Source organism: Bradyrhizobium sp. CB3481, from assembly GCF_029714305.1.
Lineage (GTDB): Bacteria > Pseudomonadota > Alphaproteobacteria > Rhizobiales > Xanthobacteraceae > Bradyrhizobium.
Map to the genome: position 1 here is coordinate 3,283,954 of NZ_CP121647.1, position 55,853 is coordinate 3,339,806.

The window sequence follows — 55,853 nt, forward strand, 5'->3', positions numbered from 1 at the left end:
TGTCGCTCGTGCAACTGGCCGGCATCAGGCATTCCTCGACCTTTCAGCTGGTCGCTACCGTCCTGAAGGTGGTGCTGATCGTGGCTTTCCTGGCCTGCGGCTTCGTGATCGGCACGGCGCAGCCGACCTCGTTTGCGCCGCAGGCCGCCGACTTCACCCACATCGTCAGCGCCCCGTTCGCGATCAGCCTCGTTTTCGTAATGTATTCCTTCTCGGGGTGGAATGCGGCGACCTACATCATCGGCGAGGTGAGACTGCCCGAGCGCAACGTGCCGCGGGCGATGCTGATCGGCACGCTGATCGTGCTCGTGCTGTACGTCGCGCTCAACGCAGTGTTCCTGCATACCGCGCCGATCGACAGGCTTGCGGGCCAGCTCGACGTTGCCCGCATTTCCGGCAGCTACATTTTCGGCGAGTTCGGCGGGCGCATCGTCGGCGCGATGATCTGCTTCGGGCTGATCTCCTCGATCAGCGCGATGATGTGGATCGGGCCGCGCGTCATGATGACGATGGGCGAGGATATTCCGGTGCTGCGCCTGTTCGCCCGGAGGTCGACCGGCGGCGCGCCGGCCTATGCGATTCTTTTCCAACTGACGGTCGCGAGCCTGATGCTGTTCACGCGGAGTTTTGAGGCGGTGCTCGAATTCATTCAGTTCTCGCTGCTGTTCTGCTCGTTCTTCACCGTGCTCGGCGTCATCAAGCTGCGCATCACGCATCCTGATCTGCCACGGCCCTACCGCGCCTGGGGCTACCCGGTGACGCCGCTGGTTTTCCTGCTCGTGACCGGCTTCATGATGTACTATCTCTTGAAGGAACAGCCGCTGCGCTCATTCCTCGGTCTTCTGATCATGTCGTCGGGTCTGTTAATTTACGCCGTCTTCCGCAAGCGGACAGATCAGGTCGCGGCAGCCGCCTTGGGCAGCGAATGAACATGCTGCATTCCCTGAGAATGGCAACGCTTGCTGCCGTCATGCTGCTGGCCGCCGTGGCTGGCGCCTATGCCCAGACCGCCACGCTGGACGACACCGCGAAATTCCTGGCGGGCATGATGCCCTCGGCGGATTCGCCGCTCCAGGCGCTCACGAAGGAAGCGGCCTGGCAGCGCCACGCCAAATTCTTCGATAGCGCGTTCGGCCAGCTCGAGCAGCGCCAGCTATCGCGGATCCGCGCCTGGGCCGATTCCAATCTGGCGGCGCCGAAGCCGACGATGTTCTACATGTTCTCGGGGCCGGACTTCCTCTACGCGAACGCCTTTCATCCGAAGGCGTCGACCTACGTGCTGAGCGCGCTCGAGCCGGTCGGCTCGGTCCCCGACCTGACAAGACTGTCGCGCGGCGGCGTCGCATCGGCGCTCTACAATGTCGAACGCTCGCTCTCATCAATCCTGAGCTTCAGCTTCTTCATTACCAAGCAGATGAAGACCGATCTGCAGGCCGGCCAGATCAGCGGCACCTTGCCGATCCTCTACGTGTTCCTGGCGCGTTCGGGCATGACGGTCAAAAGCGTCACGCCGGTCTCGCTCGACGACAAGGGCGCGGCCTACTTCGCCGGCGAAAATCCCGGCCCCAACGCCGTGCGCGGCGTGCGCCTCATGTTCGCAGGCCCCGAGGGGCAGGAAAAGACGCTGTATTACTTCTCGACCGATCTTTCCAATTCCGGCGTGAAGGCGAGCGGCTTCCTGAAATTCTGCGAGACACTCGCGCCCGGCAACAGCCTGATCAAGAGCGCGTCGTACCTGCTGCATTCCGGCAATTTCACCACCGTGCGCAACTTCCTGCTCAACAACAGCGCCACCATCATCCAGGACGATTCCGGAATTCCGCTTGGCTATTACAGCACGAAGAAATGGCGTCTGTTCCCGTTCGGCCGCTATCTCGGGCCGATCGACAAATTTCCGGGGCGCTATCAGGAATCCTACGCCGCACTGTTTCGCCGTGCGCAGCCGATCGATTTCGGCATCGGCTATCGCTGGCGCACGCCTGAAACGAATGTGCTGCTGTCGGTGAGATTGCCCGATGACGGATCGCCTGCCATCGACGCCACGACATCGGCCGAGGCGCCGGTACCATCGCCGCGTCCGCATAAGCCGCGGACGCCGGCCTACATAGGATCGCGGCCGCTGCCGGATTGGTGGCCGCAGCGCGGGGATGGATTTTTCTTCTGGCGCTAGGCGGCTACGAGAGACGATACGAAATGGCTTCGCCATCATAACCATCGTCCTGCGTCGGCCGCCCAAACAAAACATCGAAAACAACCCCATGCAAAGTAGCCGTCAAGGGCCGGCGGAGTGGGACTGAACCCAATCTCGCTGGGCGCTGGGGGGCCGCACTATGGAACCGGACGCATGAAGGGGCTTGACTTCGTTTTCATCTAGTCATCTATATGACTATATGAATAACCTCGACGAGCGCCTTCCGCGCTATCAGCGCTTGCGCGACGACCTCGCCGCGCGGATCAACCGCAATGAATGGCGGCCGGGCGAGCCGATACCGTCTGAGGCCGAGCTTGCCGCGCACTATGGCGTTGCAATCGGCACCGTCCGCAAGGCGATCGATCAACTCGTCAGCGACACTGTGCTGGAGCGACAGCAGGGCCGTGGCACCTTTGTCCGCCGGGCGCGCTTTAATTCGTCGCTATTTCGATTCTTTCGCTTTCAGTCCGAAAGCGGTGAGCGACGTGTGCCGCAAAGCCGGATTCTGCATCGGAAGTGCGTGCCGGCGACGAGCGCGGTCGCCTCCGCTCTGCGCCTTCCCGTCGGAGAGCAAGTGATCAACCTGTCGCGCCTGCGGTTGATCGACGACGTTCCGCTGCTTGCCGAGGAGATTTGGCTGCAGAAATCGCGCTTCGCGCCGGTCCTCGATATCGACCCGTCCGAGTTCGGTGACCTGCTTTATCCGCTCTACGAGGACCGCTGCGGCCAGGTCGTGGTGTCGGCGGAGGAAATCCTCACCGTCGAGACCGCCAACGAGATGCAGGCTCGTCTGCTGAGGCTCGAGGCCGATGCACCGCTCATCGTTATCGAACGCCTCGCGCTCGATTTGGAGCGGCGACCTATCGAATGGCGGCGGTCGCGCGGACCGGCGGACCGCTTCCGCTATCACGTCGAGATCCGCTGACGGGCGGCTTCAGTAACAACAAAAACGAATTCAGGGGGAGAAACGATGACAAACTGGTACAGCGAAAGCTCGCCGCTGGAGCGGCGCACGTTTTGGGCAAGCTTTGGCGGATGGGCGCTGGATGCGCTCGACGTACAGATGTTCAGCCTGGCGATTCCTGCGCTGATCGCGGCATTCGGCATCAGTAAGGCCGATGCCGGGCTGCTCGGCTCCGTCACGCTATTCTTCGGTGCGTTCGGTGGCTGGCTCGGTGGCGCGCTTGGCGATCGTTTCGGGCGCGTCAAGGCGCTCCAGATCACCATTGCGACCTTTGCACTGGCGACCTTCGCCTGCGCGTTTGCGACGAGCTACACGCAACTCCTGGTGCTGAAGGCGATCCAGGGGCTTGGGTTCGGCGCGGAATGGGCCTGCGGCGCAGTCTTGATGGCCGAGATCATCCGCCCCGAAAACCGCGGCAAAGCGCTAGGCACCGTGCAAAGTGCCTGGGCTGTGGGATGGGGCGCGGCGGTCCTTCTATCCGCGCTGGTGTTCACCTATGCGCCGGCCGAGTTCGCCTGGCGTATTCTGTTCGCATTGGGGCTGTTGCCGGCGCTGCTCATCATCTTCGTCCGACGCGGCCTCAAGGAGCCGCAACGCTTTGGTTCGAGCGAAGCCAAAGCGCCATTCCTTAAAACGGTCTCCGGCATCTTTCACCGCGACGTGCTGCGTGCAACGCTGATCGGCGGATTGTTCGGCACCGGTGCCCATGGCGGATATGCCGCGCTGACGACGTTCCTGCCAACCTATTTGCGCGAGGTGCGGCAATTGTCGGTGCTCGGCTCCAGCGGTTATCTCGCCGTCATCATCGTCGCTTTCTTCTGCGGCTGCGTAACGAGCGGGATCATCAGCGACCGCATCGGCCGGCGCGCCAATGTCGCGCTCTTTGCCACGGCCTGCATCGTCACGGTGTTGGTCTACATCTTCGCACCGCTGACCAACTCCCAGATGCTGGTACTTGGTTTCCCCTTGGGCTTCTTCTCCGCAGGCATCCCCGCCAGCATGGCCGCGCTGTTCAGCGAGCTCTATCCGGCGGGTGTGCGGGGCACGGGTGTAGGTTTCTGCTACAATTTCGGCCGCATCATCTCGGCGGCGTTTCCATTCCTGGTTGGCTTCCTCGGCGAACGCATCGGGCTCGGACCGGCGATCGGCATCGATGCTGCGCTCGCCTATTCGCTGGTGCTGATCGCCGTGCTGATGTTGCCGGAAACCCGCGGCAAGGTCTTCGAGCAGGCCACCGCTGTGACGCGCGCCTAAACTTCAATGCGGAAAGACCGACATGATATCTCGCCGGCGCGGATTGACGCGCCGGCAGTTCAGCACGGGCTCGCCTGTGCCTTCGCCGCTGTCCCCAATTCTCGGCGGAGCCGACGCTGAGATGACATTGGCTACGATCGACACGCATGCGCATGTCTTTCATCGCCGCCTGAGGCTTGCGCCGGCACGCCGGTACGCGCCGGACTACGACGCTCCACTGCATCTGTATTTGCAAGAACTCGACCGCAACGGCATCAGCAATGGGGTGCTGGTGCAGCCGAGTTTCCTTGGGACGGATAACTCCTATCTCGTCGAAAGCCTCAGGGAGGCCGGTGGTCGACTGCGCGGTATTGCGGTCGTCGATCCCGCGACTTCCAACGAGGAGCTTCGCGCGCTCGACCGCGTAGGCGTCGTGGGCGTGCGCCTCAATCTGGTTGGAAAGCGGTTGCCCGATCTCGTCGCGCCGGAATGGAGGGCATTTCTGAAGTCGGTCAAGACGATGGGCTGGCAGGTCGAGGTTCAGAGCAATGCGTCCGATCTGGCCATGTTGGCGCCGCAGCTACTAGATGAAGGAGTTGCTGTTGTGCTCGATCATTATGGGTTGCCAGACCCCAAGCTCGGCGTTGCCGATCCGGGCTTTCAATCGATATTGAAGCTCGGTGCATCGAGACGCGTCTGGGTCAAGATCTCCGCTCCGTACCGGCACGGAGAGGCGGGCGAGAATCTCGCCAGAAAAGCCTATCCGCTGCTGCGCGAAGCTTACGGGGTCGATCGCTTGCTCTGGGGCAGCGACTGGCCACACACGCAGTTCGAGGCCACACAGAACTATGCAAAGAACCTTCGCTTCCTGGACAATCTCGTGAGCGATGCCGGCGAACGCGCCGAACTGCTGGTTGCTTCGAGGGGCTTGTTCCGCTTTCAGCACGGAATTGGGGGCGCCTCGTCCAAGCGGCGGAATCCATGCTGATCGCAATCACGAAGCGTTGACGCCGCGCCAGCGTCCGTAGCGCCACGGCAGATACCATCGCGCACCCGGCGGTGTCGTCAGCGGCACGTTGTCGATGCCGGATGTGCCCCAGGGGTGGCAGCGCAACAGGCGCGCCAGCGTCATCCAACCGCCGGCCCACAGGCCGAAGCGCTCGATCGCTTCATCACCATACACAGAGCATGTCGGCAGATGCCGGCAGTTGTAGCCGACCAGCAGCGACAGCGTGTGGCGATAGATCCAGATCAACGCGCGGCCTGCATTTCGCGGCAGCCGACGGACTGTGTTGGCACAATCCATGCACTGTTTTTGCGGTGAGGTTGAATGATCTGCCGGTGCCATGCAGCGCTATGTACGTAGTTTTGCGGGAGTTCCAAAGCGAGGAACTCAATTCGTGCAGATATTTAGCCACACTTAGCAATTATCGCACTGCAAACGAACGCTGCAAGCCAAGGTATAATGGACGGCACACGTCAGCACAGTTACCGTTTTCGTACGGATCGATGACAGAATCGTATCGCGCTAAAATGGGGCTGTTGCTGCGAGTCGTAGACCGGGCTTGGGGGAAGGAACCAAATTGAGCTTTGTGACCTCGCTGAAATTCCGCGGATGGGCTCTTCTCGGTGCCGCCGCCTTTTGTCTCGCATTGCCGAGCGCGATCACGACGCTGGGCAATTCGGCACACGCCGGTGGAACCCTCGAAGAGCGCAAGCAGCCGATGCATTTCAAGTGGAATGCGTGCCAGCCGGATTGCAAGGGCTGGGTCTCCGCCGTCGGCATCGTCACATCGGATAGCCCGCGCGAGTTCGACGAATTCGCCAAGGGACGCCAGCTTGCCGGCGCGACCATCGTGCTGGATTCCAGTGGTGGCTCGGTCAATGATTCGATCACGCTCGGCCGGCGGTTCCGCAGCCTCGGCGCGCTGACTACCGTCGGTGCCACCGTGCGCACGCAGACGCCAAATGGCGAGCGTGCCAGCGTGACGCCGGAAGCCTATTGCGAGTCGATGTGCGTGTTCCTGCTGCTTGGCGGCAAAACCCGTTACGTGCCGCCGGTCGCGCATGTCCGCGTGCACCAGATCTGGATGGGCGACCGCGCCGACGATGCCAAGGCATCGAGCTACTCCGCGCAGGATCTGATGATCGTCCAGCGCGACATCGGCCGCCTGACCAAATACACGTTCGACATGGGCGGAACCGGCGATTTGCTGTCGCTCGCGCTCAGCGTGCCGCCGTGGGAAGATCTCCACGAATTGTCGCGCATCGAGTTGCGCTCGGCCAATCTCACCACGACCGAGGTGGCCGCGGACGTCTTCCCGCAAGACAATGCGGGCGTGCCGATGGCGGAAGCCAAGCCGTCCAAGCCGCAGGACCGGTTCGTCAGCTCCGCTGTCGAAGGCGAGACGCCGGCCCAGGGCAAATCGACCAAAACCGCCGAAGCCGCGGTTCCGACCGGCGGCAATGCGACTGCCCCGGCGCAGCCGCCGGCCCCGCCACAGAAGTAGGCTATATCCGCAACGACGGTGTCATCGCCCGGCTTGACCGGGCGACCCGGTATTCCAGAGACGTCAGCGATCGATCGAGAATTCCCGGCGTACTGGATACCCCGCCTTCGCGGGGTATGACGACCTGTATGTGGGACGACGGCGTGCGGGGGCGCCTACGCCTGCGCTGTCTGCTTGGTCCTGGCTTCGATCTGGCCGATGGCGTCGACCACGGCGTCGAAGGTCAGCATGGTCGAGGCATGGCGGGCCTTGTAGTCGCGCACCGGCTCAAGCAGGGCGATGTCGGCCCATTTGCCCTGCGGCGGACTGCCGTTTTCCTTCAGCATCTTGCGGACAGTTTCTCGCAGGTCACGTAACTCCTCAGCCGTCGAGCCGACCACGTGGCGTGCCATGATCGAGGAGGAGGCCTGGCCGAGCGCGCAGGCCTTCACGTCATGCGCGAAGTCGGAGACCACGGGGCCATCCATCTTGAGATCGATCTTGACGGTCGAGCCGCACAGCTTGGAATGGGCGGTGGCGCTGGCGTGGGGGTCAGAAAGGCGGCCGAGGCGGGGAATATTGCCCGCCAGTTCGATGATCCGCTTGTTGTAGATGTCATTCAGCATGTGAGTAGGTGTCCGGGGCGGCGCTCCGAGCGCCCTTGTCCGAGCCCTTGGCGGCCGGGTTTCATCGTCCTATATATGGACAGGAACGGCGGAAAAACAGCCTGGCCGTTTTCTTTGGGCGAGCTGGCAAGGAAACCGGCCCCGCCTGCTTACGTGTTGTGGATGGGACTCAGGCGCCCGGCGGTCCAGCCGCCCCGTCTGCCCGGTGACACTCCGGTCCTTGGGGCCGGTCGAACGGAGAAGACATGGACGCATTGATCAAAACCCTCCGCCCCGGCAAGCCGTCTGACGCTAAGCCTTCCGACGTCAAATCGCCCGATGTAGCCCCGGATACCCGTCCCACCGAGCTCGATCCCGCCGAGTTCCTGGCCGCCGCCGTCCGCGCCGACCTGCCGCGCCCCTCGCGCGCGGAGGCCGAGCACGCCGTGCAGACGCTGCTGAGCTATATCGGCGAGAACCCCTCGCGCGAGGGCCTTCTGGATACGCCGCGCCGTGTGGTCGAAGCGTTCGACGAGCTCTATCAGGGCTACCATCAGTGCCCGGCCGAGGTGCTGGATCGCACGTTTGGCGAGACGGCCGGCTACGACGATTTCGTCCTGGTTCGCGACATCGAATTCACCTCGCAATGCGAGCACCACATGATGCCGTTCTACGGCAAGGCGCATATCGCCTATACGCCGGTGGAGCGGGTGGTGGGATTGTCCAAGCTGGCCCGGCTCACCGATATCTTCGCCCGCCGCCTGCAGACCCAGGAGCACCTGACCGCGCAGATCGCGGCCGCGATCGACGAGGTCCTGAAGCCGCGCGGCGTTGCCGTGCTGATCGAGGCGGAGCATACCTGCATGTCGGTGCGCGGCGTCGCCAAGCATGGCGCGATGACGTTCACCAGCCGCTTCACCGGCATGTTCCGCGACAATCCGGCGGAGCAGCAGCGTTTCCTGTCCCTGGTGCGAGGCCCCAACCGGTAACCTCGCTTAACTTTCCGCGAGGATAACCCGTGTCCCCATCCGCAGATGCCAATGAGCGCGAAGAGGGGCTGACTTTTCAGCCCAAATTCGACGCGTCCGGCCTCGTGACCTGCGTCGCGACCGATGCCGCGACCGGCGACGTGCTGATGGTCGCGCACATGAACGAGGAAGCGCTGCGCAAGACCATCGCGAGCGGCGACGCCTGGTACTTCAGCCGTTCGCGCAATGCGTTGTGGCGAAAAGGTGAGACGTCCGGTCAGACCCAGCGCGTGGTCGAGATGCGGATGGATTGCGATCAGGACGCGATCTGGATCCGCGTCGAGCAGCAGGGCGCCGCGTGTCACACCGGCCGGCATTCATGTTTCTATCGCAAGGTCGAGGCGATCGACGGTGACACACGCTTGTCGTTTGTTGACGCCGAGCGGCAGTTCGATCCGGAGAAAGTCTATCCCAGATGATTCCGTCATTCCGGGTTCGCATCTTCGATGCGCCCCGGAATGACGGAGCGGGTTGCTTTAACCCGCCATTAACCATACTAGCCGCAGTCTCAACCCGCATCGGCGCTGATTGCCAGCGCCGTGAGAGCCCGCGCGAGTTATCGCGAGGAACGGGGCGACTTGAGACATGGCGATCGACACGATAAGCGCCACGGCTGCGGCAGGTGTCGATCCCGCGCGCGCCAAGATCGCCGGCTCGATCAAGCAGGCGGCGTCCACCACCGGCGCCAGCTTTGAATATCTGCTCGCCACCGCGAAGATGGAATCCAATTTCAATCCGAAAGCCGCGGCGACCACCTCGTCGGCGCGCGGGCTGTTTCAGTTCATCGACCAGACCTGGCTTGGCACGGTGAAGGAGGCGGGCGCCCATCTCGGCTACGACAAATATTCTGATGCCATCACCAGGGATTCCGACGGCCGCTATTCGGTAAGCGATCCCGATATGAAGGCCGCGATCATGCGGCTGCGCGACGATCCCGACGCCGCCTCGCAGATGGCGGCGGTTCTCACCCAATCCAACAGCTTCAAGCTGACTGGCAAGATCGGCCGCCGTCCGAACGATGCCGAACTCTATATGGCGCATTTCATGGGAGTCGGCGGCGCCGGCAAGCTGATCCAGAGCGCCGAGGACAATCCAAACGCCTCCGCAGCGCGGATGTTTCCGAACGCGGCCGCTGCCAACCAGTCGATCTTCTATGATCGCTCGGGACGCTCGCGCAGCGTCTCCGAGGTCTATTCGGTGCTGAGCACGCGCTATGCTGCCGCCGCCAACTCTTCGGCAACACGAACCGCGATGGCGGCTGCCGGCGGCGATCTGCCCAGGCGCGTCACCGTCGCAAGCGCTACGCCTGCGGCGACGGCGATCGACAACGCCGCCTATCTCGCAAGCTTTCCGGATTCGCGGGCAGTAACCCCCGTCGCGGCAACGTTGCAGACCGCGTCGGCGCCGTCCGAACCGATGTTCCGCTCGCTGTTCCAGGCCGGCGAACGCACGCAGCCGATCTCGCCGACGGTTCAGGAATTGTGGGGCAAGGTCGCCTCGGCAACGCCGGAAGTCCGCGCACCCGACCGGCTCGACCTCTTCAGCGACCGCAGCGGCACCTTCAGCAGCTGACCGAAAAAGGCGGCGAGCAAATGGGCTTGCCCCACGCGCCGGCTGGCATGCGGTCTTCCAAATATTAATGAGGCGTTGTCGCGCCCTTAACAAAACGTCAATAAAACCAGCTGTTTATGGTGAACCCTTTGTTAAGCGTCATGGTTTATTTTTTCTAATAGTGGCATCGCGTTCCGGTGTCGTTTGAGGTTGCGTAAGCCAGGACCATGATCGTTCGGCAGTTCATCACTTGGATTCGTACCGCTCCGGCAGGCGAGCGGGCAGAGGCGACGCGGGCATTGGCGCGGGCCTGGTTGATTTCAGATCTCAGCGAGGACGATCGCATCGCCGCCGAAGGCGCGCTGCTGATGTTGCTCGATGATCCCTCGCCTTTGGTGCGCCAGGCGATGTCGGAAGTGTTTTCGCGCAGCTTGGAGGCGCCGGCCGCGATCGTGCAGGCGCTCGCGCTGGACCAGACTTCGATCGCGCTGCCGGTGCTCGAACATTCGCCGCTGCTGATCGACGCCGACCTCGTCGACATCGTCGCCACCGGCAACAGCGACATGCAATGCGCAATCGCCCGCCGCATCAATTTGCCGCCCTCGGTGTCCGCCGCGATTGCCGAAGTCGGTTCGGCCGCCGCCGCGCTCGAGCTCATTGAAAACGCTTATGCCGAACTGGCGCCGTTCTCCTGGGACCGCATCGTCGAACGTCACGGCCATCTCGCCGCGATCAGGGAATCGATGCTGGTACTGGAAGGCCTGCCGGCCGCGACCCGCGCCGCGCTGGTCGCGAAACTCTCCGATACGCTGGCGCAATTCGTCGTCGCGCGTAACTGGCTCAGCGCCGACCGGGCAGGGCGGCTGGCCAGCGAGGCGCGCGAGCGTTCGGCCCTCAATATCGCGGCGCGTTCGCGCGGCGAGGACATGGCCGGCCTCGTACAGCATCTGCGCGCCACCAACCAATTGACCGCCGGCCTGATCCTGCGTGCGCTGCTGTCGAGCAACCTCGAACTGTTCGAGGCGGCGCTGGCCGAACTCGCCGACCTGCCGATGGCCCGCGTCACCGCGCTGTTGCACGACCGCGGCGGTGCCAGCCTGCAGGCGCTCCTGATCCGCGCCGGCCTGCCGGAATCGACCTTCGCGGCGTTTCGCGTGGCGCTCGAGGCCAGCCGCGAAACCGGCTATGTCGATACGCTCGGCGGCGCCGCGCGCCTGCGCCGCCGCATGGTCGAGCGCGTGCTGACGCATTGCGAGACCGACGGCAAGTCCGCCGAGCCGCTGCTGATCCTGCTGCGGCGCTTTGCAACCGAATCCGCGCGCGAGGAAGCTCGTGCGTTCTGCGAGGAACTGGTCGCCGATGAAGCCTTCGTGCCGGCCCCGCGCGATCTGATCGCGGCGTAAGATCCGAGATGCCGTAGGGTGGGCAAAGCGCAGCTTGCCCACCATCTCAACCGCGCAAGAATTGGTGGGCACGCTTCGCTTTGCCCACCCTACGGCACTGCCGCTACATATTTATGGTCGTCCCTGCGAACGCAGGGACCCATACGCCGTGGCTTATCCGCAGGGCAATGTGGCAGTTACCTTCAAAAATAATCAGCGCTGGTGGTTATGGGTCCCTGCGTTCGCAGGGACGACGCGTTGAAAGACCGTTGCCTACTCCGCCGGAACGATGCTCGGCGCCAGGATCGCTTCGAGATGCTCGGGGCGGTCGCGGTTGACCTTGAGCAAAAATTCATCCGCCACGCCGCGGAGCTGCCGGCTCAGCTTGCCCGCCATGACAGCCGTATCGAGCTTGGTGCGTTCGCGCACGATCGCCTGGACGGCATTGATGTGATGGGTGATCAGCTCCTCGGGGACCTGGTCGAGGTCGGGGGCATGCTCGATGATGCGGCAGAGGCTTTCGGCGGCGGCGGCGGCCGAAGGGAAGCCGAACGTGGCGGCGTCGCCCTTGATGTCATGGGCGGCGCGAAACAGCTCTTCGCGGTTCTCGATGGTGAAGCCATTGCGGAGAACGGTCGCATGGGCGGCCGAGAGGCGGTCGGCCTCGATCGTCATCCAGTTCTTGAATTCGCCTGACAGCTCGGCGAGCGCCTTTTCCGCGCGGCCGACCGGATCGTCGAGATCGGACTCGGGAACGCGCAGCAGCACCTTGCGCAGCGGATTGGGCTGCGTGATCACGTGGTGATCGGCGAACGACTTGATCTGTATCGTTCCCGGCTTTTGCGTTCCTGGCTTTTCCTTCGCCATGATGGTGTGTCTCCAGGCCAGTGCTCAGATGTTGGACCGCGCCTTGTCGAGCAGCGACGGCTGCTGCAGCACTTCCATCTCGCCGCCGACGCGCCGTTCGGGGCCGATATAGGCATTGTTGATGTTGCGCCGTCGGTCCGGGCCGAAATAGGTCTTGGTCTTGATGAAGGGGCGGGGATTGGCGACGACGTTGAGGATGCGCTGGTAGAGCCCCTTGGCCGAAATCGGCTTGGCCAGGAACTCGGTGACGCCGGCATCGCGCGCGACCGTCACCCGCCGCTTCTCCGAATGCCCGGTCAGCATGATGATCGGGGCGTAAGGATTACCCTTGCCCTCCGGCTGGCGGATCATCTGCGCGAGCTCGAGCCCGTCGAAGATCGGCATCGCCCAATCGGTGATGACGATGTCGGGCACATAGTGGCTGTACATTTCCAGCGCGGTCGCGCCGTCCTCGGCCTCATAGACCTCGCGCGCGCCGAACGAATGCAGCAGCGTGCGCAGGATGCGACGCATATGCGGATTGTCGTCGCAAATCAGAAATCGCAGCTTGTTGAAGTCAATGCGATACATGGTCCGGTCCGGCCAGCAAACGGTATACTGGCGTTAACCATATCGCGGCGGCCGTTAAGGAATGGTTGCGAGGAGCGCCATTGATGGCCAAGCGGCACGATCTCCCCACACGGTCGTCCCTGCGAACGCAGGGACCCATACGCCGCGGCTTCTCGGTGTTGGCTGATATTCAACCAACATCGTTCGTCCCCGCTGAAGCCTGTGGGTATGGGTCCCGGCTCAAGGCCGGGACGACGGTGGTCAGTACCCGAACTGCTCGCGCAAAATGCGTTCCTCGAGGCTGTGGCCGGGGTCGAACAGCATCCGCATCGAGATCGTCTTGTCGGACAAAACCTCGACACGGCGGACGTCGCGCACGTCGTCATGGTCGGCGGCCGCCGCGACCGGCCGCTTCTCGCCCTCCAGCACCTCGATCACCACGAAGGCGGAGTTGGGGAGCAGGGCGCCGCGCCCGCGGCGCGGGCGGAACGCGCTGATCGGGGTCAGCGCCAGCAGCGCGGCGTTGATCGGCAGGATCGGGCCCTGTGCCGAGAGATTGTAGGCCGTCGAGCCGGCCGGCGTCGCCACCAGGATGCCGTCGGCAATCAATTCCGGCATCCGCTCGTGCTCGTCGATCAGGATGCGCAAATGCGCGGCCTGGTTAGTCTGGCGGAACAGCGCGACCTCGTTGATGGCGTGATGCAGATGCACCGCGCCATGGACGTCGGTGGCGCGCATCAGGAGCGGATTGATCAGGGATTCCCGCGCCGCCGCCAGGCGGGTGTGCAAATCGTGGGTGGTGAATTCGTTCATCAGGAAGCCGACGGTGCCGCGATGCATGCCGTAGATCGGCTTTCCCGTGCGCATGTGGGCGTGCAGCGTCTGCAGCATCAAGCCGTCGCCACCAAGCGCCACCACGACGTCGGCGTCGTCGGCCGCATGGTTGCCGTAGAGCTTGGTGAGCTGCGCCAGTGCGGCCTGCGCCTCATCGCCTGGGCTCGCGACAAAGGCGATCCGTTCGTATCGCTTGGGGGTGGCCATCGGACGAGCTCTTATGGCGCCGGATTGCGCCGCGCTCGTCTATACACCTTGGGCAGGCTTGTCGAGATGGTTGGGCGTCTGTTTCACGCCGGTAACGTAAACCGGCGGTCATCGGGGCATCATTTTTCCTGCAAGGTCCGGATCGGGTCCCAATCCGCTTCGGGCGGATTTTGGGCCAATTCCCGCGCCCGCGCCGCAAACAGGGATGCCGGGCGGTCGATCTCGGCCGAACGGGCGAAACATTGCGCCGCGGCTTCGAATTCGCGGGCCCGCCAATGCGCCAGCCCTTCAGCATAATTGTCGATCATGGCCTGCTGGGTGGTGGTCAGCTCCGCCGCTCGCGCCAGCAACTGGTAGATTTTCAGCGCACCCGTCCGCCCCTTGACCCTGATGGCGTCGAGCTCGCGCCAGGCGAAGTCATCGCCAGCCAATGCAACCGTGGTCTCGGAGGCGATGATTGTCGTGCCGTAGAACTTGTTGGCGCCCTCCAGCCGCGAGGCCAGGTTCACCGCATCGCTCATGACCGAGTAATTGAAGCGCCGCCGCGATCCGAAATTGCCGACCAGCGCCTCGCCGGAATTGATGCCAATCCGCTGCGCGAGCTTGTAGCCCTGGAACAGCGGCGAGGTCGTATTGAGCTCGGCCAGCTGCGTGCAGCAATCGAGTGCCGCGCGCGCCGCATTGGCGGCATGGTCGGGATCGTCTGCCGGCGCGCCGAACACGGCGACGACGGAGTCGCCGATATATTTGTCGACATAGCCGCCATGGCGCTCGATGACGTCGGTCATCGCCGAAAGATATTCGTTCATCAGCTCCATCAGCCCGTCCGGCGACATCTTTTCCGCGATCAGCGAAAACCCTTCGATGTCGGAGAAGAACACGGTGACGTTGCGGGTTTCGCCGCCGAGCTCGGGCAATTTGTTCGACGACAGCATCCGGTTGATGACATGCGGAGCGAGATAGAGCGCAAAACTCTTCTGCAAGAGGCGGCGGTCCTTGTCGGCGACGACAAAACGGAAGCCGATGGTGGCGGCGAGCGCAAACAGGCTGGCCAGGAAAGGCTCGGCAACCGGCAACGCCAGCGACTGGTTGAAGGCGATGGTGGCGCCGGCAAGGCTGGCAACGATCACGGCTGCCCAGGCCAGCGCTGCACTGAGCGGCCTGAGGCGCCATGCGGCGATCGCCGCGAGCGAGGCAAACAAAACGGAGATCAGGATACGGACCAGCGGGCCGGGCTCGACCACGGCATTGCGCTGGATCAGGTTGTTGACGGCGGTCGCATGGATATAGACGCCCGCGATGGTGCTGATCCGGTAGCCGGCAGTGACCGGCGTGGTCTCGGCCGCGCAGCGCGGCGTGCGCGCGCCTTCGATGCCGGTCGCAAAGCGCTTGGAGGTCTGCCTGCGGTCCTCGATGTCGAGGACGCTGCCGAAGATGACGACCTTTCCGGCGAACCAACGCTTGAAGTAATCCTTGTCGTTCTTGACGGCGCAGGCGCGCAAATCCGCAAAGGAGAAGGTCGGAATGTCGTCGGCGCCGCCCTCGAAATTCAGCGTCATCGTATCAGGCACGCGGCCGGGCACCTGATAGCCCGCCAGCGTCATCCGGCCGCTCGCATCGAATTCCGGCGCGGCGCCCAGCGCCCGTGATGCCAGCTCGACCGCCATCGAGGGCATCCTGGTGCCGTTGACGGCAAAGCTCAGCGGCAGGCGGCGCACGATGTCGTCTTGATCGCTGAAAACGTTGAGCGGCCTGATGTTCAGGTGCTGGCGCACCGCGACGCGCTGGCCGGGCGACGGCCTGACCGGCTGGTTGCCGCCGAGGATTTCGCCCAGCACCACCTTGCCGTTCACGGAAGCCGTGGCTAGCGCCCGCAAAAAGTCGCGATCGAAGCCGCGGACCTTTTCGCCCAGCAGGCCTTCGCCGAATGGCAGCTCCGATTGCTCGAGCGAGCGCTCGATCACCACGTCGAAGCCGGCGACCTTGGCGCCGCCTTCGAGGGTTGCCGTCAGCACGCGGCCGATCTCGCCGGTCCAGGTCAACATCGGCGAACCCTTGAACGGCGCCGTGCGCAGGCTCTCTTCGTCGATCGCGACGACCACGGCCGGGGAGGTGGCGGGGTCCTGCCGGCGGCCGAACATCTCCCAGCGCAGGGCGGTGAGGATATCGAGCGAGAGCCCGCGGATCGGCCTGACCACGGGAGAGACCGAAGCCGCCGCGCACACCAGCGCGATCGCGGCAACGACCATCCTGTTGCGCGTGCTGCGCCGTATCCTCAAGAGCGCAGGTCCGTCACGCCTATTCCATCCGCAGCAGGCGGCCGACGATCGGTGTCGCGCCGGGCTTGGCCTGCGCGTCTACGCGGAACACGATTTGCGACGACTTGAAGCTGGCAGCGTAGAGACCGCCCGGAACCAGGGCTACGTTCTCATTGGCGAAGTCGAAGAATTTGCCCTTGAGCTGGGTGCCGCCGAGATTGATCTGTTGCCGCTCTCCCGGAACATCGAGCCGCCGTACGGTCAGCGTCCCGCGGCCTTTGGCTTCGACCAGGGGTGACGAACCGTAGAGCGTGAGCTGCGGCTCCGGCAGCGCCTTGGTGTCGACGCTGCGCAGCACGGTCGCTGCGACCGCTCGGGTTTCACGCGAGGTCGCGTTCATCTGACTCGGATCGCATTCGGTCTTCTCGACCAGAAGGCCGGCGTCCACGACGGTGCTCTCCTCGGTGCCGACCGTCACGGTACCGGCGCCGTTGATCGTCTCGCGCCGGCAGGACTTCAGATAGCTGAGAACGAGGGAGCCGCCGTCGCCGATCTTGATGACGGATTTCGGCGTCACATAGTCCATGAACTCCGCGCCGGTCACCTTGCCTTTGATGTCCTCGACGACCGCAACCGGCGACTGGGCCGCGGCGGGACAAGCCAGCGCGACAAGGCCGAGGCAGACAGCAATCGTACGTTTCATCGTATAAATCCCCATTGAAAAGCGCAGGTTCATTAGTCGCGCCAGCGCCAGAACGGTTTCATGGATGGATCGAAAATATTGGCCGTTATACTTGGCGCCTTCCCGGCGGAGCCGACCGATAGCACCTAACCGCTGAGGGGGACAACCACCGGACGTGGCGGCCATTTTCTCAGGGGAAGCTGTCGGGATTGTGATTTTCGGGCAGGTTCCTGCGTGTTGTGCACGACTGCCCGGTTGTCGCAGTGTTGCACCAGAATCCGAACGGACGATTTGGCGCGGTGCGCAGGGAGCAGACGACATGACTTTTCGACCAGGGGCGCCGCTGCGCCTCGCCACCATGCTTTTGATCCTGAGCTGCCCCCTTGCGGCCCGCGCCGAAGACCCGGCGCCGCAGCCTTCGGCGACGGCCTCGCCATCTCCTCCCGGTCAGAAGGGCGGACCGGCGCGCGGGACCTCGGCAGCTCCGACGCCCACAGCCGATCAGCATCGCCTGCCGCCCGATTCCACCACCAAGCACGCGTTGGCGCTGCCCGGCCGCACGCTCAACTTCACCGCCACCGCAGGTTCGATCCGGCTGTTCGACGACAAGGGTGAGCCGCAGGCCGACATCGTCTATACGTCCTACCAGCTCGACGGCGGCAACCGCGAGGGCCGCCCGGTGACGTTCTTCTTCAATGGCGGCCCCGGCGCGTCCTCGGCCTGGCTGCAGTTCGGCGATGCCGGGCCATGGCGCGTGTCGATCGGGGGCGAGGGCGCGGTGTCGTCGGCGACACCTGATCTGTTGCCTAATGCCGAGACCTGGCTCGACTTCACCGATCTCGTCTTCATCGATCCCGTCGGCACCGGCTATAGCCGCTTCGTTGCGTCAGGGGATGACGCACGCAAGCGCTTCTATTCCGTCGATGGTGACGTCAGCGCGGTCGCGCTGGTGATCCGGCGATGGCTGGAGAAATACGATCGCCTGCTGTCGCCGAAATTCGTCGTTGGCGAAAGCTATGGTGGCATCCGCGGCCCGAAAGTGGTGCGCAACCTGCAGACCCAGCAGGGCGTCGGCGTGCGCGGGCTGATCCTGGTTTCACCGCTGTTCGATTATCGCGATTTTTCCGGCTCGAGCATCCTGCAATACATGTACACGCTGCCGAGCATGGCGGCGGTGGCGCGCGAGGCGAAGGGAGAAGCCAAGGTGACGCGCGCCGATCTCGCCGACGTCGAGCAATACGCGCAAGGCGAGTTTCTGAGCGACCTCATCAAGGGACAGGCGGACAGCGTGGCGTCGACGCGGCTCGCCGACAAGGTGGCGTCATTGACCGGCATCGATCAGCCGGTGAGCCGCCGGCTTGCGGGGCGGTTCGAAGTCGGCGAATTCCGCCGCGAATTCGATCGCCGCAACGGCCGCGTCACAGGGCGCTACGATGCCTCGGTGTCCGGCTTCGATCCTTATCCGGATTCGAGCTACTGGCATTTCGGCGATCCGTCCGGCGACAGCCTGATGGCGCCGCTGACGAGCGCGGCCGTCGACCTCACCACGCGCAAGCTGAACTGGCGTCCGGACGGCTCGTATCATCTGCTCAACGAGGCCGTGTACAAGGCCTGGGATTTCGGCCGCGGACCGGCCGAGTCGATCTCGCAGCTTCGCCAGATCCTCGCGCTCGATCCGAACATGAAACTGCTGGTCGGCCACGGGCTCTTCGATCTCGCCACGCCGTATTTTGCCTCGAAGGTGATGCTCGACCAGTTGCCGGCCTATGCAAGGTCGGACCGCGTCAAGCTCGTCGTCTATCCCGGCGGCCACATGTTCTATTCGCGCGACGCCACGCGTCAGGCTTTTCGCGCGGAAGTCGAGGAGGCGATGAAGTGAGGCAAAAGAAAAGCGGCGCAGTCTGAAGACTGCGCCGGTTGTTATCTCCGTCATTGCGAGCGAAGCGAAGCAATCCACATCGCGGCATAACGGATAGATGGATTGCTTCGTCGCTGCGCTCCTCGCAATGACGCGGAGAGACTAACGCCTCAGTAGACCAGTCCCGTGCCCGGCGGCTTTTCAAGCGCAGCCGCCAGCGAGCGATATTCTTCGCTCGAGGTGCCCGCGAGCTGCGCTATCTTGTTCAGGTGATATTGCGCCTGATCGCGGTTGCCCTGCTCGACCTGCCACAGGCCATAATACTGCCAGGTCTTGACGTGGGTCGGATCGGCCTTGAGCGCGCGCTCGTACCACACTTGCGAAACCTTGTAGTCGCCGAGCTGGCGATAGGAGTAGCCAATCAGGTTGGCGACGGCGGCGGTGTCGTCACGGCCGAGCGCCTTGAGCTGCGCGATCGCCGAAGCATAGTCGTGGCGCTCGTAAATCGCGGCATAGGCGGCGCGATAGCCGTCGGCGAATGCGGTCTGTTCGCTGCCCGGACGCGCTTCGGATTTCTTTTTCTTCTTGTCCGGCGGCGGCGGATCGTTGTCGGGTGCTGCGTAGACGGCGGTCACGACAGGAGCTGCCGCAAGCGTGAGTGACAACATTGCGAGAGTCAAAAGTCTGATCGCGAATTTGTTCATGCAAGTCTCCTGATGCCGGTTCGGCGATCCTACACCGAAGGCCGTTGGTTGGAACCCCTGGCGCCCAAGAACATTCCCGAGAACATTCCAAAGAACCTTCCCCGCGCCCTTCACCTCGATTTCGCCAATTTTCATCGGCGTCCCGTGATCAAGCGGACATGATGAAGATGTCATTCAGATGAACGAACGCTTCAGGAGGGGTTCAGTGCGGGGCCGCTAGCGTCGCCTGCATGATCGGCGAGCCCGGCTATCAACCGGAAAATGCCCGCAGGTCTCTCATGGGGCGGGACACAGAGACAGAAAGAGGAAGACAACCATGCTCAAGACCATTTCCGCAGCGCTCGTTGCCGTTTCCGTTCTCGCCGCACCCGCACTTGCAGGTACCGCGGGTAAGACTGCACAGGCCCCGGCGAACAAGACCACGCAAATTCCTGCGGACAAGGCCGCACAGGCTCCAGCCGTCAAGACGGAGCAGGGCAAGGCGCTGAATGCCAACGCCAAGATGGACCGCCATCACAAGCAAATGAGTGCGCACAAGGTGAAAGGAAAATCACACGCTGCCGCCAAGCACGTGAAGCCCGCCGCAAAGCGTAGCTGAATCTGATTCGCCGGCGCGCGTTTTCGCCCCCATTGCCCCAGCGCCGGCGAATATCAGGCCAGCCCACGCGCCATTTGCTTCGCTAATGGCGGTGGGCTGGCGCTGCTCAATTTTTCGCGAGTGGTGCGAAGAGATAACCGAGTTGCGAATTCCAATCTTGCGCCAAGCAGTCTAAGAGACGGCGAATTGGAGGCAGGGGAAGACTTCGCTTGGGGCGTTCAGTCAAAATTGCGATGATCGTATTGCTGCCGGCCACGCTTTCGGCATGCGCCGCCGTTGATGAAAGCAAGCCGATCACGTTCACCGAGGATCGCGGCGTTTCCAGCCAGCCGTTTCCGAAGAATTACCGCACCGAAGTGCAGTCATTCCTGCGGACCTATCTCAACGATCCCGTCGGCGTGCGCGACGCCGTTATGGCCGAACCGGTCGAGCGCGTGATCGGAGGACGGCAGCGCTATGTCGCCTGTGTCAGGTTCTCGGCCCGCGAATCCGATGGCGGCTACCGCGAGCCGCACGAGCGCGCCATTCTGTTTGTCGATGGCCGGCTCGATCGCATCGTTGAAAACGCCGCTGAGCCTTGTGCAGGCCTAGCCTACGCGCCATTTCCGGAACTGGAGAAGATGACGCGCTAGCGTTCAGGCGCGTCACATTCAGAAGGCGACGAGATCTGATCGGCCGGTGCATCCGGCAGATCCTTTCCAATGTGATTGCCCGCTCGCTCTACACGAGAGTGTGATGGGGCATATCGCATGCGATTAAATCGGATGGATTGACGGCGGGCGATCCGGCAATTATACCGCATGCGATCTAATCGTATAAGATAAATGTGGAGAGAGCCATGTCCCAGCCCGCTAACCCTGATCGCCGCCGTTTGCTTGGCGCTGCCGCCCTGGCGCTTGTGGCAGGGCCGTTCCTTTCGGGCGGCCGCCTGTTTGCGCAGTCCGGCGCGGTCAAGCCGGGCTCCCACACCTCGTTTGGCACCCTGAAACAGGTCGAGGCCGGCGTCCTCAATGTCGGCTATGCCGAGGCCGGACCTGCCGAGGGTCCCGCCGTCATTCTTCTGCACGGCTGGCCGTACGATATCCATGCGTTCGTCGATGTGGTGCCGCTGCTGGCGTCGGCAGGTTTCCGGGTAATCGCGCCGCATCTGCGCGGCTATGGCACGACGCGCTTCCTTGCGGCGGATACGCCGCGCAACGGCCAGCAGGGTGCGCTCGCCACCGACGTGATTGCCCTGATGGACGCGCTGAAGATCGACAAGGCGCTCGTGGCGGGCTTCGACTGGGGCGCGCGGACCGCCGACATCGTTGCGGCGATCTGGCCTGAGCGCGTCAAGGCGCTGGTTTCGGTCAGCGGTTACCTGATCGGCAGCCAGGAGGCCAACAGCACGCCGCTGCCGCCGTCGGCCGAGTTGCAATGGTGGTACCAGTATTATTTTGCCACCGAGCGGGGCCGGCTCGGCTACGAGAAGTACCGACGCGAGTTCTCCAAACTGATCTGGCAGCTTGCCTCGCCGAAGTGGACGTTCGACGACGCCACGTTCGAGCGCAGCGCGGCGTCCTTCGACAACCCCGACCACGTCGCCATCGTGATCCACAATTATCGCTGGCGGCTCGGTCTTGCCCCCGGCGAGGCCAGGTTCGACGAGCTGGAAAAACGCCTCGCTGAATTTCCCGTCATCACGGTCCCGACCATCACCCTGGAGGGCGACGCCAACGGCGCGCCGCATCCGGACCCCAAGGCCTACGCCAAGAAGTTTTCCGGCAAATACGCCCACCGCCTGGTCACCGGGGGCATCGGACATAACCTGCCGCAGGAAGCACCGCGGGCATTTGCCGATGCCATTATCGAAGTGGCGCGCGGCTGACGGCAAAGCGCCGCCTGAGGCAGGCCGCTGTGCGGCCTGCCGGCTGGCCTTCTTCGGGCGTTCCAAAGGCGGAACCGTGAAGGAAATCGGATCACTTTTCGGCGAGACGTGAACCTTGCCTTAGTCATTCCGAACACATGTACGGGCGGAAAACCGCGCCCTTAACGGGGAAAAAGCCCCGTATGCGAGGAACCAAAACGATTTGTTGCCCTGAGGTCACGCCGACGCGCCATCCGGTCGCGGGCAATTGCCGCAAAGCAACCTAAATGAGGTCACGTTGTTTGGATTGGTATCCGCAACGTCTGTAACGGGGATTAGTAGATGAAGAAGATTCTGCTCGGCACTGCCGCGCTGGTCGCCTTGGCTGCGCCGGCTTTCGCGGCCGATATGCCGCCGCGGCCTTACACCAAGGCGCCTGCCTACACGGCGCCTCAGGTCGTCTACAACTGGACCGGTTTTTATGTCGGCGGCCATGTCGGCGGCGCGTTTGCAGGTAACAACTCCTTGCAAGGCAGCGACGCCCGCTTCCTGGGCGGCGTCCAGGGCGGATTCGACTATCAGTTCGCACCGAACTGGGTGATGGGCGCCGAGGCCCAGTATAGCTGGCTGTCCGGCGGCAATAACAATGGCACGCTGTTTCCGGGCGGCACGCTCGTGACCTCGAATACCGACCAGCTCGGTTCGGTAACGGGCCGGCTCGGCTACACCTGGGGCCCGGCGCTGCTCTATGCCAAGGGCGGTTACGCCTGGCGCGACGGCAACAATCTCGGCGTGACGGTGGCCGGGGTGCCGCAGGGCTTCACGACCAACGGCAACCACAAGGACGGCTACACGGTCGGCGGCGGTCTTGAATACATGTTCGCCCCGAACTGGTCGGCCAAGGCCGAGTACCAGTATTACAATTTCGGCGATACGACCTTCACCACCGGTCCCGCCGATATCGCCGGCCGCAGCTTCCGCAACGACGAGCACACGGCCAAGGTCGGCGTGAACTACCGGTTCGGCTGGGGTGGTCCGGCCGTCGGCAAATATTGATACGCTGCGTATCGACATGAAAAAGGCCGGCGCTGCGCCGGCCTTTTTTGTTTCGGAGGTTTGTTGGATCGACGCGGCCGTGCCGGCAACTTTTTCGGCGCCTGCGAAAAAATTTTGCGCTGCATGCAACTTTTCGTCACGATCCGATATTATGTTTCCGGCCGGCTGGTGGGACCACAAACATGCGTGCTTTTGCGTTAGGGCTGATCATTTCCGCAGCGGCGTTTCCGTGCCTTGCTCAAACCGTCCTGAAATCTGAACCGCTTATCCTTGCTCCCTACGAAGTCGCATTCGTGCAGGACCCCGCGTGCGGGGTCGGCAAGGTGCGCAAGGTGACCGGTGCGATCCGGGGACTGCAGCGGCGCAAGGCCTGTGTCACTCTGGCTTCGGAGCAGGCGTCGCTGGTCTCGGCGACGCCCTAGAAACGATTTACCGCCTCGGATGTCGTCCCGGCAACGGGACCCATACGCCGAGAGGCGTGCTTTGTGCGCCGGCCTGCCGACGTCACTCCTTATTATGATGCCAATTGCAATTCCGTCAGTGCTTCGCGCTCGGCGTCGGCCTTGTTGCGGGCGGGGTCTTCATGCGGCTCGAGCTGGCATGGCTTGATCTCGTAATCGTGGTCCAGCACCGGATGGGGGCCAGTACTGTCTTCGCCGGAAACGACATCGACCACGAGGCCGCTCTTCTGGGCGATCTTCCAGACGTCGGCGGCGGTGGGATAGGCCTTGCTCAGCTTGGCATCGTTCGAGAACAGCGCGTAGGGCATTGCTAGCTCCGGTAAAAACGGTCAACGCGGAAGCGGGGTCCGGGTTTCCGCCATTCCAACGGCTGTTTCGGGAGCAAATTGGCTCGTTTCGGCCCATTTTCGTGGAGTCTCTGAGTCTTTAACGAGCCGTAAACGGCCGAAAAAAGAATCCCCGAGACTCGTCAGCCAGAATCGCCGGATGTTCCCGGCCATGAGAACGAGCCTTCATACCTCCGGCCAGTACGTTCACCTCAAGGTGACTGCATGCCTGCTGGTCGCCTGCGTGGCGAACGTGGCGCTGGTATGCGCCTGGCTCTAGCCCCGGTCGATTCTTTGGCCAATTGACGGCTGCCCCATTACGCTGGACTTGTAACGCCGAGAGCCGGCTAGCGGCCAGGGCAGGGGTAGGAAATGATCGAAACGCTGAAGCAGCGGGTCAACAACGATCCAGGCCTGGTCCGGCGCGGCCGCTACCTGACCACCAATTTCCTTCTCGAAGTCGGCGCAACACCCTGGATGATCTCAATCTTCGAGGGCCGTATCGTTTCGGTGACGCAAGGGCCCTTCGTGATGCCGTCGTCCTCCTTTGCGCTGCGGGCGTCGGAAGAGGAATGGGGGAAGTTCTGGAGCAGGCGCCCGCCGCCGGGCTCCAACGACCTGATGGCGCTGATCAAGCGGCGCACGCTGAAGGCCGAGGGCAATCTGCAGGTCTTCATGTCCCATCTGTGCTACTTCAAGGAAGCCCTTGCCAAGCTGCGCGAAGGAGCTGCCGCATGAGCGCGAGATTCGAGCCGGTTACCGGCCGCTACATGCACCTTGATCTGTTCGGCCGGCCGCACCGGATCTACGTCGAGGAAGCCGGCGAGGGGACGCCGCTATTGTGCCTCCACACCGCGGGCAGCGACGGGCGGCAATATCGCGGCCTGATGAACGACCCGCGTGTCACAAAGGATCATCGTGTGATCGCCTTCGACATGCCCTGGCACGGCAAATCCTCGCCGCCGGCCGGCTGGCATGATGAGGAGTATCAACTCACCTCGGCGCACTACACGACCATGGTGCTGGAGATTTCGGCAGCCCTTGGCCTCGACAAACCGATCCTGATCGGCTGTTCGATCGGCGGCCGCATCGCGCTGCATCTGGCGCTCGAACACCCGGAGCGATTTCGCGCCATCATCGGCCTGCAGGCCGGCGCGCATGTCGATCCCTATTATGACCTCAACTTCCTGCATCGGGCGGACGTGCATGGCGGCGAAGTCTGTGGCGCCATCGTCTCCGGCCTTGTCGGCCCGGATGCGCCGGACAAGGAACGTTGGGAGACGCTGTGGCATTACATGCAGGGCGGTCCCGGCGTGTTCAAAGGCGATCTTTATTTCTACAAGCTGGACGGGGATATCCGCGACCGGGTCGCGCAGATCGATACGAGGCATTGCCCGCTCTATCTCCTGTCCGGCGAGTACGACTATTCCTGCACGCCGGAGGAAACGATGGATGTGGCAAGCAGCATTCCCGGCTGCCACGTCACCATCATGAAGGGGCTCGGCCACTTTCCGATGAGCGAAGACCCGCAGACGTTTCTGGCGTATCTGCTGCCGGTGCTGGAGAAGATTGGGAGGAATTAGCTTTGCGCGAAGCGAATGCTATTTACCCGGCCGCGTCGGTGGATGGCCTTCCCGGAGCGCCTCGTGGACTTTGGCCATGGTCGCGGTGCAATAGGCCTCGCGCTCGCGGTTGAAACGCTCCTGATGGGCACGGAAATTGGCAACCCGCGCCTTGATCTCGGATTGGAAATCGTCGCGCAGGTCGACACGTGGGAGCGGGGTTGGCCGCGATAGCTCCCGCGGCATTTCCGTTGATGCCGGGACAGGAGCAGGAGCGGTGGAAGTCGGCATCTTTTGCGCGAGCAGGGCGGCGATCTCGGCAAGCGGCGCGGGCTCGGCGGTCGATTCGGATGTCTCGATTGTCACGACTGCAGCCGAGGCCGTCATCGTTTTCACGGCTTCCGGCGGCTTACCGGTTACCGATTGAACGAACGCCATCGTCTGCGCGATCAGGAGATCGCGTTCTCTCATCCATTTCATGGAAAAGCCCTCGGCCTAAATCCACTCCATCAAACGGCTTTTGTGGAATCAAGCCGTCGCGGAAGGAGCGGTGGATAAGTGCCGCGGTTTTGCGCGCAAGGTGACAAAACGGTGACAGTCATGACCAGCAGCGTGCACTGGACGGCGGCTGTCAACGCTCGCGCGGATTCGGGTTCAGGACAAAGGGCGCGCCGATCACACGCACGGGCGGCTGGTCCGCGACATATATGATCCGCTTGTCCGCACCCTCGGTGCGCACGCTCGACCGGTCGGCGAGCCGGACCTGTTTGGTATCGTCAAATCCCAACAGGCTGGCGCCGCCTGCAACGGTCACGCTGATGAAGGTGACCACGGCGAGCAGAACCATATTGCAGTTTTCTTCGCGAATTCGCATGCGAGGAAAACGGGCCAGGGAAGGGATGGTTCCAGCCGGCAAAGCCGCGTCCGTCGGGTCACGCGTGGACGGCCATCAGGACAAAACAGGCAAGACTTTTCAAGCGAGCGTCACCGGTGAGGCGACATCACGTCATGCATGTGATGATGAAGGACATATGACGGTCTGCCATTCAGACCACGCCCGGTTGTATCGAAGGGGAGAGTGAGGGCAGCCGCGCGCGACAACAGAGTTGTACCAGGGCATACTGCTCACATCGCATGGCAGGAATGTCGTGCAGGACACGACAAGTTGTGCGCGCCAAGATTGAATCTGTCGTAGACAGCTGCCGCAATCAATTAAGCTGCGCCGGTAAATGAAAATTCCCCTTGATCCGAAGAGCCAGATTCAATGGCCGGTCGGTGAAGAGTTCTCGCCCGAATTTCAGAGGCTGCTCGGCGCGGCCCAGGAAGGCGGCTCGATGGTCGCCGAATGCCTCCTTGTCGCCGGCCGATTAGACCCGGCCGACTACGCCGATTCCTGGCATCGGGAATGGACAGGGATCGCCGATCGTAGTCGCGAGCGCGCCGATGCAGCCTTCGCGCGCGGCCACGTGCCAACGGCCCAGGGCAACTGGCTTCGCGCCATCAACTATTATCAGGCGTCGATGTTCGCGTTGGACGACGGCGAGAAGCGGAAGGCGGCGCTCGAAGCGATGCGCGCCTGTGCTCGCCGGCATATCGCGCATTTGGCGCCGGCGGGCGAAGTGGTGGAGATTCCCTGGCAGGAACGGCGCGCCCTGGAGGGTTACTTCCTTCCCGCCAGCAGCTCCGGTCGGACCCCTGTGATCGTGTGCATGGGCGATCCCGGACATTACAAGGAAGAATATCTCTTCAAGGTGGCGCGTCACGCCCGCGAGCGCGGCCTGTCCTTGCTGGCCGTGGATCTCCTCGGCTCTGCGACGGACAGCGAATTCGGCGAGATGATCGGTCGTCCCGGTTTGGAAACGTCGGTCAGTTCGGTGGTGGACTACCTGACGACGCGGGATGATGTCGACGAGCGGCGGATCGCCGTGCTCGGCGATGGCGCTGGATCGTCCTTCGTGGCGCGGGGCGTCGCACTCGAGAGCCGCTTTGCCGCGGTGGTCTGCGACGGCGGGATCTGGGACATGCACGAGCACGCCTTCCTGATGAATCGTCTCTCGCCAGCCGGGACGGAAGGCGGGGGATTCGAACGGAGGTGGCCCGTGCGCCGCTTCCATTGCCCGGTTCTGGTCACCATGGGCGGGCAGGGCTGGCTGGAAAGCGGCATGGTCGCCGATCTGTTCGAGCGGCTGAGGGCTCGTCACCCCGGAATTTCGTTGAAGATTTTCGAAAGCTCGGAAACGGCCGCAGCCCAGGGCCATTGCGACAACCCAACGCTGGCCAATGAATTCATCTTCGACTGGCTCGCCGATCGCCTCGAAGCGGTGCCAGCCTGACGTGCCAGACGAATCAGAGGCCCATCTCGACCTTCAGGCAGGCCTTCTCAAGCCGGCTCTTGAGCGAGGCGAGCTTGTTGGTGAACTCGCTGAGCTCGCGTTCGCTAAATTCGCCGAAAATGAAATTGTTCAGCTCCTCCTGCTGAGAAGCCAGACCGGCGATGTACTTATATGTCTTGTCCGTCAGAGACATCTGCACGACACGGGCATCGTCGTCCGAGGTCTTCCGCCGCATGAAGCCCTTCTTCTCCAGCATTTTCGACTGGGTGGTCACGAATGACGGGTCGACATGAAGCATCTTTGACACGGCCTTCACGGAGACACCTTCGCCCTGGTCCAGATCAGCCAGGGCCATCAGAATCATCCATTGCGGCCCGCTGACGCCGAGCGTCTTCGCCCAGAAGTAGCGAATCTCCTGAAGGTGCACGTTGATGGCGGCGATCTCCCAGGCGAACTGCCGGGCAATATCGTGATTCTTTCCGCCGGCCTCATGCGGCCCTCCGCGCTTGGCGCGGCTCGGCGAGTCCATTCCCTTGCGGGGTTCCTGTCCCATGTCGCCTTCTTGTTCAGGCCTGCCCGAAGCAGCTTAGCTGATTTAATAACAAATCCATCCTGTTGGGGAGAGTTCGCGCGCGTTTTCGAAAGAAATTGCGCCTGGGGCTGTGTGGCGCCGGCGACACAGTCGGTCCGCGTCGATATAGCTGAGTTCATAAAGTATTTTGATTAAGTAAATTGCGCATGCATAGTTCTGAGGACGGTCAGGGGGGTCCTCGACCGTCCCGTTTTGGTGGTTCGCTCAAGTCCCTCGCGTTCCTGCGGGTGTGTCCGAAGACGCGAAACGACTGGGCGGTTTTCGAAAGGCGAGGGTGGATCTTCCTCTGGGGGAACAGCCACGGCTCCGCCCTCGCCTTGTTAGAGCAACTTGGAGGTTTAACATGAACTTGATCAAGAGCCTTGTTCTCGGCTCAGCGGCGGGCCTCGTCGCGCTGAGCGGAGCGCAGGCTGCCGATCTTCCCGTCAAGGCCAAGGCGGTGGAATACGTCAGGGTCTGCTCCCTGTACGGCGCGGGCTTCTTCTACATCCCGGGCACCGATACCTGCATCAAGCTGGGCGGTTATCTGCGCGTCGACACCACGTTCAACGGCGGCGTCTACGGCAGCCCGGCATGGAACGGCGATATCGGCCAGGGCAACCGCTACCGCGACTACTTCTCGGCCCGTTCGCGTCTTGCGCTGACGGTCGATACCCGTACAGCCACTGAATACGGCGTTGTCCGCACCTTCGGTCAGGCCAACATCCAGTTCACCACGCTCGGCAACAACACCTTCAATCCGAACTCGCTGGCGACCAACCTCGGCAACAATGCCAACCTGCTCGACTCCGCGGGCTCCGGCTACGTCGCCGTCGACCAGATCTTCCTGCAGTTCGCTGGCTTCACCTTCGGTAAGTCGGTTTCGGCCTTTGCCACGCCGTGGAACGGCTATCCGGGCAACAACAACTCGAACCTGATGGGCGGTCACGACAGCGTCACGGGTGTGAACAACATCCAGTACACCGCCCAGTTCGGCAACGGCGTGTCGGGCACCATCGGTCTGGATGAGCCGACCGTGTACAACCGCACCTCGCTGCTGAACCTCAGCGTGCCCGGTGGTTTTGCTACGGCTGGCGCTCAGTCCTACGGTGGCGTGCATGCTCCCGACATCGTCGGCAACATCCGCGTCGATCAGGCCTGGGGTCTGTTCCAGGTGTCGGGTATGGCGCACCTCGTGAACGCTTCCTACAACGTCCTCGGCGCCGGCGGCGTTCCGACGGCTCTGTCGGAAATCAACGGCCACCCCGAAGACAAGTGGGGCGGTGCTGTGATGGCCGCGTTGCAGATCAAGAACCTGCCGACCGGCGCGGGCGACGACATCAAGATCGACGCCACCTACGCCAAGGGCGCCACCAAGCAGGTGGTCTCCACGAGCGGCGCTTCGCCGAGCTTCGTGATGTTCGGTGATACCGGCCGCGCTGGTGCTTACCAGAGCGTCGGCTTCGGCCAGACAGCTGACGGTGTATTCCTGCCTGGTGCCACCGATGGCATCAAGCTGGTCGATGCCTGGGGTATCCGTGGTGCGTTCAACCACAACTGGGATCCCTACTGGTCGACCAGCCTCTGGGGCAGCTACGGTCAGGTGCGTTACGGCGGCAGCGCTCTGGATATCACCTCGGCAAGGGGTGCCTGGTGCGCCAACTACGTCGCTGGCAAGGCCGTGTCTGCAGATTTCTCGTGCAACCCGGACTTCAACTTTGCCCAGGTCGGTCTGACCACCCGCTGGACTCCCGTCAAGAACCTGACGTTCTCGGCCGAAGTCGGTGCGTTCTTCCTCGACCAGAAGATGAACGGTGCGGCCACCCTGGCGGCCACGGCTCCCAAGCCGTCCACCGTTTACGAGTTCAAGGACCAGAGCACTGTGTTCCTGAACGTTCGCGCCCAGCGCAACTTCTGATCCGATCGTCAGATCGCGCTACGACAACGACCCCAGCGGGAAGCCGCTGGGGTTATTTTTTTGATGCGCGGCCTTGGCGCGCAGCTTTGCGGAAATAGATCGTGCATGGCGCCGTCATGCGATCACGGATGACAAACGATCACGGATGACAAACGCTTGAAGCGTTCAAAAAATCAAAAAATATGATTTACTCATGTAATTGCATAATCTAATGTGCTTTCAGGGTAGCCAATGAAATTCCTTGGCCGCCTTCTGATAAACCTCCGAAACCTCCGGCAATGCCCTGCCGGAGGTTTTAACTTTCGGGAACAACCGTTTCCTTGTTCCGGCGTTGCCGTCCGGATCCTGTGAACGTCGGCGGGAAGGTACGCGTCAGGAAGTTTTCCCGCGGCGCAGGTATCGGCCGTGGGTTCTGGCCCTTTGCGAACAAGTCTGGTATTTGAGCCGCCAAAAGTCGGCCTCATGCGGCGGAAATGTCCGCCGCGCATAGACGCTTTAAAACATTAGCCGGTTTAGCTCAGCGGTAGAGCAGCGGTTTTGTAAACCGAAGGTCGGGAGTTCAATCCTCTCAACCGGCACCACCGCCCAGCCGTTGAGGCGAGACTTCCTCATCCTTCAGTTCTTTTCGTAGCGGTGAAGGCGGCTCGGCAGCTGCCTTCATCGCATTCGATTCGACAAAGGGACGAGGCGCTTTCGATTTCGGTTGTGCGATCTCTCCTCAGATGTGAAGTTCCCTCTGCTTGTCATTTGAAGCATCGGGAGAAATTCTGCCAACCACCGCTCCGGCGCCAGCGCTGCGGAGCCGGTTCGGAAGTGTCGACCTGACAAAGGCTTCCGACTGGTGTTTGATGATCTGATACAGCGAGCAGGGGGCGTATGTTCGGAATTCTGGGGCTGGGGTTTTTGCTGGGCATGCAGCATGCGCTCGAGGCCGATCACATCGCCGCTGTCTCCAGCATCGCCGCGCGCCGCAGCCATGTCGCAGACATCGTCAAGCACGGGCTGACCTGGGGGCTCGGCCACACGCTGACGCTGTTCGTCTTCGCTGGCGCTGCGATCCTGCTGGGCCGCGCGATTCCGGAAACTGTCGCACGGCCGCTCGAGACCGCGGTCGGCTTGATGTTGGTCGGTCTTGGCGTCCATGTGCTGTGGCGCCTGTGGCGCGACCGCGTGCATTTTCACCGGCACGGCCATGCCGACGGCACCGTGCATTTCCATGCCCACAGCCACGCCGGCGAGACCGCGCCGCATGCCCGCAACGTCCATGCGCACGACCACGGCTTCCGCTGGCGCACGCTCCTGGTCGGCCTGATGCACGGCATGGCGGGCTCGGCCGCGCTGCTCGTGCTTGCGGTGACGCAGGCCTCCAGCCCGATGGCCGGGCTCGGCTATATCGCGCTGTTCGGCATCGGCTCGATGATCGGCATGGGGGCGCTGTCGACGGTGATCGCGGTGCCGCTGGCGATCTCGGCCCGCTCGCTCACCTGGGCCAATCGCGCCTTGCAGGGCGCCGTCGGCCTTGCCACCGTCGCGATAGGTATTACGACGGTGGTCGAGACTGTCGCGGCCTGACGCGGCATCGCCGCGGGCGGAAAACGATAAAAAGTTTGGAGAGGAACGAGGGAATGAAGCGTCGAGATTTCCTGGCGGGAAGTGCGGCGTCGTCGCTGGCGGCGATCACGGGCAAGGTGTTCGCGCAGACCGGGCCGCTGACAAAAATCATCTTTCCCTTTGCGGCCGGCGGCGGCGGCGACGCGCTTTGCCGGTTGCTGGCGCAACACATCGCGCCTTCGCTTGACCGCAACATGATCGTGGAAAACCGCACCGGCGGCGACGGCCTGATCGGCATCAAGGCGGTCAAGGGCGCCAGCCCCGACGGCACGACCATTCTCGTCACCACGGGGCCGACGATGTATCTGCTGCCGATGGTCGAGACGACGCCGAGCTTCGACGCGGCAAAGGATTTCGTTCCGGTCAGCCAGCTCGTGCGGTTCGAATTCTGCGTGTTCGTGGGCAAGGCCGTCCCGCCCGAGGTCAAGGATTTCAAGCAATTCGTCGCCTGGCTGAAGGCCAATCCGGATAACGCCACCTTCGGCGTGCCGTCTAACGGCACCATTCCGCATTTCACCGGTTCGCGGCTCGAAGAGGCGCTCGGCCTCAAGCTGACCCGCGTGGCCTATCGCGGCAGCGCGCCGATCATCAACGATCTCGTCGGCGGCCACATGCCGTTCGCGATTTCGACGCTGACCGACGCCATCCCGCAGCATCGCGCGGGCAACATCCGGATTCTCGCGGTCGGCAGCGCGCAGCGTTCGCCGTTCCTGCCCGAGGCGCCGACGCTGCGGGAGAGCGGCGTCGATCTGGTGGCGGATGGCTGGTACGGCATGTGGCTGCCGGCAGGCGCTTCGCCCGACTTTGCGAAGAAGCTGAGCGAGGCGGTCGCCGCCGCGCTTGGCAAGGCCGAGGTCAAGGAAAAGCTTGCGGCAATCGGCCTGATCCCGGTCGGCTCGACGCCGGAGGGCCTGACGCAGGAACTCGCCGCCAACACCGCGTTCTGGCAGCCGATCGTCAAGGCGACGGGGTACAAGATCACGAATTGAACCGAACCGGCATCCAGTCGGTAAAATTGACGCAAGTCACCGGCGGTTCCAGACACTACTTACCTTCGTTAGCGCCCTGAATTCCCACCTGATTTCCATTGCCTCACCTTTGATGGGTTAGAACCTGCCATGCCTTTGCTTTGACTTGATAAGAATCTCCAAGTCTAACTACCATGTCTCTGATGGAAGTTGGGGCATTGAAGCAAATGCGCTGGGTCTTGGATCGACCTGCGGCGCCTGTAGAAAGCAAAAGGGATAAGCACCGCATGGGTTCATATTTTCGGCGGCAGCTTGCGGATTACGTTGAATATCATCGCGACCCCTGGAATTGCGCGATGCACGTCTTCGGCATCCTGTTCTTGTTCCAGGCCGCAGTTCTTCCGCTCAGCTTGTGGCCAATCACAATATTGGGGTTCCAGACCAGCGCGGCGGCCATTGCTGTCATACCGGTGCTCATCTACTGGTTCCTACTCGACTTCGCGCTTGGAGCCGCCATCCTTGCAGCCGCAATCGTGTTGCTTTCGGCGGCTGGCGCGATCGTCGGTCATGTGACGACCGCCGGGATGTGGTCACTGACAGCCGTTCTGATCGTTATTGGTGTCTCGGCGCAGATTGTCGGGCATCGCGTGTTTGAGCAGCGGCAGCCGGCGCTGGTCGATAATCCGACGCACCTCTTGCTTGGACCAATGTTTGTCATGGCGAAGTTGTTTATCGCGCTGGGCTTTCGGCGCGATCTCGCCCTGATCATCCAGGGGCACACGCAAGTCGTACAATCCTGATTGCGAATTTTCAGCTTGAACGCCATTAGCATGACACACGTGCTGGTCACAGGCGGCAGTGGTTTTATCGGAAAGCATCTCGTCGCGGCGTTGATTGCGAAGGGAGAGCGGGTGAGGGCGCTCGACCTTCAGCCGCCGTCTCGCATTCTGCCGCAGGTTGAGCATATCAGCGGATCAGTGCTCGATCGCGACTTGGTGCACCGGGCGATGGAGGGGGTCGAACAAGTCTATCACCTTGCCGGCCTGCCCGGCATGTGGCTACCCCGGAAGGCCGATTTTCACACCGTCAATTGCGGCGGCACCGAGATCGTGATTGAGACGGCGCGTCAGCGCGGCATCAAGCGCTTGCTGCACTGTTCGACGGAATCGATTCTATTCCGTGCCTCACCGTCGATGGTCCCTGTTCCCGATGATGCGTTGCTCCCCGATGACATGCCGGGTCCATATACGCGCTCGAAGATGCTGGCCGATCGTCTCGCCCTGCAGGCGGCCGCCTCCGGTTATCCGGTGGTTATCGGCTGTCCCACCATGCCGATCGGGCCGCACGACCACAATGTTACCCCGCCGACGGCGATGCTCCGGTATTTCCTCGATCGACGCCTTCAACTGCATCTTGATTTCGTCGTGAACCTCGTCGATGTGCGCGACGCGGCCGAAGGGCTGATCCTTGCGATGGAGCGCGGACAGGCCGGACATCGCTACGTTCTCGGCGGCGAAAGCATGCGGCTAGAGCAGATCCTGGAAATCATGGCCGAAATCAGCGGCCGTCGCGCCCGGCGCATTCAGGTGAACGGCAAGGTCGCCGAAATGGTCACGGCCGTGCTGGAATTCATTGCCGATCACGTGACGCGCCGGTCTCCATCCGGCACGGCCGAAGGCGTTCGCATCGCATTGCGAGCGGGGGCCTTGTCGATCGAAAAAGCGCAACGCGAGCTGGGCTATGCGCCAGGCCCGGTCGAGCCCGTGTTGCGGGAAACCATTGCGCATCTGCTTGGTGCAGGTGACAATCAGCGCGAATGGAGTCCAACGGCCAACACGCGCCCTCGGACGTTTGACGCCAAGCCCCGGCTTGACGGCTGACTCGAACCTGATGCGGTCCGCAATATCATGAACAATCTCAGTCAAGGAGTGGCTTTCGTCCTGAGCGGCTGGACAACGACGTGGCCCACGCAGTTGCTCGCCATCATCTGGATCCTGTGGGTGAGCAGCTGGGTCGCGGCGTCATTCTGGTCCGGTCAGACCAAGAAGAATGTGATGAGCTCGGACTCGCTCAAGTACCGCTCCCTCATTTACCTGGGAGCTATACTGTTCTTGCCATTGACCGGAAAGCTCCTGGGGGAAAAGCCGCTCTGGCAGTTTGGCAGCACTGGAATCTACCTGCTGACGTGTCTCGTGCTTGCCGGGATATCGTTCACATGGTGGGGGAGGCTTCATCTCGGAAGGTTCTGGTCGAACGCGATCACGCACAAGGAAGGCCACCAGGTCATTGACACCGGTCCCTACGGGCTGGTGCGGCACCCGATCTATACCGGGCTGATCGCGGGGATGCTGGTAACGGGGATTGCGGTCGGAACCGTGACCGCGATGCTGGGGGCGGCGCTTATCTCGCTCGGCATGGCGCTCAAGGCGCGCATGGAGGAAGGCTTCCTCACGGCTGAACTTGGCGAAGACGCCTATGGCGCATATTGCCGTCGCGTCCCGATGCTGATTCCGTTCACCTGATTGGCTGCATACTACCGCTTCGGTCGCGCCGCCATCGAGGTTGCGACAGGGGCGGCAAGACGGCGTGGAATCAAGACCCGCTGGCCGATCGGCAGCGGGGTACCCTCCGAATACTGATTGGCTTGGGTCAGAGACCACAGCGGTACCTGGTTGAATGCCGCGAGCTTCTCCAGCGTGTCGCCCGACCGCGTCATTTGCGGCATGCCGCTGTCCCATAGTTCAACCGGTGCATCGGGAGGGACCACGTAGCGAAGCGGCATCGCTTCTCCACCGGCAGGGGCAGGGATCGCCGCGAGTTGCGCAATCGCCGCCACCAATTGCTGGTGGATTGAATCCATCTTGTCGATGTTGATGTGGGTGACTTCCTCGTGCTGTTTCAGGTCGAAGCTGGCGTAGTGTCCCTGATAGCCTGGCTCCGCCACCACATCGCCGCCGCCCAATACGCTGTCCGACAGGAAAACGTTGATGAACCGCTCGACGTTCAGCGGCACCTTAGGGGTTGCGTGGGCCGGATCGATGGTGACGACGAGGCTCACCTGGATATTTTCGGCCTTCAGGATTCCCGCGAACGTCACGGCGCAAAGTCCGCCCATCGAATGACCGATCAGGACGATCGGGGCGGCATTCTCTCTGTAGTCACGGATCGCCTGATCGGCGATCAGCCGGCAAATGGTGAATTCGTAGACGTCGGCCCGGATACCGGCTGCCTGGAGGCGCTCGGTCAGGCGGTCCATCCCGCGCGAAAAGATCGGGCCGAGGGCGCCCCGGAACAGGTAGACGCGCGGCGGTGGCTGGGTCGCGACCGGCGGCGCCGGCGGGGCAGACGTCGTAGCCGCATCGGACGACCGCGGGGCCGGACCGGCCTGCGCCGGATCGCAACTGAGCGAGAAGACGAAGGTGGAAAGGGCCGTCCAGATCGCCACGGCGGCAACCTGCGTCGGACTGCTCATGCGCGCTCCATTCGCGATTCCAAGCGTAAGTACACCCCAACGCGCCCAGCCGCGTAGGGTGATCTATCGTCGAGGAATAGGCAGAATTTGCGGCACGCGGGGGCTTCGGCGACAGTTCTGGAACCCGGCGGGTCGCGCTACTGACGTACCGCCGCCGTGTTGGCGATCCCAGCGCGCGCCGCGCCGGCCGCGCCAGGCTGCCGCGGCTTCTGGATACGCGACGCCGGCGCAGATCGGCCGAAGACGACCGCGTCGATCTCGCTGATCACCTTCCGCTGCATGATCTGGTTCTTCTCGATCGACATGTGCCCGACGCCGGGAACGTCCTGGACGTTGATATTCTCGAGCTTGCCCTGCAATTGCGCGGTCCTCGCGACCGGCTCGCCGTTGCCGTTGGCGATGTAGAAGTTGACGTAACGTCCCACCCGTCCGGAGAGCTTGGTGCGAAACACCGAGTCCAGGCCGATGGCCAGCTTCACCGGCGCGCCAAGCTGATCCAGCCTGGCGACCATGTCGGGCAGCGCGGTCGCGCCCGAGGAATGGCCGACCAGGATGATCGTTTTGATCCGGCCGCTCTTGTATGCGAGGGCCGCTTCGTCGGCGAGCGACGACCATGAGGCGAAGTTCGCGACGGTAACCGGGATGCCTTGCGCGCGCAGTTGTGCCGCAATGTCATCCAGTCCCAGCGAAAAGATATTGAGCACGCCGCGGAGCAGATACACGTGCGCAGTCGAGGCCGCAGATACCGAATTCGGTGCTGCCGATGCGGGACACGCGCCGATCAGCAGGAGCAGCAGGAGCGCGATCGCATGCACGCGAGGCCACGATCCCTGGCCGGGAAGGGATAACCAGCGACGATATGGCCTCATTGCGCTCCTCGACGAACTGCGAAATGTTTGCCGGACGGTAGCGCCCGTGCGTTCGGAACTGCAACAAATGTGGCGTAAGCGGCTGCAATTTACCGATAGGACGTGTCTCCGCCGCAACACCAGCTCCAACATTCTTTACGGTTTTCGCCGGGTGGCCAGGCAGGACGAAGTCGGGCCTTGGGGCGATAATGCTGAGAGATTCTGGTCGTTGGAACTGCGAGGGCCGAAGGCGCTCCTTCATTCAGAGATCGTCATTCAGAGATCGTGCGATGAGCGGTACCGAAGCGCAACAGACGATCACTATCGAATGCCAAAAGGCAAAATGAAATGAGGGAACCGGCCAGACTCAAGTTAGAGTCCGTGCAGTTGGAATTTGGCAGGGGGGCTGCAATGCCATACTTCAATTTTGATCTCGTCATCGGTGCAGAGTTCAAAAACCAGGGCGGCATGTTTCTTGAAAATAGGGAAAACGCGATCGACAAGGCGGAGAGCCTCGCAAGCGAGCTTTGTATCGTTCGTCCAGACCTGTGTTCCACCGGCTGTGCCGTGCGTGTGACCGACGGAGACTCTAACGAACTCTACCGCACTCCGCTCGAGGTTAGCGGCCGCGGATGAAATCGCGCCGCCGTGCACGATGCGCGCGCAATCGAGATCGATTGTTCCGCAGATTACGGCAAGGGCATTAGTTGAGTGGGCAGCGATTTCTTGCCCAAGGGGCAGCCCGTTTTTCCACCGGGGGTCTCAACCTGAGCCAGAGATTTGTTGGAATGGTTCGGATCAGATGCCAATGGCCCGGTCGCATTCATAGACGCTGCTGCGGCAGCGTTTGGTGGCCATTTCACGTAGCTATCGGCGGCGAATGCAAGGGCGAACACGGTGAAAAGCCCGACCACCGCTATGGTGCCCATTCCCTGCCGATCTATTTGGCTGGTGAACAACGGCATCGCTGGTCTCCCGAAACCGGGTTTGCAGCGGCTTAGATCAATCCGGCCATTTCAAATGTGAACCATCTCACGTTTCACGCTCATTTGATGCGTACGGATCTAAAGCGCGATGACGATCCAAATTTCATCGCGCTTTGGGGCAGGCGTCGTACCGACGAAAAAATGGCCCCTGGAAGGGGCCATTTTCACTCTGTGCTAGTCATCCCAGTAGTGACGCCGGATCACGACATCCCGGTCGCGGTAGTAGTTGCGGTGGTACCAGCCGCGGTGCAAGCCGCGATCGTGCTCATAAAATCCGAAGCGCGGACCACCGTAGTAGCGGTCGCCGTAGTAATCGCGATCACCGCCCACATAGACGCCAAAGCCGCCTGCGCTTGCTGCCGTGGGCACGCCAACGGCGAGGGTCGCCAAAGCGGCCAGCACGTAAGAAAGCTTCCTCATTGTTCCTCTCCACTCGTTGTTGCCTGAGGAAAAACGAATGCCCGGGTTGTCTGTTGCAGGGAACCGCAAGAAACTTTCTTGAACGCGTATTCACCATCATTGCATGAGGTTCATGGCGGAGGTGGCGCTGCGATCCGCGCGCGGATGGCGGCAAGTTCGGTTTCGTCCCAGATGCCGATCAGCACGCCGTTCTTCACCTGCAACTGCTGGGCGGCATAGGCGGCGATCTTCGCATTCGGCGTCGTGATGTGCATTTTCGGATGCAGCGCCCAGTCGAACAACTCCGATTGCAGCCGCGCCACGATCTCGGCGCAGGCGGGATCGGCGCCGCGGTCATTAAACTCCTGCGGGTCGGTTTCGAGGTCGTAGAGCATCGGCCGGAAGCCGGAGGCGTGGATGAATTTCCAGCGGCCGTCGAACACCATGAACAGGCGGCAGCGCTCGATCGGCTGGTTCAGCATCACGCGAACATCCTGCATGGCGTAGTCGTATTCGGAGAACACGATCCTGCGCCAGTCGGGCGGCTTGCCACCGTGCAGCAGCGGCAGCAGCGAGCGGCCCTCCAGGATGTGATCGGGCGGGGTGGCGCCGAAATAGTCGATAAAGGTCGGGGCGAGGTCGATCGCCTCGACCAGCGCATCGCTTACCGTGCCGCGCGTGGCGTCGGCGGCGGGCGAGGGATCGATCACGATCAGCGGTATCTTGGCCGATTGCTCGTGGAACAGATCCTTCTCGCCCATCCAGTGATCGCCGAGATAGTCGCCATGGTCCGATGTGAACACGATCATGGTCGTCTCGAGCAGACCACGCGCTTCGAGGAAGCGCATCAAGACGCCCATCTGGTCGTCGATCTGTTTGATCAGGCCCATATAGGTCGGGATGACCTTTTCGCGCGCCTCGTTGCGCGACATGTTGCGGGAGTAGCGCATGTCCATATAGGCGGCGAACACTGGATGGGCGTTAGCGCGCTCCTCCTGCGAGCGGATCACCGGCTGCACGTCCTGCGGGCCATACATGCTGGCGTAGGGCTCCGGCGCGATATAGGGCCAGTGCGGCTTGATGTAGGACAGATGCAGGCACCAGGGCCGGCCGTCGTCCTCGGCTTCCGCGATGAACTCCATCGCGCGCCGCGTCATATAGGGCGTCTCGGAATGCTCGTCCGGCACCCGCGCGGCCTTGTCGGCATGCACCAGCAGCCAGCCGTTCTGCAGGGAGCCGTCGTCGGCCTCGGCGGAATTGGCCCAGTGCTCCCAGGGATTGGGCGCGTCATAGCCGTGCTGGCGCAGGTAATCGTCGTAGGCCGGGCGCGGCCGCCCCGTGGGATGCAGGCCGTCGTCGCGCTCATAGGGCTCGAAGCCGCATTCCGAGACGTGCACGCCGATGATCGAGTCCGCGGGGATGCCGAGATTCTTCAACCCTTCGAGGTCGGGCGCCATATGCGTCTTGCCGACCAGGACGTTGCGCACGCCGATCTTCTTCAGGTGATCGCCGAGCGTCGGCTCGCCGACGCGGAGCGGCCAGCCGTTCCAGTGCGAGCCGTGCGAGCGCATGTAGCGGCCGGTATAGAACGACATCCGCGACGGGCCGCAGATCGGCGACTGCACATAGGCGTTCTTGAACAGCACGCCGCGCTTGGCCATGGCGTCGATGTTCGGCGTCTTCAGCACGGGGTGGCCGGTACAGCCGAGATAGTCGTAGCGAAGCTGGTCGCACATGATCCAGAGCACGTTCTTCGCAGGCGTTTTGGGCGTCATCTCGGGCATTTCGGTTGGGACGGGGAGAGGGGTGGGATGGTGCGGTATCGCGGTCCAGATAACAATCGCGCGGGCGGCCGGTAAAGCGCCGTTAACGAATGGATAGCGCCATTTCTCGCAATTGAGCGGCGATCCAGCCTCGTACGTTAGCCTTACCTGCAGTTTGGCCTGATGCCTTAACCCTTGAAGGGCTGAGTTGCATTAAATTGGGACGTGAGGAAACCGGGGTCCGAGCGATGCGTATCGGCGTCACACTGGCACTTTTCATCGCGACGACGTCGTCGGCTCTGGCCGGCGGCGGCTTTGAGATCGTGATTCCGGGCCGCCCCGGGGTGCCCGTCATCATTAACGGCGTCGACGCCTCCTATGCCGTGGTCGAGGGCGACTGGGGCCTTGCCAAGCGTACCCATGTCCAGCCGACCATCTATGGCGGCCGCTATATCGATCCGGTCCCGAACGTCGGCCACTATTATCCGAGCGCCGGCCGCATGCCCGGTTATGGCCGCCTGGAGATCGAGCCGCCGGCGAACCGGAAATTGCCGCAGCCGGCCGAGAGCTATCACCAGTCCTGGTCGGCGCAGTCGGCGCCGCTGCCGGCGCAGTCCAACGTGCCGGCCGATCCGCCCGCGATCATCTACGCGCCGGAGTTCGACCGGCGCGGGCCGCACAACCTTCCACGTTAAGAAGAGCAAACAAGATACCGACAGGAGAGAGTAATGCGTCAGATACTTAAAGGATTGATCGCGGCAGTTGCCGTGATGGTCGCAGCGCCCGCGATGGCCTGCGGCTACGCCCCGTGCGCCGCGCCGATCTATGCCGCGCCAGCGGTCAGCTACGGCTATGCGGGCTGCGGCCCCTGTGGCGGCTGGGTGCGCGAGCGTCTGCCCGATCCGGAGCAGCAATATTATTGGGTCAACCAGGGCCCGACCTATACCGGTCCCGGCAATTTCGCGCCGTATCCGGTCTATCGCGAAGGCACCATCTCCGGCTACGGCTATGGCTACAACCGGCCGTATTATCGCGCGCACCGCCATTATCACGGCCACCGCTACAGCTATTCCGGCCGCTACTACCAAGGCCGGCCGGTGCTGCGCCGTTACTACTGATCCAACGGTAGTTTGAAAGCTTCAGCGCCCGTTCGCCTCGCGAGCGGGCGTTTTTCATTTCATCAGTCCGAGTCTGCTCGCGCCGATATAAAGTGCCAGCACCGCGGCGTTGGAGACGTTGAGGCTCTTGATCTCGCCGGGCATGTCGAGCCGTGCCACCACGCGGCAGGTCTCGCGGGTCAATTGCCGCAGGCCCTTGCCCTCGGCCCCCAGCACCAGCGCGAGGGGCTGCTGCAACGTGACCGCGCCGAGATCCTCGGTCCCCTCGCTGTCGAGCCCGACGGTCATGAAGCCGCGGTCGTTCAGCTCGGTCAGCGCGCGGGCGAGATTTTGCACCGTCACCAACGGCACCAATTCCAGCGCGCCGGAGGCGGATTTCGCCAGCACGCCGGTGGCCTCCGGGCTGTGGCGGGCGGTCGTGACGATGGCCTTGACCGCAAACGCCGCTGCCGAGCGCATGATCGCGCCGACATTGTGCGGATCGGTGATCTGGTCGAGCACCAGCACGATGCCCTCTTGCGGCAGCGTATCGATATCGGGCGAGGGCAGGGGATCGGCCTCCGCCAGCATCCCCTGATGCACGGCGTCGGGGCCGAGCCGCTGGTCGATGACGCTCGGGCGGACGATCTCGGGGGCGACGCGGGTCTCGATATGCTCGTCCGCCAGCCGCCGGGCGGCGTTTTCGGTCAGGAACAGCTTTCGGATCCGCCGCTCCGGGTTGGCGAGCGCCGCCGAGACGGTGTGCCAGCCATAGAGAATCATCGGCCCGTCGGTGCCGAAATCGCGCTCGCGCCGGTCGGCGGAACGGGCGAATTTCCGGCCTTTTTCAAAGGGTTTGCCGCCACCCCGGCGAAATGGCGGCTTTCGGTCGCGATCGCTCATGGGGAGCTTGTGTCACGCGCGCCCGAATATGGCAATTTGCCCCCTTCGAGGGCATTTTTGGTGCTCCGCCTTGGTTGACTTTGCCACCCCCCTTCGCCCATAAACGCGCCGGCCGCAGCCGGTTTGATCCGCGCTTTCGGCCTCAGCGCCATTTCCATGGTCCGGTCCTCCGCCACTCGGGCGGCCGGTTCCTGACGCTGACGGACGGGGAAGTGTCCCGAGTGGCAAAGGGAGCTGACTGTAAATCAGCCGCCGTATGGCTTCGAAGGTTCGAGTCCTTCCTTCCCCACCATCCTGCTTCGCGCCACGGCGCTTCGCAGGATTGCAGCCTTCCCGACCGCGAAGCAGGATGCCCTCCGAAGCCTTGGCGAAGGAGGGCCGCCTCAAATGCATTATGTCTATCTGCTGCAAAGCGAGCGTTTTTCCGACCAATGCTATGTCGGAATGGCGTCCGACGTTCAGAGGCGACTCTCCGACCACAATGCAGGCAAATCTCCACACACTTCGAAGTTTCTTCCCTGGAGATTAGTTACATACATTGCCTTCTCCGACGAACAAAAGGCTCGCACGTTCGAGCGATGTCTCAAGTCAGGGTCAGGGCACGCATTTGCTAGAAAACGGCTCTGGTTGCCACAACTGCCGCGCCGAAGCCCATCGGGCGTAGGCGGGCTGTGGCCGCGAGCTACGGCTCAGCAAGCCATCCTTCGCTTTCCACATCCGTCGTTGTTGCCGTCTGCGCTCGCTCCGCACCTCACCCCTCCTGCGCCGTTTCCGGCAGCGCCTCGCCCGGCAGATAGAGCCTGATCGGCCTGATCTCATAAACCGCGGATGGATTGACGCGGTGCAGGTCGCGGGCAATGGCGATTGCGGCGTCCGCATCGGCGCAGTTCACCACATAGAGGCCGAGCAACTGCTCTTTGGTCTCGGCGAACGGCCCATCGATCACCATGCCGTTGCCCGGTCCGCGCAGGGTGCGGGCCTCCGCCGTGCCGCCGAGCCGCGCCGCGGGACCGAGCAGCTTGCCGGCGTTGAGCCGGTCATGCACCGCGAGCAGGCCGGTCATCACGGCCGCGTCTTCCTGCGGCGTCCAGGACATCACCTCGGCTTCGACGTGGTAGGCGAGAATGGCGTAGAGCATCATGTTCTCCTTGATCGGGGCTTGGGGCGGAGCGGCCTCTCCTTAAAGGACGATTTTGCTCCTTTCATCCCGACAAATGGCCGCGACGAAACATTCCGGAAACACGATAGTTCGGATTGCCCTTGAACGCGGCACGGCGGGTTCCCGACTGATGAGCAGAACGCGAGATAGCGCGCAGCAGTCAAGGAGACGGTCATGCGACGCCAGCCAGCCACGATCATCTGCGATGCCGAACGGCTCTACGCACCGTCAGCTTCGTCGCAGGCCGGCGATTGGCACGACGTTTCCGGCCACCACCGCTACTACGGCAGCTCCGCCATCAATGGTGGCGAGCGCCTCGCCGAGAGCCGCCGCGGTAGCCGGCCGCCCTGGATCGGTTTCTGCGGCGCTTGATCGCCAAATAAAAAGGCGCGGCGGGATGGCTCCCGTCGCGCCCCAATTGTTGTCTCGCTGGCCAGGGCTGAGAGCGCCCCGATGCCAGGCCGGATTAGAGCCTAGCGGGCGATCCCAGCGAGGTGACAGCGCTTGGTATAAGACACTGGATCACCTCCTTTCGTTGTTGGTGGAAACATCAATATAGACAGCGAATCTGTCCCTGTTAAGGGGCCTCGCCGGGCCGAAGGATGGTCCAAAAGGGGCTTGGATGGGGCGCGCGTGGGGCGGGTTGAGACCGGCTGCATGGCGTGTTAGGTCAACGCCCGCGCGGGTGTAGCTCAATGGTAGAGCAGCAGCCTTCCAAGCTGAATACGAGGGTTCGATTCCCTTCACCCGCTCCAGCCTTTTCAAAGACTTAGAGACTTGGCGAGAGGTCGGATTTCATTCCGACGATTGGGCTGCCTTGCACGTCTCACGCTCGCTTTCCGATCAATTGTTTCGCGCATCGCCTGGCTTTGCCGCCCAGATCGTGTTTGCCGCCGCGATGCCTGCGTTGCCGCCTCCACAGAGCGCTGCATGGCCATGGTGTCGCGCCAGCCGGGAAGTTTTTTTCGAACCTCGCCCAAGGATTCCGGCGTCTCATTCGTCAGAGTTCATGAACGCCCGGAAAATCTCTTTCCGGTACCCTCGGCTGACGAGTGAAAACACCATGGTAGTGACAAAGCGCATCCGATCGCGGTCCTGGACGGGACTGGCCGAGGGACCGGGTCATGGTCCCGATTGTCCTGCTCAATACTTTCGTCCCTGAGGAAAGAGCATGGGGCGCGCCATTCAGCTTATGAGCGCAGAGGCGACTGAGCCGCCGGATGACGGCGCGACGGACGACGACCTCGTCAGTCTGGCCATACAGGGCAACCGTGCCGCCTTCGAAGCCTTGTTGCGGCGTCACTACGACCTCATGCACCGCATCGCGTGGCGCATGACCGGCTCCCAGGCGGACGCGCAGGACATTTGCCAGGATGTCTGCTGCGCACTGGTGGAACGGATCGCGTCATTCAGGGGCGAGGCGAAGTTCACGACCTGGCTGGTCGGTATCGTGCGCAACGCCTGCCACGACCACCATCGGCGTCATTCGACGTTGACGCGCCTGAAAGGCCATCTCGCCGTGCTTGCCGAAATGGCGACGCCGCCGGATGGCCGGGATTTGTTTCGTCGCAGCTGGCTCGCAAGCGAGCTGGCGCGGCTTTCGCCGCTGCTGCGGGAGACGGTCGTGCTCGTGGTCGGCGAAGGCATGACGCACGCGGAGGCGGCCACGGCGCTCGGCGTCTCCGAGTCGACCATCTCCGGCCGCATGCACGAGGTGAGGCGGCAGGCAGGTCTCGCGAAGGACATTGGCGATGAGTTCTGATCACGACATCATGCGTTTGCCCGACCCGCCGCCGCCAGCGCCGGACGCGCGTGCGGCGGCCATGCAACAGGCGCTGCTGCGCTTCGATCAAAAAAGCGCCGAGGAAAAAACGCCGACGACGGCCAAGGAATGCCGACCGACATCCGTCTCATCGAGCGAACCGCCGCGCCCTTGCGGCGGTCACGCGAGAGGTTTGTCATGAAGCGCACGCGATATCTCCTGGCCGCCAGCTTGGCCTGCATTGTTGCCGGATCGGGCGCCTATCTCCATCTCATGCGGCCGCCGCAGTTGCAGCGCGCGCAATTGCAGGTCGCCGCTGCGCCTGTCGAACAGAAGGTGGCGAGCAACGACGTCGCTCAAGCGCCTTCGACCGTGCAAGAAAAGAGGGAAAGCGAAGGTGAGGCCCGCTTACGAACGCATATCCAGACCGCTACTCCGGCCGCAAAGCCCAACCAGGAAGCCGCCGCGCCTCCGGTTGCGGCGGCGCCGCCTCCCGCCAAGCCGAATGCGGAAAATAAGGTCGCCGGCGGGATTGCTCCGCAGGCCTCTTCCACGAGGGCGCCCGGCCGGGTGCCGGCTCCCGTGCAGGGAATGGCGCCGCTTGTCGACGGCCGTAGCCGCCTTGCGGAGCGGACTGATCACAGCTCCACGCGCCCGCCGCCATTAGCATTTGCGCAGCCGATGGGGCGGGCCGACGCCTTGCTGGACCACACCCGGCGCGAGCACGTTCCTGATGCGTCCGAGCCTGTTGGCCGCGACAAGTTTGCGAATGCGCCGGAAAACGCCTTCAAGATCGCGCGCGATGTGCCCGTCTCGACGTTCTCCATTGATGTCGATACGGCGTCATACGCGTTCGTCCGCGGACAGCTCAACCGCAACATCCTGCCGCCGCCCGCGTCGGTTCGGACCGAGGAACTGATCAACTACTTCCCCTATGCCTACGAAGCGCCGGCATCGGCGAACGAGCCGTTCCGCGCCAACGTTGCCGTGTTTCCGAATCCCTGGGCGGAGGGCCGCAAGCTCATTCGCGTCGGCATCAAGGGTTATGCGCTGCAACAGGCAAACCGGCCGCGCGCCAATCTGGTTTTCCTGATCGATACGTCGGGCTCGATGGAGCCGCAGAACCGGCTGCCGCTCGTCAAGCAGTCGCTCGCTATGCTCGTGACCCAGCTGCAACCCGAGGACCGCATCGCGATCGTGACCTATGCTGGAAATGCCGGCACGGCGCTTGAACCCACGTCCGTGTCCGAGAAGGCGAAAATCCTGGCGACGATCGATCGGCTCGAGGCGCACGGCAGCACGGCGGGCGCCGAGGGCATCCGGCAGGCCTATGCGCTTGCGGAGCAGAACTTTGACGCGGGCGGCGTCAACCGCGTCATTCTCGCCACCGACGGCGACTTCAATGTCGGAATCACCAACCCTGATGAATTGAAGGGTTTCGTCGAGCGTCAGCGCGAAAAGGGCATTTTCCTGTCCGTGCTCGGCGTCGGTGCCGGCAATTACAACGACGCGCTGGCGCAGTCGCTGGCGCAGAACGGCAACGGCGTCGCCGCTTACATCGATACGATCAACGAGGCGCGCAAGGTGCTGGTCGAAGAGGCGAGCTCAACGCTGTTTCCGATCGGCAAGGATGTGAAGATCCAGGTCGAGTTCAATCCGGCGACCGTCGCCGAATATCGGCTCATCGGCTACGAGACGCGGCTGCTCAACCGCGCCGATTTCGCAAACGACAAGGTCGATGCCGGCGATGTCGGCTCGGGGCAAACCGTGACGGCGCTCTACGACATCGTCCCTGTCGGCGGGCCCCGCGTGGTCGATGATCTCAGATACGGCGCGCAGGCCCCGGCGAGCGGCGCGCCATCGCAGGCCGAGTATGCCTTCGTCAAGATCCGCTACAAGCTGCCGCGATCCGATCAAAGCGTGCTGATCACTACACCCATCGATCGCGCATCGGAGCATGGCCGCTTCGAGGACGCGCCGCTCGATGCCCGCTTTGCAACCAGTGTGGCCGCATTCGCTGAGATTCTACGTGGCGGAAAGCACACCGGCCAGTTCGGCTATGACGACGTGCTGCGTATTGCGTCGGCGGCGCGCGGCGACGATCCCTACGGATATCGCTCCGAGTTCCTTCAACTGGTACGCGCCGCCAAAACGGCGAGTGCCATGCGGCCGCTGCGACCGTGATCAGCTTTTGATTTGAGCCAGTGCGTCCATTTGGTGCAACGGAGGAAAAGTTGAGCCGCCTCCGGCCCTCCGAACCCGCCTCGGGCACATCCATGAATGTCAGACCGAAAGTTCGGCTGGCGTCATTGGTGCTCGTGGCGGCCATGGGCACCGTGGTGCGCGCCGGTTTCATCTTCGGTGCTAAACGAAAGATCGGCGGAGAAACTCTGTCAGTGGACGGGCGGGAAGGGGGCGGGCGCACGGAATGAATGCGTCGTCTGCCTGGCATGCGGCGGCCGCGGAAACCAACGCAGCTTGTGGCTCAGCCTCGATAAGCCTCGCCCGAGCGCGCACTTCAGCGCTGTTAGATTCGGCCGCCGTAGCGCCGTGTGATTCTGCGCCTTTGGTGTTTGTTGCGCGCTCGGGCTTATCCACCCGCAGCTTTACGGAGGACGTAGGGCCCGAAGCCTGCGTCGGATAATATCCTGTAATTTCAAAGGCCTATTGCAGTCGCTCACGTTTTGGTGACGTGGCAATTATGCAACAAGCGCCTACAAAACGGGCCGGCTGAGCCGTCGCGAAGCTGTCTTTTGTTGCTTGTTCGGAACTGTTCGTTTCATATCGTTGGCGCGACGGAGGGGGGCATCCCGAGGTCGTCCCGTTTTAGGTGGTTCGCTTAAGTCCCTCGCGTTCATGCGGGAGTGTCCGAAGGCGCGAAGTGGCTAAGCGGGTTTCAGGGGACAAGGGAACCAACCTTAGGGTGTTTCACCCAGCGGATCCGGAACCTTCCCTACAGAGCAACTTGGAGGTTTAACATGAAGATGGTTAAGAGCCTTATCCTCGGCTCAGCGGCGGGTTTGATCGCCATGGGCGGAGCACAGGCGGCCGATCTTCCCGTCAAGGCCAAAGCGGTCGAGTACGTGAGGATCTGCTCCCTGTACGGCGCGGGTTTCTTCTATATCCCGGGCACCGACACCTGCCTTAAGCTGGGTGGTTATCTGCGCGTCGACACCACGTTCAACGGTGGCATCTACGGTGGTCCCGCGTGGAGCGGCGACATCGGCCAGGGCAACCGCTATCGTGACTACTTCGCGGCTCGTTCGCGTCTTTCGCTGACGGTCGATACCCGCACTGCCACTGAATACGGCGTTGTCCGCACCTTCGGTCAGGCCAACATCCAGTTCAGCACGCTGGGCAACAACACGTTCAATCCGAACTCGCTGGCGACCAACCTCGGCAACAACACCAACCTGCTCGACTCTGCAGGCTCGGGCTACGTCGCCGTTGACCAGATCTTCCTGCAGTTCGCCGGCTTCACCTTCGGTAAGTCGGTTTCGGCCTTCGCTTCGCCTTGGAACGGCTATCCGGGCAACAACAACTCGTTCCTGATGGGCGGTCCCGACTACGTGACCGGCGTCAACAACATCCAGTACACCGTTCAGTTCGGCAATGGCGTGTCGGGCACCATCGGCCTGGATGAGCCGACCGTGTACAACCGCACCTCGCTGCTGAACCTCTCGAGCGGACTCGGCGGCTTCTCCACGGCCGGCGCGCAAGCCTACGGCGGCGTGCATTCTCCCGACATCGTCGGCAACATCCGTGTCGATCAGGCCTGGGGTCTGTTCCAGATCGGCGGTTTGGCGCACCTCGTGAACGCTTCCTACAACAACCTCAACGCCAACGGCACTCCGAATAACCTCTCGGAAATCAGCGGCCACCCCGAAGACAAGTGGGGCGGTGCTGTGATGGCTGCGTTGCAGATCAAGAATCTGCCGACCGGCCCCGGCGACGACTTCAAGATCGACGCCACCTACGCCAAGGGCTCCACGAAGTCGGTGGTCTCCACGAGCGGTGCCTCGCCGAGCTTCACGATGTTCGGTGATACCGGCCGCGTTGGTGCTTACCAGAGCATCGGCTTTGGTCAGACCGCTGATGGTGTGTACCTGCCTGGCGCCACCGACGGCATCAAGCTCGTCGATGCATGGGGTATCCGTGGTGCGTTCAACCACAACTGGGATCCCTACTGGTCGACCAGCCTCTGGGGCAGCTACGGTCAGGTGCGCTACGGTGGTAACGCTCTCGACATCACCTCGGCGAAGGGTGCCTGGTGCGCCAACTACAACACCGGCAAGGCCGTGTCTGCAGACTACTCCTGCAACCCGGACTTCAACTTCGCCCAGGTTGGTGTGGTCACCCGCTGGACTCCCGTCAAGAACCTGACGTTCTCGGCTGAAGTCGGTGCGTTCTTCCTCGACCAGAAGTTCACCGGTGCCGCCACTCTGACGCCGACGGCTCCGAAGCCGACCGCCGTCTACGAGTTCCGCGATCAGAGCACCGTGTTCCTGAACGTTCGCGCTCAGCGTAACTTCTGATCCCGAAAGACTTGAAACACTAGGAGAACCCCCGGCAGGCAACTGCCGGGGGTTTTTCATTGCGCCTTTACATTTGCGCGCATGTGCAGTGCGGTTGCGCACTCGCAACGATCAACGGCCGATTCCCGGCCTTCCGCGCTCGAACAAACGGCGATAGTAGCTATGTCACACGGAGCGCCTAGACTCGCCATAATATCACTCCGATTGAGACGCATTGTCGGCGAGTAGGGTTGAAAACCTGCACGTCTGCGCAACGCGCACAATAAGAAAAAAATATGGGCAAGGGACACAAGGGGGGACCGCAATGCGGGCTAATACCGATTCTCGTCTTCAAATTGGGCATATATCGCGGCTTTGGACCGCGCGCGCCGTTCGCCGGCTGTTTGCCGCGCCTTTCCGCCAGGCGGCCGCGGCGCTGATGCTGGCTGCGGTGGCGGCGCCGGCGTTAACGGATAAGGCAAGGGCCGCGCCGGGCGATAATGAGATCCGGATCGGCAACACCGTGCCCTACACCGGACCGGCCTCCGCCTATGGCGTGATCGGCAAGGTGCTGGCGGCCTATTTCGACAAGGTCAACGCCGAGGGTGGAATCAAAGGCCGCAAGATCAACTTCATTTCCTATGACGACGCCTACAATCCGACCAAGACGATGGAGGCGACCCGCAAGCTCGTCGAGGAAGACAACGTTCTCTTCATTCTCGCGGGCCTCGGCACCAACACCAGCCAGGCCGTCCATCCCTATTTGAACTCGAGGAAGATCCCGCAGCTCTTCGTCGCCTCGGGCGCGACGATGTGGGACCAGCCGCGCGAGTTTCCCTGGACCATGGGCTTCCTGCCCAGCTACCAGACCGAAGCCCACATCTATTCGCAGTACATCCTGGAGAACCATCCGCGCGGCAAGATCGCGGTGCTCTATCAGGACGACGGCTTCGGCAAGGACTATCTGAAAGGCCTGAGAGACGGCCTCGGCGGCAAGGTTCCGATCGTGGCTGAAGCGCCTTACAAGGTGACGGACGTCAACATCGATGCCCAGATCGCCAAGCTGAAGGCCTCGGGCGCCGACATCTTCATGCAGTTCACCACGCCGAAATTCGCCACCATGGCGATCAAGCGAAATGCCGAGATCGGGTGGAAGCCGATCCATTTCCTCGCTTCAGTGTCCGAATCGGTGTCGGCCGTGATGGCGCCGGCCGGCGTGGAAAACGCCGAGGGTATCATTTCGGCGATGTACCGCGTGGAGGGCGAGGACGCGCAGTCCGCGGGACCGGCAGCGTTCCGGGAGTGGAGCGCCTTCATGGAGCGCTATGTCCCGAGCGTCAGCAAGTCGAACGGCCAGGCGGTCTACGGCTATCTGAACGCCAAGCTCATCGTCGAAGTCCTGAAAATGTGCGGCGACGACTTCTCGCGCGAGAACATCATGAAGCAGGCCCGCTCGATCAAAGGCCTGCAGCTTCCGATGATGGTGCCGGGCATCCTGATCAACACCAGCCCGTCGGACCATGCCACGATCGAGCAGATGCGCCTGATGCGCTTCACAGGCGGTCACTGGCAGTTCTTCGGGCCGGTGCGCAGCGGCATCGATCCGGGCACCGTCAGCGATTCCTTCAAGACGCTGTTCAAGTACGGCACCGCGACCAAGCGCGATCTGGCCAATCAGCTCAACGCGAACACGGTGAGCTTGATGACCGGCTCGTTCGGCTCCACCTATGCCCAGATGGGCGCAGACCTCGCCTCGGTGCTCGACAACGGCACCAGCTTGCGCATCCTTCCCGTGATGGGCCGCGGCTCGGTGCAGGCGGTGGCGGACATTCTGCTGCTGCGCGGCGTCGATGCCGGCATCGTGCGCAAGGACACGCTGGCCTATCTCGACCGCAAGGACTTCGCCAAGGACATCCGCAACCAGTTTGTTTATGTGGCGAAGATGTTCAACGAGGAAATGCATATCCTTGCGCCGCGGACGATTGCCAATGTGCGCGACCTCGACGGCAAGACCGTGGTCGTCGATCTGCCTGACAGTTCGACCTTCGTGACTGCGATCAACGTGTTCGAGCGTCTCGGCATCAGGCCGCACTTGGTCTACCAGGAGCCTCGTTTGGCGGTGGACATGCTGCGCAAGGGCGAAGTCGACGCCATCGTGGCGATTGAAGGCAAGCCGGTGCAATGGCTGAACCAGATCACCGACCGCAACCTGCATCTGGTGCCGGTCGACTACGCCAAGACGCTGCAGGAGGAATATCTGCCGTCCAAGCTGTCTTCGCAGGACTACCCGAACCTGGTGGCGGATGGCAGCTCGGTCGAGACGGTTTCGGCCGAGGCGGTGCTGGCCTCGTATAATTGGGCGCCAAACAGCGATCGCTACCGCCGTCTGGCGCTGCTCGTGGATACCATGTTCGACAAGGTTGCGCAGTTGCAGCGGCCGCCATTCCATCCGAAGTGGAAGGAAATGGCTCCGCGCGCGACGGTGGCCGGCTGGACCCGCTTCAAGGCCGCACAGGAATGGCTCGACCGCAACATGCCGGCAAGCGCGTCCGTGTCCGCGGCATCGGGTGCCGTGCCGCCGCCGGCTGCCGCCACGCTCTCTCCGCAGGAACGCGATCCGCTCTATCGCGAATTCCTGGAGTGGCGCGCCAACCGCGCCAAGGCGGCCGGTAGCCGATAATCGCGACTGCCACGGCAGGGATATCGAGATAAAGATGACGAGACGGCCCGCCGCATGGCGGGCCGTCCTGTTTTGATCGCGCGTTAAAGATTGAAGTCATCATCGCACAACCGAAGCGTGCAATGACCCGGTAACGCTAATGCCCCAAATTGTCGCGATCGAACACACGATCGACTAACTGTGCGGCACGCCTGGACTTGCCACAAAATCAGTCCGATTGAGATACAATGTTGACGAGTAGCGTTCAAACGCTACCCGTCTAAGCAACGCGCAAAAAACATGGGTGTGAAAACATAGGGGGGACCGCCATGCGGGCCAGGATCGATTCGCGTCGACAGATCACGCAAATGTTGCGATCCCGGTTGGGCGCGCGCCGGCTGTGCGCCGCGTCACGGCGCAGCCTGGCGGCACTTGCACTCGCCGCCATGGCAGGAGCGACGTTCAGCACGCAAGGCGTCGCCGCGCCCCCGGCCGGCAACGAAATCCGGATCGGCAATACCGCGCCGTATACTGGTCCGGCTTCGGCCTACGGTGTCATCGCCAAGGTGGTCGCGGCCTATTTCGAGAAGACCAACGCCGAGGGTGGCATCAACGGCCGCAAGGTCAATATGATCACCTACGACGACGCGTATGAGCCCACCAAGACGATGGAGGCGATCCGCAAGCTCGTCGAAGAGGACCAGGTTCTTCTTGCGTTGGGGACGATCGGCACCAACACCAACGCGGCGATCCAGCCCTATTTGAACGCGAAGAAGGTGCCGCATCTCTTCGCCCTGTCGGGCGCTGCGGCCTGGGATCAGCCGCGGGAGTTTCCCTGGACTGTCGGCTTCCTGCCGAGCTACGCGGCCGAAGCGCAGATCTATGCGCAGTATCTGCTGGAGAACCATCCGCGCAGCAAGATCGCCGTCCTCTATCAGGACGACGGCATGGGCAAGGAGTACCTCAAAGGCCTGAAGGACGGCCTCGGCGGCAAGATTCCGATCGTGGCCGAGGCGCCCTACAAGGTGGCCGATACCACCATCGACGCCCAGATCGCCAAGCTCAAGGCCTCCGGCGCCGACGTCCTCATCGAGTTCACCACACCGAAATTCGCGGTCATGGCGATCCGGCGGGCCGCCGAACTCGGATGGAAGCCGCTGCAGTTCGCCGCCTCCATCTCCAATTCGTACTCGGCCGTGATCCAGCCGGCAGGCGCGCAAAATGCGGAAGGCCTGATGTCGGCGGCCTACCGGCTCGAGGGCGAGGACTCGGCCGCGGCCGGCGACGCGGTGTTCCGCGAATGGACCGCCTTCATGCAGCGCTATGTGCCGAGCGTCAGCAAGACCAACGGCCAGGCCGTCCTGGGCTATCTGGTCGGCAAGCTGACGGTCGAGGTCTTGAAGAACTGCGGCGACGACTTGTCGCGCGAGAACATCATCCGCCAGGCGCGCGGGCTGAAGGGCATCCAGCTTCCGATGATGGTGCAGGGCATCCTGATCAATACCAGCCCGTCCGACCACGCGCCGATCGAGCAGATGCGGATGATGCGCTTCACGGGCGGCCAGTGGCAGCACTTTGGCCCGGTGCGCAGTGGCGTCGATGCGGGCGCGGTCAGCGATTCCTTCAAGACGCTGTTCAAGTATGGCACCGCGACCAAGCGCGACCTTGCCAACCAGCTCAACGCCAACACCGTGAGCTTGATGACCGGCTCGTTCGGCTCGACCTATGCGCAGGTCGGCGCCGATCTCGCCTCCGTGCTCGACAACGGTACGGCGCTGCGCATCCTTCCCGTGATGGGCCGTGGCTCGGTGCAGGCGGTGGCGGACATTCTCTTGCTGCGCGGCGTCGATGCCGGCATCGTGCGCAAGGACACGCTGGCCTATCTCGACCGCAAGGATTTTGCCAAGGACATTCGCAACCAGTTCGTCTATGTGGCGAAGATGTTCAACGAGGAAATGCACGTCCTCGCGCCGAGATCGATTACCAATGTGCGCGATCTCGACGGCAAGACCGTCGTGGTCGATCTGCCCGACAGCTCGACCTTCGTGACCGCGATCAACGTGTTCGAGCGTCTCGGCATCCGGCCGCATTTGATCTACCAGGAGCCGCGGCTCGCCGTGGACATGCTGCGCAAGGGCGAGGTCGATGCCATCGTGGCGATCGAGGGCAAGCCGTTGCAATGGCTCAACCAGGTCAACGACCGCAACCTGCATCTGGTGCCGGTCGACTATGCCAAGACGCTGCAGGAGGAATATCTGCCCTCCAAGCTGTCCTCGCAGGACTATCCGGGCCTCGTGCCCGAGGGAGGCTTGGTCGAAACGGTTGCGGCGGAAGCCGTATTGGCGTCGTACAACTGGGCGCCGAACAGCGACCGCTATCGCCGGCTGGCGCTCCTCGTCGACACCATGTTCGACAAGGTCGCGCAGTTGCAGCGGCCGCCGTTCCATCCGAAGTGGAAGGAAATGGCGCCGCGCGCGACGGTCGCCGGCTGGACCCGCTTCAAGGCGGCGCAGGAATGGCTCGACCGCAACATGCCGCTGGCGTCAGGCTCGGCCGTCTCGTCAGCATCCGCCGCCGTGCCGGCGCTCCCGTCCGCTGTCCTTTCTCCGCAGGAACGCGATCCGCTCTATCGCGAATTCCTGGAGTGGCGCGCCAACCGCGCCAAGGCAACCGGCAACCGGTAGTCACGGCTGCCACGATTCGGCGACGGAACGGCCCGCCAGTTGGCGGGCCGCCTTATTTTGGCCCACACCGCCTGTTTTGTGCCGCGCCATCGCACCGGCTAATGCCAATTTCGCGAATCCAAATAGGGAACGAATTTGCGCAACCGCCGCGCGCATGACAGCGCGCGTGCGACAGCGTGCGATTTTGGTAACGCAAGGGCCTAAAATTGTCGCGGCCGAGCACACGATCGACTAACTGCGTGACGTGTCTGGGCTTGACACAAAAGCAATCCAATTGAGACACAATGTCTCCGAGTGGGCCTGAAACGGTACATTTTCGCAGCTCGAAAAATCACACAATCGAATTGCTCAAAGGGGGCAGGATGCGGGTTTTGATGAATACTCGTGGGGCGGGGCAATGGTCCGGGTCGGGGGCCCGTGACGTCCTACGTCGGCTTTTCACTGCGCCGCGGCGCAGCGCAGTGGCGGCAGTGGCGCTCGCCGCCATGGCGGGAGCGACGTTCGCCACGCAGGGCCTGGCGGCACCGCCGACCAGCAACGAAATTCGCATCGGCGTCACGTCGCCCCTGACCGGTCCAGCCTCCGCCTATGGCGTCATCGCCAAGGTGATCGCGGCCTATATGGACAAGGTCAACGCCGAAGGCGGCATCAACGGCCGCAAGGTCAACATGATCATCTATGACGACGGCTATGAGCCGACCAAGGTCATGGAGGCGACCCGCAAGCTCGTCGAAGAGGACCAGGTCCTCTTCACCTTGGCGACCGTCGGTACCAACACCAACGCGGCGATCCAGCCCTATCTGAATTCAAAGAAGGTCCCGCAGCTCTTTGCCTTGTCGGGTGCTGCGGCCTGGGACCAGCCGCAGGAGTTTCCCTGGACCATGGGCTTCCTGCCGACTTACGCGGCTGAAGCCCAGATCTATGCGCAGTATCTCCTGGAGAACCATCCGCGGAG

General features: G+C 62.7%; 55 protein-coding genes, 3 tRNA genes and 1 pseudogene (2 of these 59 only partly in view). 40 read left to right on the forward strand and 19 right to left on the reverse strand.

Features of this window, described 5'->3' with window-relative positions; all coding sequences use genetic code 11:
- The 5 genes from QA643_RS15770 to QA643_RS15790 all read left to right on the forward strand — a co-directional run.
- A protein-coding gene (locus QA643_RS15770; protein ID WP_283034036.1) for an amino acid permease crosses the window boundary here: on the forward strand, positions 1-929 show its 3' portion. It extends 436 nt beyond the left edge of the window; 929 of the gene's 1,365 nt are visible here — the last part of the coding sequence; the start codon falls outside the window, past its left edge; it ends in the stop codon at positions 927-929.
- A 2-nt stretch (positions 930-931) separates the two neighbouring features.
- Positions 932-2,170 carry a hypothetical protein gene (locus tag QA643_RS15775; protein WP_283034037.1) on the forward strand — a complete coding sequence of 413 codons (1,239 nt, stop codon included), beginning with the start codon at positions 932-934 and terminating at the stop codon, positions 2,168-2,170.
- A gap of 220 nt (positions 2,171-2,390) precedes the next feature.
- Complete coding sequence (locus tag QA643_RS15780) at positions 2,391-3,116, forward strand: GntR family transcriptional regulator (protein ID WP_283034038.1); 726 nt, start codon at positions 2,391-2,393, stop codon at positions 3,114-3,116.
- Positions 3,117-3,161: 45 nt separating this feature from the next.
- Positions 3,162-4,409, forward strand: coding sequence for an MFS transporter (locus QA643_RS15785; RefSeq protein WP_283034039.1), 1,248 nt, complete (start codon positions 3,162-3,164; stop codon positions 4,407-4,409).
- Positions 4,410-4,530: 121 nt separating this feature from the next.
- Positions 4,531-5,376, forward strand: a complete 846-nt coding sequence (locus QA643_RS15790) for an amidohydrolase family protein (RefSeq protein ID WP_283034040.1) — start codon at positions 4,531-4,533, stop codon at positions 5,374-5,376.
- A 6-nt stretch (positions 5,377-5,382) separates the two neighbouring features.
- Here the strand turns inward: QA643_RS15790 and yidD are convergent, their stop codons facing one another.
- Positions 5,383-5,694, reverse strand: coding sequence for a membrane protein insertion efficiency factor YidD (gene yidD, locus QA643_RS15795; protein WP_283034041.1), 312 nt, complete (start codon positions 5,692-5,694; stop codon positions 5,383-5,385).
- A gap of 277 nt (positions 5,695-5,971) precedes the next feature.
- Here yidD and QA643_RS15800 point away from each other — a divergent pair, with 277 nt between their 5' ends.
- Positions 5,972-6,898 (forward strand): hypothetical protein, encoded by a 927-nt coding sequence (locus tag QA643_RS15800; protein ID WP_283034042.1) that lies wholly within the window; start codon positions 5,972-5,974, stop codon positions 6,896-6,898.
- Between the two features lie 155 nt (positions 6,899-7,053).
- On the opposite strand, the gene QA643_RS15805 is transcribed toward QA643_RS15800, so the two are convergent.
- Complete coding sequence (locus tag QA643_RS15805; protein ID WP_283034043.1) at positions 7,054-7,503, reverse strand: iron-sulfur cluster assembly scaffold protein; 450 nt, start codon at positions 7,501-7,503, stop codon at positions 7,054-7,056.
- 245 nt (positions 7,504-7,748) lie between these two features.
- On the opposite strand from QA643_RS15805, the gene folE reads away from it, so the two are divergent.
- The 4 genes from folE to QA643_RS15825 all read left to right on the forward strand — a co-directional run bounded on the left by folE (position 7,749) and on the right by QA643_RS15825 (position 11,464).
- Complete coding sequence (gene folE / locus QA643_RS15810; protein WP_283034044.1) at positions 7,749-8,471, forward strand: GTP cyclohydrolase I FolE; 723 nt, start codon at positions 7,749-7,751, stop codon at positions 8,469-8,471.
- 29 nt (positions 8,472-8,500) lie between these two features.
- On the forward strand, positions 8,501-8,929 hold the full coding sequence (gene hisI, locus QA643_RS15815) for a phosphoribosyl-AMP cyclohydrolase (protein WP_283034045.1): 429 nt from the start codon (positions 8,501-8,503) through the stop codon (positions 8,927-8,929).
- A gap of 166 nt (positions 8,930-9,095) precedes the next feature.
- Positions 9,096-10,082, forward strand: a complete 987-nt coding sequence (locus tag QA643_RS15820) for a transglycosylase SLT domain-containing protein (RefSeq protein WP_283034046.1) — start codon at positions 9,096-9,098, stop codon at positions 10,080-10,082.
- 206 nt (positions 10,083-10,288) lie between these two features.
- Entirely contained in the window at positions 10,289-11,464 is a 1,176-nt protein-coding gene (locus QA643_RS15825) for a DUF2336 domain-containing protein (RefSeq protein WP_283034047.1), read from the forward strand.
- A gap of 252 nt (positions 11,465-11,716) precedes the next feature.
- On the opposite strand, the gene QA643_RS15830 is transcribed toward QA643_RS15825, so the two are convergent.
- The 5 genes from QA643_RS15830 to QA643_RS15850 all read right to left on the reverse strand — a co-directional run bounded on the left by QA643_RS15830 (position 11,717) and on the right by QA643_RS15850 (position 16,861).
- The gene (locus tag QA643_RS15830; protein ID WP_283034048.1) at positions 11,717-12,310 is read right to left on the reverse strand and encodes an Hpt domain-containing protein; all 594 of its coding nucleotides are present in this window, start codon (positions 12,308-12,310) and stop codon (positions 11,717-11,719) included.
- Between the two features lie 24 nt (positions 12,311-12,334).
- The gene (locus QA643_RS15835) at positions 12,335-12,880 is read right to left on the reverse strand and encodes a response regulator (RefSeq protein WP_283034049.1); all 546 of its coding nucleotides are present in this window, start codon (positions 12,878-12,880) and stop codon (positions 12,335-12,337) included.
- A gap of 240 nt (positions 12,881-13,120) precedes the next feature.
- The gene (locus QA643_RS15840) at positions 13,121-13,900 is read right to left on the reverse strand and encodes an NAD kinase (RefSeq protein ID WP_283034050.1); all 780 of its coding nucleotides are present in this window, start codon (positions 13,898-13,900) and stop codon (positions 13,121-13,123) included.
- Between the two features lie 119 nt (positions 13,901-14,019).
- Complete coding sequence (locus QA643_RS15845; RefSeq protein WP_283034051.1) at positions 14,020-16,149, reverse strand: adenylate/guanylate cyclase domain-containing protein; 2,130 nt, start codon at positions 16,147-16,149, stop codon at positions 14,020-14,022.
- Positions 16,150-16,198: 49 nt separating this feature from the next.
- Positions 16,199-16,861, reverse strand: a complete 663-nt coding sequence (locus QA643_RS15850) for a hypothetical protein (RefSeq protein WP_283034052.1) — start codon at positions 16,859-16,861, stop codon at positions 16,199-16,201.
- Between the two features lie 337 nt (positions 16,862-17,198).
- On the opposite strand from QA643_RS15850, the gene QA643_RS15855 reads away from it, so the two are divergent.
- The gene (locus tag QA643_RS15855) at positions 17,199-18,719 is read left to right on the forward strand and encodes a peptidase S10 (protein WP_283034818.1); all 1,521 of its coding nucleotides are present in this window, start codon (positions 17,199-17,201) and stop codon (positions 18,717-18,719) included.
- 149 nt (positions 18,720-18,868) lie between these two features.
- On the opposite strand, the gene QA643_RS15860 is transcribed toward QA643_RS15855, so the two are convergent.
- Positions 18,869-19,402, reverse strand: a complete 534-nt coding sequence (locus tag QA643_RS15860; protein ID WP_283034053.1) for a tetratricopeptide repeat protein — start codon at positions 19,400-19,402, stop codon at positions 18,869-18,871.
- 316 nt (positions 19,403-19,718) lie between these two features.
- Here QA643_RS15860 and QA643_RS15865 point away from each other — a divergent pair, with 316 nt between their 5' ends.
- From QA643_RS15865 to QA643_RS15885, 5 genes are all read left to right on the forward strand, one after another.
- The gene (locus QA643_RS15865) at positions 19,719-20,000 is read left to right on the forward strand and encodes a hypothetical protein (RefSeq protein WP_283034054.1); all 282 of its coding nucleotides are present in this window, start codon (positions 19,719-19,721) and stop codon (positions 19,998-20,000) included.
- 233 nt (positions 20,001-20,233) lie between these two features.
- Entirely contained in the window at positions 20,234-20,632 is a 399-nt protein-coding gene (locus tag QA643_RS15870) for a hypothetical protein (RefSeq protein ID WP_283034819.1), read from the forward strand.
- A gap of 206 nt (positions 20,633-20,838) precedes the next feature.
- Positions 20,839-21,867, forward strand: coding sequence for an alpha/beta hydrolase (locus QA643_RS15875; protein WP_283034055.1), 1,029 nt, complete (start codon positions 20,839-20,841; stop codon positions 21,865-21,867).
- 321 nt (positions 21,868-22,188) lie between these two features.
- Complete coding sequence (locus QA643_RS15880; protein WP_283034056.1) at positions 22,189-22,902, forward strand: outer membrane protein; 714 nt, start codon at positions 22,189-22,191, stop codon at positions 22,900-22,902.
- Positions 22,903-23,084: 182 nt separating this feature from the next.
- Entirely contained in the window at positions 23,085-23,324 is a 240-nt protein-coding gene (locus QA643_RS15885; RefSeq protein WP_283034057.1) for a hypothetical protein, read from the forward strand.
- A 92-nt stretch (positions 23,325-23,416) separates the two neighbouring features.
- Here QA643_RS15885 and QA643_RS15890 read toward each other — a convergent pair whose 3' ends face one another.
- On the reverse strand, positions 23,417-23,671 hold the full coding sequence (locus QA643_RS15890; RefSeq protein WP_283034058.1) for a hypothetical protein: 255 nt from the start codon (positions 23,669-23,671) through the stop codon (positions 23,417-23,419).
- 390 nt (positions 23,672-24,061) lie between these two features.
- Between QA643_RS15890 and QA643_RS15895 the strand changes: the two genes are divergently transcribed.
- Together QA643_RS15895 and QA643_RS15900 are read left to right on the forward strand one after the other, a co-directional pair.
- Positions 24,062-24,427 (forward strand): hypothetical protein, encoded by a 366-nt coding sequence (locus QA643_RS15895; protein ID WP_283034059.1) that lies wholly within the window; start codon positions 24,062-24,064, stop codon positions 24,425-24,427.
- Positions 24,424-25,272, forward strand: coding sequence for an alpha/beta hydrolase (locus QA643_RS15900; RefSeq protein ID WP_283034060.1), 849 nt, complete (start codon positions 24,424-24,426; stop codon positions 25,270-25,272). Before QA643_RS15895 ends, QA643_RS15900 begins: the two co-directional genes overlap by 4 nt.
- 18 nt (positions 25,273-25,290) lie before the next feature.
- Here the strand turns inward: QA643_RS15900 and QA643_RS15905 are convergent, their stop codons facing one another.
- A complete protein-coding gene (locus QA643_RS15905) occupies positions 25,291-25,731 on the reverse strand; it encodes a hypothetical protein (protein WP_283034061.1) in 441 nt (146 codons plus the stop codon).
- A 151-nt stretch (positions 25,732-25,882) separates the two neighbouring features.
- A complete protein-coding gene (locus tag QA643_RS15910) occupies positions 25,883-26,098 on the reverse strand; it encodes a hypothetical protein (protein ID WP_283034062.1) in 216 nt (71 codons plus the stop codon).
- A gap of 487 nt (positions 26,099-26,585) precedes the next feature.
- Between QA643_RS15910 and QA643_RS15915 the strand changes: the two genes are divergently transcribed.
- Positions 26,586-27,584 (forward strand): alpha/beta hydrolase, encoded by a 999-nt coding sequence (locus QA643_RS15915; RefSeq protein WP_283034063.1) that lies wholly within the window; start codon positions 26,586-26,588, stop codon positions 27,582-27,584.
- A 13-nt stretch (positions 27,585-27,597) separates the two neighbouring features.
- Here QA643_RS15915 and QA643_RS15920 read toward each other — a convergent pair whose 3' ends face one another.
- Entirely contained in the window at positions 27,598-28,113 is a 516-nt protein-coding gene (locus QA643_RS15920; RefSeq protein WP_283034820.1) for a MarR family winged helix-turn-helix transcriptional regulator, read from the reverse strand.
- 406 nt (positions 28,114-28,519) lie between these two features.
- On the opposite strand from QA643_RS15920, the gene QA643_RS15925 reads away from it, so the two are divergent.
- The 7 genes from QA643_RS15925 to QA643_RS15955 all read left to right on the forward strand — a co-directional run bounded on the left by QA643_RS15925 (position 28,520) and on the right by QA643_RS15955 (position 35,174).
- Positions 28,520-30,073, forward strand: a complete 1,554-nt coding sequence (locus QA643_RS15925; protein ID WP_283034064.1) for a porin — start codon at positions 28,520-28,522, stop codon at positions 30,071-30,073.
- Between the two features lie 506 nt (positions 30,074-30,579).
- A tRNA-Thr gene (locus tag QA643_RS15930) sits at positions 30,580-30,654 on the forward strand.
- 295 nt (positions 30,655-30,949) lie between these two features.
- Entirely contained in the window at positions 30,950-31,645 is a 696-nt protein-coding gene (locus QA643_RS15935; protein ID WP_283034065.1) for an urease accessory protein, read from the forward strand.
- Positions 31,646-31,698: 53 nt separating this feature from the next.
- The gene (locus QA643_RS15940) at positions 31,699-32,673 is read left to right on the forward strand and encodes a Bug family tripartite tricarboxylate transporter substrate binding protein (protein ID WP_283034066.1); all 975 of its coding nucleotides are present in this window, start codon (positions 31,699-31,701) and stop codon (positions 32,671-32,673) included.
- 266 nt (positions 32,674-32,939) lie between these two features.
- The gene (locus tag QA643_RS15945; RefSeq protein WP_283034067.1) at positions 32,940-33,452 is read left to right on the forward strand and encodes an Mpo1-like protein; all 513 of its coding nucleotides are present in this window, start codon (positions 32,940-32,942) and stop codon (positions 33,450-33,452) included.
- A gap of 30 nt (positions 33,453-33,482) precedes the next feature.
- Positions 33,483-34,532 carry an NAD-dependent epimerase/dehydratase family protein gene (locus QA643_RS15950; RefSeq protein ID WP_349253288.1) on the forward strand — a complete coding sequence of 350 codons (1,050 nt, stop codon included), beginning with the start codon at positions 33,483-33,485 and terminating at the stop codon, positions 34,530-34,532.
- 27 nt (positions 34,533-34,559) lie between these two features.
- Entirely contained in the window at positions 34,560-35,174 is a 615-nt protein-coding gene (locus tag QA643_RS15955; protein WP_283034069.1) for an isoprenylcysteine carboxylmethyltransferase family protein, read from the forward strand.
- An 11-nt stretch (positions 35,175-35,185) separates the two neighbouring features.
- Here QA643_RS15955 and QA643_RS15960 read toward each other — a convergent pair whose 3' ends face one another.
- Together QA643_RS15960 and QA643_RS15965 are read right to left on the reverse strand one after the other, a co-directional pair.
- Positions 35,186-36,124, reverse strand: coding sequence for a LysM peptidoglycan-binding domain-containing protein (locus tag QA643_RS15960; RefSeq protein ID WP_283034070.1), 939 nt, complete (start codon positions 36,122-36,124; stop codon positions 35,186-35,188).
- A gap of 137 nt (positions 36,125-36,261) precedes the next feature.
- Entirely contained in the window at positions 36,262-36,993 is a 732-nt protein-coding gene (locus tag QA643_RS15965; RefSeq protein ID WP_283034071.1) for a hypothetical protein, read from the reverse strand.
- 390 nt (positions 36,994-37,383) lie between these two features.
- Here QA643_RS15965 and QA643_RS15970 point away from each other — a divergent pair, with 390 nt between their 5' ends.
- A complete protein-coding gene (locus QA643_RS15970) occupies positions 37,384-37,608 on the forward strand; it encodes a hypothetical protein (protein ID WP_283034072.1) in 225 nt (74 codons plus the stop codon).
- A gap of 53 nt (positions 37,609-37,661) precedes the next feature.
- Here the strand turns inward: QA643_RS15970 and QA643_RS15975 are convergent, their stop codons facing one another.
- From QA643_RS15975 to QA643_RS15985, 3 genes are all read right to left on the reverse strand, one after another.
- Positions 37,662-37,937 (reverse strand): hypothetical protein, encoded by a 276-nt coding sequence (locus QA643_RS15975; protein WP_283034073.1) that lies wholly within the window; start codon positions 37,935-37,937, stop codon positions 37,662-37,664.
- Positions 37,938-38,132: 195 nt separating this feature from the next.
- Positions 38,133-38,378: a hypothetical protein gene (locus QA643_RS15980; RefSeq protein WP_283034074.1), complete on the reverse strand. Its 246-nt coding sequence runs from the start codon at positions 38,376-38,378 to the stop codon at positions 38,133-38,135.
- 110 nt (positions 38,379-38,488) lie between these two features.
- The gene (locus QA643_RS15985) at positions 38,489-40,132 is read right to left on the reverse strand and encodes an alkaline phosphatase family protein (RefSeq protein WP_283034075.1); all 1,644 of its coding nucleotides are present in this window, start codon (positions 40,130-40,132) and stop codon (positions 38,489-38,491) included.
- A 236-nt stretch (positions 40,133-40,368) separates the two neighbouring features.
- Between QA643_RS15985 and QA643_RS15990 the strand changes: the two genes are divergently transcribed.
- Positions 40,369-40,815 carry a hypothetical protein gene (locus tag QA643_RS15990; protein WP_283034076.1) on the forward strand — a complete coding sequence of 149 codons (447 nt, stop codon included), beginning with the start codon at positions 40,369-40,371 and terminating at the stop codon, positions 40,813-40,815.
- Positions 40,816-40,848: 33 nt separating this feature from the next.
- Positions 40,849-41,238 carry a hypothetical protein gene (locus QA643_RS15995; RefSeq protein WP_283034077.1) on the forward strand — a complete coding sequence of 130 codons (390 nt, stop codon included), beginning with the start codon at positions 40,849-40,851 and terminating at the stop codon, positions 41,236-41,238.
- Positions 41,239-41,292: 54 nt separating this feature from the next.
- Here QA643_RS15995 and rlmB read toward each other — a convergent pair whose 3' ends face one another.
- Positions 41,293-42,120, reverse strand: coding sequence for a 23S rRNA (guanosine(2251)-2'-O)-methyltransferase RlmB (rlmB, locus tag QA643_RS16000; protein WP_283034078.1), 828 nt, complete (start codon positions 42,118-42,120; stop codon positions 41,293-41,295).
- A gap of 206 nt (positions 42,121-42,326) precedes the next feature.
- Between rlmB and QA643_RS16005 the strand changes: the two genes are divergently transcribed.
- Positions 42,327-42,412, forward strand: a tRNA-Tyr gene (locus QA643_RS16005).
- 95 nt (positions 42,413-42,507) lie between these two features.
- Positions 42,508-42,744 (forward strand): annotated as a pseudogene (locus QA643_RS16010) (GIY-YIG nuclease family protein); the annotation flags it as partial.
- Positions 42,745-42,871: 127 nt separating this feature from the next.
- On the opposite strand, the gene QA643_RS16015 reads toward QA643_RS16010, so the two are convergent.
- Positions 42,872-43,258: a YciI family protein gene (locus tag QA643_RS16015; protein ID WP_283034079.1), complete on the reverse strand. Its 387-nt coding sequence runs from the start codon at positions 43,256-43,258 to the stop codon at positions 42,872-42,874.
- 195 nt (positions 43,259-43,453) lie between these two features.
- Between QA643_RS16015 and QA643_RS16020 the strand changes: the two genes are divergently transcribed.
- From QA643_RS16020 to QA643_RS16060, 9 genes are all read left to right on the forward strand, one after another.
- Entirely contained in the window at positions 43,454-43,651 is a 198-nt protein-coding gene (locus tag QA643_RS16020; RefSeq protein ID WP_283034080.1) for a hypothetical protein, read from the forward strand.
- Between the two features lie 309 nt (positions 43,652-43,960).
- Positions 43,961-44,034 (forward strand) — tRNA-Gly (locus tag QA643_RS16025).
- Between the two features lie 416 nt (positions 44,035-44,450).
- On the forward strand, positions 44,451-45,041 hold the full coding sequence (locus tag QA643_RS16030; RefSeq protein WP_283034081.1) for a sigma-70 family RNA polymerase sigma factor: 591 nt from the start codon (positions 44,451-44,453) through the stop codon (positions 45,039-45,041).
- The gene (locus QA643_RS16035) at positions 45,031-45,243 is read left to right on the forward strand and encodes a hypothetical protein (RefSeq protein WP_283034082.1); all 213 of its coding nucleotides are present in this window, start codon (positions 45,031-45,033) and stop codon (positions 45,241-45,243) included. Before QA643_RS16030 ends, QA643_RS16035 begins: the two co-directional genes overlap by 11 nt.
- Positions 45,240-47,225 carry a VWA domain-containing protein gene (locus QA643_RS16040; protein ID WP_283034083.1) on the forward strand — a complete coding sequence of 662 codons (1,986 nt, stop codon included), beginning with the start codon at positions 45,240-45,242 and terminating at the stop codon, positions 47,223-47,225. The genes QA643_RS16035 and QA643_RS16040 overlap by 4 nt, the downstream gene beginning before the upstream one ends.
- Positions 47,226-48,019: 794 nt before the next feature.
- Entirely contained in the window at positions 48,020-49,576 is a 1,557-nt protein-coding gene (locus QA643_RS16045) for a porin (RefSeq protein WP_283034084.1), read from the forward strand.
- Between the two features lie 418 nt (positions 49,577-49,994).
- On the forward strand, positions 49,995-52,235 hold the full coding sequence (locus QA643_RS16050) for an ABC transporter substrate-binding protein (protein ID WP_283034821.1): 2,241 nt from the start codon (positions 49,995-49,997) through the stop codon (positions 52,233-52,235).
- 347 nt (positions 52,236-52,582) lie between these two features.
- Entirely contained in the window at positions 52,583-54,898 is a 2,316-nt protein-coding gene (locus QA643_RS16055; RefSeq protein ID WP_283034085.1) for an ABC transporter substrate-binding protein, read from the forward strand.
- A gap of 461 nt (positions 54,899-55,359) precedes the next feature.
- A protein-coding gene (locus QA643_RS16060) for an ABC transporter substrate-binding protein (protein WP_349253274.1) crosses the window boundary here: on the forward strand, positions 55,360-55,853 show its beginning. It continues 1,786 nt past the right edge of the window; 494 of the gene's 2,280 nt are visible here — the first part of the coding sequence; the start codon lies at positions 55,360-55,362; its stop codon lies off the right edge, out of view.

Coding starts and splice junctions, on each gene's coding strand:
- QA643_RS15775 (WP_283034037.1), top strand. CDS start 932: ATGCTGCATTCCCTGAGAATGGCAACGCTTGCTGCCGTCATGCTGCTG.
- QA643_RS15780 (WP_283034038.1), top strand. CDS start 2,391: ATGAATAACCTCGACGAGCGCCTTCCGCGCTATCAGCGCTTGCGCGAC.
- QA643_RS15785 (WP_283034039.1), top strand. CDS start 3,162: ATGACAAACTGGTACAGCGAAAGCTCGCCGCTGGAGCGGCGCACGTTT.
- QA643_RS15790 (WP_283034040.1), top strand. CDS start 4,531: ATGACATTGGCTACGATCGACACGCATGCGCATGTCTTTCATCGCCGC.
- yidD (WP_283034041.1), bottom strand. CDS start 5,694: ATGGATTGTGCCAACACAGTCCGTCGGCTGCCGCGAAATGCAGGCCGC.
- QA643_RS15805 (WP_283034043.1), bottom strand. CDS start 7,503: ATGCTGAATGACATCTACAACAAGCGGATCATCGAACTGGCGGGCAAT.
- folE (WP_283034044.1), top strand. CDS start 7,749: ATGGACGCATTGATCAAAACCCTCCGCCCCGGCAAGCCGTCTGACGCT.
- QA643_RS15820 (WP_283034046.1), top strand. CDS start 9,096: ATGGCGATCGACACGATAAGCGCCACGGCTGCGGCAGGTGTCGATCCC.
- QA643_RS15825 (WP_283034047.1), top strand. CDS start 10,289: ATGATCGTTCGGCAGTTCATCACTTGGATTCGTACCGCTCCGGCAGGC.
- QA643_RS15830 (WP_283034048.1), bottom strand. CDS start 12,310: ATGGCGAAGGAAAAGCCAGGAACGCAAAAGCCGGGAACGATACAGATC.
- QA643_RS15835 (WP_283034049.1), bottom strand. CDS start 12,880: ATGTATCGCATTGACTTCAACAAGCTGCGATTTCTGATTTGCGACGAC.
- QA643_RS15840 (WP_283034050.1), bottom strand. CDS start 13,900: ATGGCCACCCCCAAGCGATACGAACGGATCGCCTTTGTCGCGAGCCCA.
- QA643_RS15845 (WP_283034051.1), bottom strand. CDS start 16,149: ATGGTCGTTGCCGCGATCGCGCTGGTGTGCGCGGCGGCTTCGGTCTCT.
- QA643_RS15850 (WP_283034052.1), bottom strand. CDS start 16,861: ATGAAACGTACGATTGCTGTCTGCCTCGGCCTTGTCGCGCTGGCTTGT.
- QA643_RS15855 (WP_283034818.1), top strand. CDS start 17,199: ATGCTTTTGATCCTGAGCTGCCCCCTTGCGGCCCGCGCCGAAGACCCG.
- QA643_RS15860 (WP_283034053.1), bottom strand. CDS start 19,402: ATGAACAAATTCGCGATCAGACTTTTGACTCTCGCAATGTTGTCACTC.
- QA643_RS15865 (WP_283034054.1), top strand. CDS start 19,719: ATGCTCAAGACCATTTCCGCAGCGCTCGTTGCCGTTTCCGTTCTCGCC.
- QA643_RS15870 (WP_283034819.1), top strand. CDS start 20,234: ATGATCGTATTGCTGCCGGCCACGCTTTCGGCATGCGCCGCCGTTGAT.
- QA643_RS15875 (WP_283034055.1), top strand. CDS start 20,839: ATGTCCCAGCCCGCTAACCCTGATCGCCGCCGTTTGCTTGGCGCTGCC.
- QA643_RS15880 (WP_283034056.1), top strand. CDS start 22,189: ATGAAGAAGATTCTGCTCGGCACTGCCGCGCTGGTCGCCTTGGCTGCG.
- QA643_RS15885 (WP_283034057.1), top strand. CDS start 23,085: ATGCGTGCTTTTGCGTTAGGGCTGATCATTTCCGCAGCGGCGTTTCCG.
- QA643_RS15890 (WP_283034058.1), bottom strand. CDS start 23,671: ATGCCCTACGCGCTGTTCTCGAACGATGCCAAGCTGAGCAAGGCCTAT.
- QA643_RS15895 (WP_283034059.1), top strand. CDS start 24,062: ATGATCGAAACGCTGAAGCAGCGGGTCAACAACGATCCAGGCCTGGTC.
- QA643_RS15900 (WP_283034060.1), top strand. CDS start 24,424: ATGAGCGCGAGATTCGAGCCGGTTACCGGCCGCTACATGCACCTTGAT.
- QA643_RS15905 (WP_283034061.1), bottom strand. CDS start 25,731: ATGAAATGGATGAGAGAACGCGATCTCCTGATCGCGCAGACGATGGCG.
- QA643_RS15910 (WP_283034062.1), bottom strand. CDS start 26,098: ATGGTTCTGCTCGCCGTGGTCACCTTCATCAGCGTGACCGTTGCAGGC.
- QA643_RS15915 (WP_283034063.1), top strand. CDS start 26,586: ATGGTCGCCGAATGCCTCCTTGTCGCCGGCCGATTAGACCCGGCCGAC.
- QA643_RS15920 (WP_283034820.1), bottom strand. CDS start 28,113: ATGGACTCGCCGAGCCGCGCCAAGCGCGGAGGGCCGCATGAGGCCGGC.
- QA643_RS15925 (WP_283034064.1), top strand. CDS start 28,520: ATGAACTTGATCAAGAGCCTTGTTCTCGGCTCAGCGGCGGGCCTCGTC.
- QA643_RS15935 (WP_283034065.1), top strand. CDS start 30,950: ATGTTCGGAATTCTGGGGCTGGGGTTTTTGCTGGGCATGCAGCATGCG.
- QA643_RS15940 (WP_283034066.1), top strand. CDS start 31,699: ATGAAGCGTCGAGATTTCCTGGCGGGAAGTGCGGCGTCGTCGCTGGCG.
- QA643_RS15945 (WP_283034067.1), top strand. CDS start 32,940: ATGGGTTCATATTTTCGGCGGCAGCTTGCGGATTACGTTGAATATCAT.
- QA643_RS15950 (WP_349253288.1), top strand. CDS start 33,483: ATGACACACGTGCTGGTCACAGGCGGCAGTGGTTTTATCGGAAAGCAT.
- QA643_RS15955 (WP_283034069.1), top strand. CDS start 34,560: ATGAACAATCTCAGTCAAGGAGTGGCTTTCGTCCTGAGCGGCTGGACA.
- QA643_RS15960 (WP_283034070.1), bottom strand. CDS start 36,124: ATGAGCAGTCCGACGCAGGTTGCCGCCGTGGCGATCTGGACGGCCCTT.
- QA643_RS15965 (WP_283034071.1), bottom strand. CDS start 36,993: ATGAGGCCATATCGTCGCTGGTTATCCCTTCCCGGCCAGGGATCGTGG.
- QA643_RS15970 (WP_283034072.1), top strand. CDS start 37,384: ATGCCATACTTCAATTTTGATCTCGTCATCGGTGCAGAGTTCAAAAAC.
- QA643_RS15975 (WP_283034073.1), bottom strand. CDS start 37,937: ATGCCGTTGTTCACCAGCCAAATAGATCGGCAGGGAATGGGCACCATA.
- QA643_RS15980 (WP_283034074.1), bottom strand. CDS start 38,378: ATGAGGAAGCTTTCTTACGTGCTGGCCGCTTTGGCGACCCTCGCCGTT.
- QA643_RS15985 (WP_283034075.1), bottom strand. CDS start 40,132: ATGACGCCCAAAACGCCTGCGAAGAACGTGCTCTGGATCATGTGCGAC.
- QA643_RS15990 (WP_283034076.1), top strand. CDS start 40,369: ATGCGTATCGGCGTCACACTGGCACTTTTCATCGCGACGACGTCGTCG.
- QA643_RS15995 (WP_283034077.1), top strand. CDS start 40,849: ATGCGTCAGATACTTAAAGGATTGATCGCGGCAGTTGCCGTGATGGTC.
- rlmB (WP_283034078.1), bottom strand. CDS start 42,120: ATGAGCGATCGCGACCGAAAGCCGCCATTTCGCCGGGGTGGCGGCAAA.
- QA643_RS16015 (WP_283034079.1), bottom strand. CDS start 43,258: ATGCTCTACGCCATTCTCGCCTACCACGTCGAAGCCGAGGTGATGTCC.
- QA643_RS16020 (WP_283034080.1), top strand. CDS start 43,454: ATGCGACGCCAGCCAGCCACGATCATCTGCGATGCCGAACGGCTCTAC.
- QA643_RS16030 (WP_283034081.1), top strand. CDS start 44,451: ATGGGGCGCGCCATTCAGCTTATGAGCGCAGAGGCGACTGAGCCGCCG.
- QA643_RS16035 (WP_283034082.1), top strand. CDS start 45,031: ATGAGTTCTGATCACGACATCATGCGTTTGCCCGACCCGCCGCCGCCA.
- QA643_RS16040 (WP_283034083.1), top strand. CDS start 45,240: ATGAAGCGCACGCGATATCTCCTGGCCGCCAGCTTGGCCTGCATTGTT.
- QA643_RS16045 (WP_283034084.1), top strand. CDS start 48,020: ATGAAGATGGTTAAGAGCCTTATCCTCGGCTCAGCGGCGGGTTTGATC.
- QA643_RS16050 (WP_283034821.1), top strand. CDS start 49,995: ATGCTGGCTGCGGTGGCGGCGCCGGCGTTAACGGATAAGGCAAGGGCC.
- QA643_RS16055 (WP_283034085.1), top strand. CDS start 52,583: ATGTTGCGATCCCGGTTGGGCGCGCGCCGGCTGTGCGCCGCGTCACGG.